This is a genomic window from Nostoc favosum CHAB5714, from assembly GCF_020829495.1.
Taxonomy (GTDB): Bacteria; Cyanobacteriota; Cyanobacteriia; order Cyanobacteriales; family Nostocaceae; genus Nostoc; species Nostoc favosum.
Genome location: NZ_JAIVFQ010000001.1, coordinates 285590 through 338144 on the forward strand (window position 1 = coordinate 285590; position 52555 = coordinate 338144).

Sequence of the window (52555 nt, forward strand, 5' to 3'; positions counted from 1 at the left end):
CCCAACTCCCAACTCCCAACTCCCAACTCCCAACTCCCAACTCCCAACTCCCAACTCCCAACTCCCAACTCCCAACTCCCAACTCCCAACTCCCAACTCCCAACTCCCAACTCCCAACTCCCAACTCCCAACTCCTAACTCCCAACTCCTAACTCCTAACTCCTAACTCCTAACTCCTAACTCAGTACTAATTATGCAAATCCGTCGCCGTTCACCTAACCCAGCTATTGATGTATCGATATTGCGTTATCAGGCTGTCGTACCTGATGCAGCACCAAACAATATTTTGGAGGAAATTGTCTGGCAGAAAGAAGTAGAATATGACCAAATGCGGGAAAAAGTTCCTTTGCAACAATTGCTGAAACAGGTACTGACTGCGCCACCAACCCGTGATTTTGTCGCCGCCTTGCGCCAAGGAAAGACAAAGCCAGCATTGATTGCCGAAGTTAAAAAAGCTTCACCAAGCAAAGGTGTTTTACGAGAAGATTTTGACCCAGTAGCGATCGCCCTGTCTTATCAGCAAGGTGGCGCTAGTTGTCTTTCGGTGCTGACGGATGTCAAGTTCTTTCAAGGTAGTTTTGAGAACTTAGCCAAGGTTCGGGCTGCCGTAGATTTGCCCTTACTGTGCAAAGAGTTTATCGTTTATGCTTACCAGATATACTTGGCGCGGGTTCAGGGTGCAGATGCTATTTTGTTGATTGCGGCTATCCTGAGCGATCAAGATTTGAAATACTTCCTTAAAATTGCTAACAACCTGAAAATGGCAACCTTGGTTGAAGTCCATAGTTTGGCAGAACTTGACCGTGTGTTAGCCTTAGATGGAGTCTCCTTAGTAGGAATCAATAATCGCAATTTGGAAGATTTTTCTGTTAACCTGCAAACTACTTGCCAACTTTTAGCTGCAAGGGGTAGCCAATTGCAGGAGAAAAACATCCTTGTTGTCAGCGAGTCAGGACTACACAACCCAGATGATCTGAGTTTGGTGCTGACAGCAGGTGCATCCGCCGTACTCATTGGAGAATCTTTGGTAAAACAACCAGATCCCGGCGCTGCGATCGCCCATATATTACCGAGGAATTTTTGAAATAAACACCTCCCCTACGCCCCTGAAGCGCAGGGCAACTAACTGCATACAATAGTTGGTAAATTGGGTATACTATGCGTGGACACGCAGCACATTGCTATCAAGTATCATATTGCCAAATCTTCATTGCTAATCAAATCAAAGCCATAAGCAACTAGTTATTTCTTATGTAACAATTCATTGACAAAAGACAAACTCTGACTAATACAAAATCTCAAATATGAAATCAAAAGTTAACTTCATGGAGCAAATTCCTTTACCTTCTCCTATTCACTACGAACTTATACTTCAACTTTTAGAAAGACAAACCATGTTAGCTGTAAATGATAATCCAGATTTACGGCATCAAGTAAATCAACTAATTATTACTCTGCGTAAAGCTGCCGTGCAGCAAAAACGCCTAGAAGAAATTTGCGAGTTTTCCTCTATGACTGTTGATCACCGTTGGTCAATCAACCATCATCAGGATAACAAAGTTGTTGCCCCCGATTGAAGCTGATAACTTAATATCTCAACCTCAGATTTGGCATCTTTGTTAAGTTAACTTACCACCATTAGAAAATGTTTCTGTGTATTGAACGAATCAGTATTCAAAACTTCCGCCGCACTTGCTTGACTAAAATGCACAGTTTGGGGTGTGATTTAAAATGATTCTGCTTACAGAATCTCTGCTTTGCAAAAGTATCTATAAATGCTAGATGAGGATTTTAAATCGGTAGTCAGTCTGAACGCTTAAATTATATTTGATAAAAATTTTACTTTATTTAGCTATTTTTCTAAAGTTATACATATAGCAGTTCTCACTTGGCTGCAATACAGTCTGAACCTCACCCCGTATTTGATGGGTGCAAACACTCCCCTCTCCAAAGCATCGGAGAGGGGTTGGGGGTGAGGTTTAAAAATGTACCTCATGCAAATGAGAACTGCTATAGTTATTTTGTCTCTAACATTTAACTCAATTGCTTACAATTTATACAATAATTTTATTAATGCCGTAGAAAAAATGTCATCTTTATAAAAATTTTAGATAGGGAAAAGTTCATATTGATTTATAGAAAACTGTAGATCAGCTAAAATATTTATGAGATTCTCTCTCGAATTTGACGAAAGATGAAATATAACAGTATTGATGAACTCTTCAGAAATAATCAGGCTTGGGTTGCCGAGAAACTAGCAATAGACCCAACTTACTTTCAAGACTTATCAAGCGGACAAACACCACCTTTTCTATACATTGGGTGTTCTGATAGTCGTCTGGCATTAACAAGCTTTACTCGTACAGAACCAGGAGAGTTATTTGTACATCGTAATATTGCTAATCAAATTTCTCTAACGGATATAAACTTTTTAGCTGTTTTAGAATACGCAGTTTTACATCTTCAAGTGGAACACATTATAGTTTGTGGTCACTACGATTGCGGAGGAATTAAAGCGGCTTTAGAGGGGAGAACTATCGGAATTCTTGATAACTGGGTAAATCCGATTCGGGAACTGTATTTACAAAAACAAGAAGAAATTGATGCTTTGCCAACAAGAGAAGAACGTTTGAATCGTTTGGCAGAAATAAACGTTGTAGCGCAAGTAAAAAATCTTTACCAAACTTCCATCATGCGTCAGGTACTCTATGAGCGAAAAGCGCCTATGGTTCATGGCTGGGTGCTAGATATAAGCACTGGGTTAATCAAAGATTTGAAGGTCTCAACTGTGGAATGGCAATTGCACATTTGCCCCTTGCTTCTAGAGTTTAGACTGTATGCTATGTTAAAAAATGAGAGCTAATCCAGTATTTCTTGACACACGAAAGCCCACATCTTTAGATTCCAGAGCTTTACCCAAGGTAGTCACCTTGCAGGTAATTTATTTTTATCGTTTTCATACTCTGCATAGAAATGTATTCATTGAGGCTCTGACTCAATTTATCACTGTATGCAGAGCCTCAAACCTACCTCTGCAAAGAATTATTTCTTAGCAATTATCCATACTGCGTGAATAATCCCAGGAATGTAACCAAAAAGTGTCAAAACTATATTAATCCAAAAGTCTATACCAAAACCTACTTGCAAAAAAACTCCCAGAGGCGGCACGAAAATGGCACACAAAATCCGAAGTAAATCCATTTAAACCTCCTATTCATCTCACAAAAAACAGCTTGTTGGCAAAGTGATTTCCCACTGCTCAAGCATATTTGTACCTTTCAAAGATAACATTCCCTCTCTTAATCTGGATCACGGTTGAGATGCGGTAAACCGCACTCAAGATTAGCCACCGCTAATTTTAGCTTTGTAACCTAGTTTGCTCAAAATCTCGACAATTTTTTGCTTGTGTTCGCCCTGAATTTCAATTTCGTTATCTTTAACTGTCCCACCTGTGCCGCACTGGGTTTTCAACTGCTTCACCAAATCAGCTAAGGTTTCTGGTTTGGCTTGAAAACCGCTAATCACTGTAACGGTTTTGCCTTTGCGTCCTTTGCGGGAAGCTTGTACTTTGAGATTTTGTTGTTGTACAGGAAGTTCTGGAATTGGCCTTTCTGTGGCGGCAAAGTTGTCGTTGCCAAATTCGCGGTAGACAAAGCTTTTGTCAGAAGATTTAGGATTTGAAGAAGACATAAAATGAATATTTAAGAAAAATTTCAAAGGCAGTGGAAACTTCTACGCAACCATTCTGCTGGGATATCAATTTCTAGGCTAACATCACAAATCCATTGCGAGGGATTCAAACTAGTTGGGCATGGGGGATTGGGCATTGGGCATTGGGTATCGAGGAAGAATTTAACTTCCAGTCTCCAGATATAACCTAGAGATGCCCCAGATTTTCTATAATAATTAAGTCATTCCCGTCATTTGAAACAGCCCGTGACTACCACTCCCTTATCTCCAAATTCAACTGCTCAGGTTCCAGATACGCTAGGTCGCTTTGGACGCTTCGGCGGTAAGTATGTACCTGAAACGCTGATGCCTGCTCTTACTGAACTAGAAACAGCTTACCAGCAATACCGCAATGACCCTGGTTTTCAAGCAGAACTACAGCAGTTGTTACGGGACTATGTAGGACGTGCCACACCATTATATTTCGCTGAACGCCTGACTGCTCATTATGCCCGACCCGATCGCACGGGGCCACAAATTTACTTAAAACGCGAGGATTTAAATCATACTGGCGCTCATAAAATTAACAATGCCCTTGGTCAGGTATTACTGGCGAAACGCATGGGTAAACAGCGAATTATTGCCGAAACGGGTGCTGGACAACACGGAGTTGCCACAGCCACAGTTTGCGCTCGTTTTGGGCTGGAATGCGTAATTTACATGGGCGTTCATGACATGGAACGCCAAGCTTTGAATGTGTTCAGAATGCGGTTGATGGGGGCAGAAGTGCGTCCGGTGGAAGCGGGAACTGGAACCCTGAAGGATGCCACTTCTGAAGCAATCCGCGATTGGGTGACAAATGTGGAAACAACTCACTACATCCTCGGTTCGGTAGCAGGGCCCCATCCTTACCCGATGATGGTACGTGATTTCCATGCAGTAATCGGCCAAGAAACTCGCGCCCAAGCAATCCAAAAGTGGGGTGTATTGCCTGATATTCTTTTGGCTTGCGTGGGTGGTGGTTCCAATGCGATGGGACTATTCTATGAGTTTATGAATGAGCCTTCTATACGCTTTATTGGGATTGAGGCAGCAGGAGAAGGTGTAAATACTGAAAAACATGCAGCAACCTTGACAAAAGGACGAGTTGGTGTATTGCACGGAGCAATGAGCTATCTTCTGCAAGATGAGGATGGGCAAATCATTGAGGCACACTCAATTAGTGCAGGTTTAGATTATCCCGGTGTGGGGCCAGAACATAGCTATTTGAAAGATACTGGTCGCGCTGAATACTATAGTGTGACAGATGCAGAAGCTTTAGCGGCATTTCAGCGATTGTCGAAATTGGAGGGGATTATTCCGGCATTGGAAACAGCCCATGCGATCGCCTACCTCGAAACCCTGTGTCCCCAACTAACCGACAGTCCCCGGATTGTAATTAACTGCTCTGGACGTGGTGATAAGGATGTACAAACAGTAGCCAAGTTCTTAAATGATGCGTAAATATACTTAAAATTTTGAGATAAAAGCAAGCAATAGCAATAATGGATCAATAATTCCAACACTCTATGCTACCGCAACCCACTCACAACGAGTTGGCACGCCAAAATTTTGTGAAAAGTTTGAGAATGCACATTTTCCGGACTATCTCTCCTGGTAATAAAGTACTTTATCAAAAACTAGCCAAGCCGAAGTTTGAACAAGAACATCAGCGTCCTCCCCAGAATCGTTATGAAATTCGGCTGGTGCAACTTACGATCGCGGCGCTTACGTTTATGGTCTGGGTTGGTTGGGGCCGCTTAACGATGATATGGGGCTATCTATAGTTCAAAACTATCTTCTACCAGAGTTTCCCGGTTGCTGCAACTAAGTAAGCATTCGTAATTCGTAATACTCGCCTCTGGCGAGAAGCAAGCTACGTAATTGGGGAAGTCAGATTTTCTCTGGGTCTCCTTTTTTTGTATACGTATAGGACTTACGCACAGGTAACGGAAAATCGTAGACGCAAAGCGGCTTGCCGCAGGCTACCACAGAGAACGCAGAGGGCACGGAGAAATAAGAGTTTGAGAAGTTTCTTGCGTAAGTCCTTCTTTTGTGTGTGTAGTCTTATTTGGGGAGAATTGGTATTAGGATGGCAAAAATCGCTAAGGGTAAACGACCTGTTTACTTAGATAATCCGCAAATTGATAAATTGTTAGCGATCGTTATGGCTTTGACTGGTGAGGTGTCCGTGCTGCATGAGCGGCTAGACACCATTGAACGGTTGCTAGAGGTTAAAAGTATTTTATCAGCTACAGAGATTGAAGCTTACGAGCCGCATGGCAAGGTAATTAACGAGCGGGAACAGTGGCGTGCGGAATATATTGCACGGGTGTTGCGCGTGGTGCAGGAAGAGTTAGAAACCCTCAAGAAAAGCTAGTACAGCACGGCGGAAGTAAACTACCCATCCCAAATCAATGAAACCCTTGCGGTATAGTAATTACGGATTAGGTAGCTTTCTTCTGGCCGAGGTGAGTATTACGAATTCCACGCAAGAGGTTTTAGTAGATGAATTTATGACACTTGTATCCCATATTACTTATACAATACATGATTAATACTGAGTTATGTAATATGTTGACATTCAATAATAATTCATAAAATTATTGTACTTAAATATTAATACGTAGAGCTAGTATAAATTTGTGATTGTTTTCTAACCACTATCAGCCAGATAATGGAAATCTTCGTGTATTACAAAATGAAGTTTGGAAAGTGGTTTAGATAGAAATAATCATACTAATGGTAGAGGAAAATTTTTTATAAACAGCAATATTTTTCGTAATCTTATGCATTTTAAAGTTTACTGGTAGTTTTTGAACAAAAAACGCCATAAACAGAGGTATATAGACCTATAATCAAGTTGTCAGATTGATACTAGCTTGGTTAAGCTTTCTGGAGCTAGAGTTTCAGTTAGTTTCGGCAAATGATTAAAACAACAATCTACAGCGTTGCTTTGGGCACTATTATTCTCAGTAGTGGAGCGATCGCTACTCCTGTAACAAATTCAACTTTTACGCCAACATCTTCAAATGTATCAAATAGTACTGTTAAACTTGCAGCATCTAGCGTTGATACTGCTGCTTTAGAAGAGGCGGTTTTCAAACAAATTAATGACTACAGAGTTTCCCAAGGATTAAAAAAGCTGACTCGTAATTCTGCCATTGATAATCAAGCCAGGATTCACAGTCAGGATATGGCTAAAGGTAAAGTTCCCTTTGGACATACGGGATTTTCAGAACGTGTTAAAGCAGTCGGTATTCCTTACAGTTCAGCTAGTGAAAATGTCGCTTCCAACTATGGATATAGTGACCCTGTGACGACAGCTGTTCAAGGCTGGCTCAAAAGTCCAGGGCATCTTGCTAATATCAAAGGTAATTTTGAAAAGACTGGGATTGGTGTCGTTAGCAACAACAGTAGAGGCGAAATCTACTTCACACAACTTTTCTTTACTCCTGTAACAACTCCTGTAACAACTCCTCTAACAACTCCTGTAACAAATTCAACTTTTACACCGACATCTTCAAATGTATCAAATAGTACTGTTAAACTTGCAGCATCTAGCGTTGACACTGCTGCTTTAGAAAAGGCGGTTTTCAAACAAATTAATGACTACAGAGTTTCCCAAGGATTAAAAAAGCTGACTCGTAATTCTGCCATTGATAATCAAGCCAGGATTCACAGTCAGGATATGGCTAAAGGTAAAGTTCCCTTTGGACATACGGGATTTTCACAACGTGTTAAAGCAGTCGGTATTCCTTACAGTTCGGCTGGTGAAAATGTCGCTTACAACTATGGATATAGCGATCCTGTGACGACAGCTGTTCAAGGCTGGCTCAAAAGTCCAGGGCATCTTGCTAATATCAAAGGTAATTATGATAAGACGGGGATTGGTGTCGTTAGCAACAGTAGAGGCGAAATCTACTTCACACAACTTTTCTTTCGCTGATAGATTTGGTAAAATTTAGGTTTTTTCTGAAATTCCCCAGCCTTCAGCCTGCTAGCAAAGCTTTTGCTACATATTGAATAATGTAGTTTCAATGACATTTGTCTATTGAATACTACATTATTTTTTTAGTAATTCATGAAAATTCTAAATTATCAGCAAAAATAACCGTGATTTTACGAAGCTGACCTATTGAAGTATTGAAAATTGCAAATGATTTTTTGTACTTCCTATACAAGGATGTAGCCAGATTGCCAAAATTCATCAATCCTTAATAGTATCGTCGTATATATCGTCGGAACAATAGGGTAGAGTATAAGTCTTATATCTCTACATAATTACGCAATTCTCCATGTTCCGACAAACTGCTTTTGGCATCGCTTTAAGTGCGCTTGTCCTTGCTAGTGGGTTAACGACTGTTCCGATACCAAATAATCCTTCTACGAATACATCCACCCGTAATAAGCTGTTGTCGCTTTTTTCTAGTCAGGTTGCAATCTCGACTCCTACTTTTAAAACTACGGAGCTAGAAAAATCCGTTTTTGAGGAAATTAATCGGTATCGGGCTTCTAAGGGACTGCCAAAATTGGCCCTAAATGCAAATATTACTCGACAGGCAAGAATTCATAGTCAAAATATGGCTAAAGGTAAAACCCCATTTAGCCATCAGGGATTTGAACGGCGAGTCAATGCTATCCCTATTCGCTACAGCAGTGCGGCGGAAAATGTTGCTTTCAATCGGGGATATAGTAACCCTGTGGACGAAGCTGTTACTGGTTGGATCAAGAGTCCCGGACATCTAAAGAACCTTAAAGGTAATTACAACCTCACTGGAATTGGCGTTGCTACTAATAATCAAGGCGAAGTCTACCTTACACAGCTTTTCTTTCGCACTAGGTAGATTTAATTTATGATTGTTTTGCACAATAATAATGTAGTGTCTGACAAGACTTTTATCTGCTGGACACTACTATTATTTTTGAACAATTCATGACATTACAAGATTTTCAGGTGAGCGATCGCGATCTTAGCGACGCAGCCCTAGTAGAGTATTTAGAATCTACAGCGATCGCAGTTGATACAGAAACGATGGGATTATTGCCACAGCGCGATAGGTTGTGTCTTGTCCAGTTGTGCAACGAATTCGGGAAAGTGACTGCAATCCGCATAGCCAAAGGACAAGCTGATGCGCCAAACTTAAAAAAACTCTTGGAAACGGCGAATGTCGTAAAAGTGTTTCACTTTGCTCGTTTTGACCTTGCCACTTTGCGAGCTAATCTGGGGATTCAGGTTAGACCTGTTTTTTGTACCAAAATTGCTAGTAAATTAGCTCGTACTTACACAAATCGCCACGGACTTAAAGATGTAGTGCAAGAGTTAGAACAAGTAGAACTGGATAAAAGCTCTCAAAGTTCTGATTGGGGTAACGCCGCTAGTTTGTCTGAAGCTCAACTGAGTTATGCTGCCAATGATGTGCGCTATTTACTTAGTGTGCAGCACAAGCTAACAGAAATGCTCAAACGAGAAGAACGTTGGGAAATTGCTCAAGAATGTTTTGAATTTCTGCCAACAATAGTTTCCTTGGATTTGTTGCAGTTTAAAGATTTGTTTGAACATTGAGCCAACAATAAACCTCTTGCAAAAGTTTTTGCTCTGGAGACAAGCATTACAAGATGAAATATTCTATCTTTTGACTTCTCTGCTCATAAGAAATCAAGATTAGACCTCTTGAAAAATTCCCTAACACCCCTAACCTGTCCCCGCAAGCAAAGAGATGAGACTTTAATGTAAGCCAAAGGTAGAGTGGGGTTCTTATGATTAATTTATGCAAGAGGTCTATTGCTAATTTTCTAAGTTATTTTTCGCTTACGATCCAACATTGGAATCATCAGTGCCTTTAGATTCACTAATGCCTTCCTTGACATTACTGGCTCCCTCTTGAATGCCTTCCTTGAGATTACTAGCTCCCTCTTGAATGCCTTCCTTAAGGTTACTGGCTCCCTCTTGAATACCTTCTTTGAGCTTACTGGCTCCCTTTTTAATGGTTTCCGTCGCGCTAGGGCCTCCCTTTGGCTGATTTTCTTGATGAGCTTTTAGCCGATCTACAACATTGTACTCATCTGCACCTGGGGGAGTTGTTGATTCAACAATGCCTTCTGTTGGGCCACCGATAGCCTTCCATGCAGCAAGACCACCTTTAAGTTGGGAGACATGCTCAAATCCATTAGAACGCAGTTGTTGCGCGGCTTGGGCAGATTCTTCTTCATTAGCACCGTAAACGTAAATATCACGGCTTTTATTTAAAGAAGCTACTGCACGCTGTACCAATTCATCTATTGGCATTGGCATTGCTCCCATAATGTGACCTTCGTTGTAGGTGTTGCGATCGCGCACATCCAGTATTGTAAAAGCTGGTTCGCCCCATTCTAGGCGAGATTTCAATGTATGAACATCAGATTGTGCTTCTACTGGTGGCTGTGGGGGAATTATGCCGCCGACTAAATTGTTAACCATAAGTATCCCTGAGTTGACGATATTGATAGCAATTTAACGGACTAAATATATTGAATTACTCTTTCTATGGGCTGAATTTACTTAAAATCTCTCCTGAGATAGAGTACCTAATTAAAATATTTTCTACCATTTAATGCATTGCAAATTCAGTCACATTATACTATTAAAAGTTGTTTTTATATTAATTGTATTAAATATATTTTAAGTTCTGTTTGTGATATTTAATTATTAAAACAGATTGTGAATAAGATTAAAATATTCAGCTATTAATACAGGAATTACGTATATTTTCAATATCTGCGATCGCTAACAAAAACGCCTTATTTAATCCAATTTTGGTATTTTGCCTCAGGCAATGTCTCAGGGTGAAACTTGTAATATAGTATATGCTTAAGAGTATAGCTACATGTAAATGCGCCCCAGGGAAATTTTCATAGACCTTTTTCAGGAGCAGATACCTGTTAGTTAAAATACACTTGGGTAAGTAGAGTTTAGAATATAGATTAACTTATGGCTTGGTTTGTGATTGTGGATACCAAGTAGCGCAAGGCGGAAGTCACGCATTCACGCATAATTGTATTCCGAGCTTCTTGCGCCATTTGAAATGGTATGTTTATTTCCGTGCCCACTGTACTAGTTAATTAGAAAGTGCGTTGCTTTTGCAAAGTTGTAGCAAATGCGGTGGCGTCTGATGTCTCTCTAGACTATTTGTGGTTATAGAAATGGTCTTCAATTATACTAACTTTAAGTATTAATTAAAATTATACAACAGAAATGCAAAATTATACAAACTTCATACAATACTTATACAATTTATTAGCATTACAATGGCTAAAGTTTTGATAAACTTCATGGAAGATTAATTGTAAACAAGTACTACAGTAGCGATCGTACTCAGCAGAGACGCATGTGAATACACTATTAACAGAAACACGTAAAGCAAAACTGGCGCAAGAGCAAATCGCCCAATCTACAATAGGCAGCATTATGGTTATGGTTCCCGCTACTACTCCCAAAATACTGATCGTCGATGACGACTTCGGCGTCCGAAATCTCGTCTATCGTTTTTTAAGTCGGAAATATCAAATAGAGTCCGCAGCAGATGGTAAGACTGCCTTATCATTGTTTGAGCAATTCAACCCAGCTTTAGTGATTCTAGATTGGAATTTGCCGGATCTGAATGGTTATAGCCTCTGCCAAGAAATGCAGAGCCGTACTAATGTTTTAGTGCTGATACTGACTAGTAGGACTGACGAGGCTGATAAAATTAAAATCTTAAGCGCAGGTGCTGATGATTTCATGACCAAACCGTTTAGTCTTGCAGAAGTTGAAGTTAGAGTCGAAGCTCTTTTGAGACGGATACGCTACATCAATCCCTCCCCAACACAACGGATCATTTTTAAGCAGTTAGCAATTAACCCAGAGGGCCGGGAGGTAACACTTAACGATAAACCTCTTGCTTTAACAGCACTGGAATTTAATATCTTACATTTTTTGGCAAGTCATCCTAATCAGGCTTGGAGTCGCCCACAGCTAATCCAAAAAATTTGGGGTTGCGACTACGTTGGAGATGGGCGAGTGGTTGATGTGCATATTGGTCAGCTTCGCAAGAAGATGGAAGTCGATGCCAGCGTACCAGAGTTTATTAAAACTGTGCGAGGCTATGGTTACAAATTTGAAGCGCCCGACGAAAATACTAATTCCTGAGCTTTCTGATTTCAGGAGTACTTCATAAAAAGAATGACTCAGATGAGTCAGCATTAGTATTATTGCTGATTCAAGTAGTTTTACTGAGGATTAACCGTATAACTTGCGCTAATTTGGGAAGTTGATCCAAACTGATTTGGAGAAAAGCTTTATCTAGTGCCAAAACCAAAAGTGCAAATACCGATTCAAAATAGGTGATTTTGCCTTGCCACTTGAGTACGTGCAAAGATTTTCCCTTACCCTGAAATTTATGAATCCACCAAAAATCACTAGAGTGAATCTAGCGGATTTAACCGATGGCTCACCCAATGTAAGGTAAACCATTGCGCCGTTTCTCCCTTGGCGATGGGTGTGTAGATAGTATTCGATCTCGCCAAATAGGCGCTTTTGGACTTGGACTTGCGTAGGCTAGCAAAAACCGCAGGTATCGCTTTGCAAATTGTACAAGGTTACGGGGGGGCAAATCACCGTAAAAAGTATACTTGGGTCTTGGCTTAACCTTTCAAATTAACCTTCCCCTCAAGCTTTGACCCATCTTGATGAGATAAAAATTTTTCACTACTATGATAGCTTCTTCGCCATTTTTCCAGATGCTCTATAGATATTGATTTAGATACGACGTTCACACCATTTCCTCGCCAAGCAACTTCTGCATCTGTTGTGAAAACCCCACATTCTAATTGATCTAGCCTCATATTCCAATATTCACTAAACCGACCTTTCAAAGTAATAACTTGCTCAAATACCTTGTTTCTGTGTTTATTTCTTCTTTTCCTTTCTGTAGCTCCTGTTGCTTCTGTATCAATAAACTTAGTTTCAATTAAAAACAGGCTCCCCTTAAAGGTCTGGTAGACAAAATCACACTTTCCTAAATCTGTATAATCTGAAATTGGAGATTTTTCAAATAACAGTAATTCAGCGCACGAGGGAAACAAGTCTTTAATATTCAGAAATAAATAAGCTTGCAATAGAAGTTCCTTATCATAAGGAAACAAGATAACTCCTTCAAAAAATTTTTTAATGTCCTCCTGAGTTTGGGGTTGAATAATTTTACAGTATGAAACAAATTTATGTAGCTCGTTCACGATCATCAAGTTCTAACTCCTTCCCCGGTCGCTGCCTTCAGGGTCTTAGCATAAAAATATACCATTCCCTCAATGAAATCCTCATCCGCATAAGTCACGAAAAAAACGATTATAATCCTGGATATTTAAGCTAATTTACTGTTGACAGTTCAGTAAAACTAATTTTTAAGCTAATTTTCAGTGTTGGTGGACTTTTCACTTCTGGCTTAAACTACCAGTCAGCGATTTGATATGAGCAGTAAAACTGGCATTTTGTAAAGCTTGAACGGTTATTCTAGAATCTTGTACGCAAAATTGCCAACCTAAGCGAACAAGTTTCCGAGAATTTTCAGTTTGTATAATTCCGATCACTGGCATTTTTGCCTTTTCTTTGTCTCCTGACTGTTCTTGCAAAATTATTTTCAAGCGATGTAGTTCATCGATATTACCTGCTTGCTGGGGATTTAACTCCACCATTACCATTTGTACTGTTTCCACTGGTTCTGCATCTTCAAGAATAAATTGAGTTTGCTCGTCACGTCGATCTACTTTTCCCCAAATAATCAATCTAGTATCAACTTGGAGTAGGGAACTAATGCGTTCATAGGTTTTGGGAAAGACTACAGCTTCTGATTGTGTAGTAAGGTCTTCTATTTGCAAAATTGCCATTTGTTCGCCTTTTTTAGTAACCACTTTTTTGACGTTATTTAACATGACAACTGCACAAAGCCTTATTTCTTCCCTTTGCTCTCCCAGCTGCGAAAGGTTAATTGGAGTCAAAAGTGGTGCTATTTGCCGTAAGGATTTCAGGGGATGATCTGATACATAAAAGCCTAATAATTCTTTCTCCATCTGCAACTTTTTCTGCGGGGGTAAATCCATCACAGGTTTAGATTTGGGAGCAGTTTCAAAGGCATTATTTGCTCTTTTATTGGGAGTAGAAGAAAATCCGTCGCCCAATAAATCTAAAAGATTTCCTTGACCACTAGCTCTGTCTTTAGCGCGAGATTGTGCCCAATCATACACTAATTCTAAGTCGTTAATTAACTGTTGACGATTGGGTTCAATTTTGTCAAAGGCTCCACAGTAAATCAGCGATTCTAGAGTCCGGCGGTTAACAGCACGTAAATCCACGCGATCGCAAAAATCAGCGAGGGATTTAAATCCTGTCTCATTTCTCGCCTCCAAAATACAAGCGATCGCATTTTGTCCCACGTTACGCACCGCCGAAAATCCAAACAAAATCTTTCCCAATGTCGGCGTAAAATCAACACCAGAGCGATTAATATCCGGCGGATCTATGGAAATACCCATGTTTGTACAGTTAGTAATATATCTCTGTACCTTATCGGTATCGCCACTGTTAGCCGTTAACAGCGCCGCCATATATTCTAATGGATAATTAGCTTTTAAATATGCTGTTTGATAAGTTACATAACCATAGGCAGTCGAATGGGATTTATTGAAACAATTAGAAGCTATTAACCCATTTTTGATTGCAAAATTATGGTCATACTCAACCCCTATGTCATACACATTTTGTTTGCCTAAATATTTGCGTGTGACTATTTTAATCATCCTACCCTACCCCCGAAAAAATTGTTGCCAAATTTATAAAATGATGACAATTGTAATTGTTGTAATACTATAACAAAAAATTATATCATTATAAAACACTGCTATACTCTTACACAAAAATAGCCAAAATATATCAAACTTTTGGTAAACCATTAGATAGACAGTTAACAGCTATACAATTGCTGTTTTAAAGCTTATTAAACCGTTCCAATACATATTAATCCGCTTAGTCAGATGCCTGGTGAGCGGGGAAAAAGCAGGGGATCTCTTAGCTGGGGAGAAAAGAATTACTGAACAATAACCCTCTTTCCTCAAGAGCTTCCCCTGCTTTCCCGGCTGATCGGAACCGTATTGCCTTGTATATCCCGCCTCTGTGCCTCTATCCAATGCCCAATGCGTCAGTTACTATCGTTGAAAAGCAACTCAGTATAAGAGGGTGTAGGTAGGTGAAAGTCGCGTTGATCTTATTTTTGGTAGTGGTTGTGGGATTGTTTGTGGTAGTCGAGATCGGACTGCGATCGCTTTTTGGCTTTGGTAATCCCCTGATTTACATTGGCGATGAGCAGATTGGTTATTTATTGGCTCCTAACCAGCATACCCGTCGTTTTGGTAATCGCATTGAAATTAATGAGTATTCTATGCGAGGTAATCCGCTCAAAAAGACACCTGCACCTTCTGGGCTGCGAGTTTTACTGTTAGGCGATTCTATTGCTAATGGTGGCTGGTGGACAGATCAGACTAATACAATATCCGCGATGATGATGCGTTATCTGGCATCATCTACTAATAGTAATTATCAGGAAGTAGAAGTGCTAAATGCTTCAGCTAACTCTTGGGGGCCAAGGAACGAGTTAGCTTATTTACAGAAGTTTAGCAATTTCAACGCGCAAGCAGTAGTGTTATTAATTAATACCGATGATTTGTTTGCTACTGCTCCCACTTCTTTATCGGTAGGACGCGATCGCAACTATCCCGATAGTAAACCTCCCTTAGCATTGGTGGAAGTGTGGCAACGTTATATCGTCAAGCAACAGCCAATTCCCGAAATGAGAGCAGTGCAAAATGAACCAGGCGATCGCGTGGGGATTAATTTGGAGGCGATCGGCAAAATTCAAGCCCTGACTCGCCAAAGCAACAGCCAATTTTTACTAGTCATGACTCCCTTACTGCGAGAAATTGGTGAACCAGGCCCCCGCGATTATGAAATTAAAGCACGCCAGCGCTTGAACGATTTTACTAAAGCACAACAAATTAACTATATAGACTTTTTACCGATATTCAATTCAACTGCCAACCCGCAAGCTTTGTATCACGACCACATTCACCTCAACTTACAAGGTAATAAATTTGTCAGTGAAGTTATGGAGCGATCGCTTTTGGAAATACTGAAGGATGTACCACTTCCTCAGAGCTAGTCGTCAATTCTATCCCAAAAAAGGTTTGTAGTGAGCGATTTATCGCTCAATTTCAAGGACTAGAACCATAGGCATCAGCACCTTGCTTTTTTGCCCATAAGCGGTGAATCGGATTTTTTTTGATGAGGCGACACAATTAAATCCACTTATCCCCGGCATTACTACATTAGTAACAATCGCATTTGCTTTTTATTATAAGATTATTTTTAGAGCTTCTTTCGCATTGGTCGTCTTAATAAGATTGTAATCCCTATCTGTGAGAGAAAAACCAACTAATTTCAATTTGCTCAGACAATATTTTCTAGCTAAAATAGTAGCCATTCAGGTAATACTCAACCTTAAATATCCAAAAAATATTTTAGCTTTTGTGGAGTTATTTTTTTCATTAGGAAATTAAACAATATGTTGAAATATTACTTTTAGTAAATCCCCTTGTGTAAAAGGCTTAGTTAAATAACCTGATGCTCTTACTATCTTAGCTTTAGCTCTATCTAGAAATCCTAATTTTTCTGACACCATAATCACAGGTGTATTTTTAAAATTTGAGTGTTTACGCAGTAAAGAGCAGAGTTCATATCCATCCAAATTAGGCATTGAAATATCTAACAAAATAATGTCGGGTTTGGTATGAACAATCTGCATTAAAGCCTTTAAAGAATCGGTGACTCCCACCACAGAAAATATTTGCTCATCTAAATAACTTTTAATAGTATTCAATACCGTAGGACTGTCATCAATACAAAAGATTGTGTAGATTTTTTTGTCAGCAGGTGGTTTGGTGATTCGCTGACCCCTATGTTCATTGGTATTAATAAAGTAGGTTGGTGGCTTATAGCCGTTTGTTGTAGACGAGTTTGGTGTACTTTTGCTTTTAGGTTTTAACTCATTTATTTTGAACAATTCTGAAGGGTTTGATTGAGAAGTTGGCGATGTCTGACGATAAGCCGCTTCCCTTCGGGGTGTTTGACATCGTTCAACTAGTAAGCGGAGATTCAGATGACAAAACTTTGGCATGTCATCCAGAAAGCTTTCAGGAATAAATTCATAACTCCCTTCGTCTAAATTCAGAAATGACTCCAGAACTTCTAGCGCCAATTGCTCTATCAGTATCGCTGCTTGAGAGGGACTGATATATTTCTGATTGACTAACCAGCAAATAGCAAGATAATCTGGGTTCGGTATTGCCTGATTTTCAATACAAGTTTCAAATATCGCCCGTAACTGTTCGTGAATTTCGCTAGGGAGAGTAGAAATTTGCTGACTCAAGCGTTGCAAATTTCTGTAAAGCGGCTCAAACATTTTCTCCGAGTAGCAGGCATAAATTAATTTACCCTCATCCACATATATTGACCAAGAGCCTGATGTGCTAAATACCTGCAAACAACCAGTAACCGACTTACCAGTGATTTTTTTCAACAAAGATAAAGGCTGGAGCTTTTGGAAAAATCTGTATCTACTAATCGGAAGTGTCTTCATTGGGATGGCTCTGAAATCAAATTAACATTTGCAGGTAAAATTAGTGAATTACCTTTTCGGAATTCACTGCGACTTTGTTGGAAGCACTATCAGATAAATATAGCGGTCACATTTGAGTTAGTACAGAGATTCCACACCCCCCAACTCTTAATTCACCAATCTCTGTTAAGCTATAAAGCACGAATAACAACTAAACCAATCCATATTATTGCCCAATGGCAAAATGGCCCGACTGGTTGCCAGGATATAGTATTTCAAAAATTAGATTGGTTTTCTGTATCTTTCGCTAATCTAGCCAATCTAACAGTAACTCAAGTGCAACGCACAGACCATTGGCTCTCGCCCATCAGTCACAAAAGCATCATTGTTATCCGTATTTAGCACCCTAAAATTGTAGATAATTTAGTTCTTGTGCCAAATGTTGTTTTGCCCCTGATGCTAAAGTCGAAAGCGACCAAAATCTACTGTAATGTAGAGGAAAATGGTTCTCTCTCAAGGCTTTTGAGCATTAAATCCGCCCTGACGAACTATGTTTTTGCAGTCGTGACGAAAGTCGTCGGGCACTTTTGCTAGAAGTTTATTCTTGAGGGTAACTTCTTCAATAGAAAAAGTATTATTAGAAACTAAGCATTAAAAAAGTTTAATGGCTTACTTAGGTTTGTGATTGTAGAGCAACTCTTAGTGTTAGGATTGGGTAAAATTATCACTTGCACAACAAGAATGGTAAACCTCCGACCAAGGATGAGTTAGCTGGTAATTGCCGCCATGATGGTGTGTGGTGAGATGCAACAGGCAACCAAATCAGCAGAGGGGAATCTCTTCATAATTACTGGAAACGGTTTCTAATGTTGTGTGGGGCTAAATAGTCACCCGGCACAATTTGAAGTGACAAATTCAAGAACTTGCAACGAAATTCTTGATTGATAGTACATACCTGCAAAATAGCTCTTTTCAGCTAGATGGTAGATAACAAGTAAGTAACCACTAAAATTCAGATTACTATAATTTTCAAAAAAAGTTAGCAGAAATATACAAACTTCATGATAAATCGGTAAAGTAAACATGAAAACTAATTAATATTATTTTTCAGTATTTATTTGATCGGATGTCCGGGAAGGCTGAGAATGTACAGTTGAAGATAATTTTGTATGTTTTTAGCGGTTCTCGGTTGAGTGGGTACTGAACCCCACCCCCAACCCCCTCCCCGCTCTTCGAGAGGGGGCTAAGATATATCTTATGTGATTAAGAAAAGCTATATAAGGGACTTCCAAATAAAAAAATATCCCAAAACTGACGCAAAAATTCTCTCTATTTCTTCTCTTTTTGTGTTCTCTGCATCTGGAGTGGTAGCCTGCGGCAAGCCCTCCGGCTTGGTGCAGTCGCTCATGGGGGAAACCCCCATGCGCTAAAGCGTCTCCCCTTGGGAGAAGACCGCGCTGCTTCACCGCTTTGCGTCTACGTTTATTTGGATAATTTATTTCTTGGAAATCCCTAAATGAGTGAATTATTTTATGGTAGCAATTTACCTGAAAATCTCAAGTTTTAAAAGTCCCAAATATAAATAGAAAATTGTCCGCAATCACATTCATCCATAAGTTATATTTAGCAAAAAGACGCAAAGAATTGCTTTGCGTCTGTGGCGTGAGATTTAGAAGTCGATATTCTCACTGTTAGAATTCTCCATCTACTTAAAATTGCTCCCGCCAGCACCAGCTTAAAAGTGTGCCACCTGCCACCAGCTTAACTATTTCCAGTACCCAATAACTGCCATGCAGTATATTCATTGTCGATGGAATAGCAGCAGCAGCTTCAAATAGGTTGAGTTGAACTCCTATGGCGCACATCTGTGGAGTTAAGAAATAGGTGTCAAGCACAGCTATAGTTAGCAGCAGCACAGATAAAACAATACTGCCAATACTCCAGTGATATCGGGTTTTGCTCAAAGCTAGTGCCCCAGTCAGAACTACAGCAGCAGATAATAATTCCATCCGATTGAAGTTCCAAAAAATCGTATAGCCTGCTGTCGTAAAACCAGCTTGGCTCATCATGCCAGAAAGATAAAGGCTAGGCATAATTACCCAGTCTAAAACTAGACTAGCACTGAGCCAAAAGCCCAAAGTCAATATGATGCCGGTTTGCCAAATTGGTCGCTTGAATTCAAAGTTAGAAATAGCAGTCATAAAATAATTGCGTGTGTTGTATTTCTTAGTTTGTAACTTCCCCAGCAGTTTGACAAGAAATATCAACTAACCTTTACAAAGCGATCGCTCTTATATTCTGAACTCAATCGCAAGATTTTTTAAACTTAGTTGAGAAATATTAAGATATTTAAAAAAATAATTTAAATAGATTTTGCCTGTTGCAAATAGTCAATTTTTTATATCGAAAGTAACTAAGCGATCGCGGGATAGCGGCAACTGGAATGATGAATCATAGGTTGAAGTTTAAATTGATACAGAGACAGATTGCCAAAATCCTTTATTTGTTACAGCCTTCTGCCTTCTGAAGCATCCACTGTGGCTTCAGTAAGCCGATGAGAAAATTTCAATATATGTAAACTGAATTGTTTGAAACCCCTAAATTTATTTATGGGGTTTACCAACTGAGCCTCCAGCATAGCTGCCTCCTGCCTTCTCATGCTGGTTTTCAAAAGTTTGTGGTTTACTGAACATTGTCTGTTTTATACGCAGACATGAGTAATACCAAGTTGTCTTTGATCGTATTATTTGCTCAAGAGCCAGTCTAGTAGAGATTTTGATTTTAAACAAGATTAATTTTGGCAATTTTGTATAATATCACGTTCAAATAAGTTAATTCCATCTTCTGTATAAAATATCTATCTTTAGACATACTTTTTTAAAAATGTATTGTTATCCAGTACACTTCGCATGGTGGATTGACTTAAATCCATTTACATATGTTATGATTTCTATTATTCTAATGTTATGATTTGTGTTTTAATTTTAATTTATCATCTGGTAAATTATTTGCTAAATTAAGCTAAAATAGCTTAATTGAGAACTTTAAAGGCAATTCAAGCAAACTTAGAAGTTTTTAACACACAACCGTTCCTTAAATAAAGTTAAAGTTTTGTTACTAGTAACTCAGATATTTTTAAATTCTGAATTTTTAGGAGTTACCGAGGTAGGTATGTTGAATACTGAGCAGTAACTTGATTGAATGAAAAAAGAATTTTACTGCCATTCTGAATAGAGTGTAGTGAGTCATATTCGTTTTTAACCATTTTATGGTTTGAGACTAATGCTAAAAAACAGCTAGCTGAGGATTAATCATGCCTGTAATCTCAAATGTCAGCCTGGAGATAGACAATATGAATAGTTTACTAGGATAGTAATTTTGCAAAGTCTAATGATTGGAAAGTTGCTAGAGACAAACATAGTGGAGTTAATAAAAATTCAAATAAACTTCCTAAAAGTCCACTGTTATTCTGAAGCAAATAGAATATAGCGAGTTTAGCGATATAAGGTTTGATACTAATGCTAAAAAACAGCGAACTAACGATTAATCAGGGTTCTAATCTCAAATTTAAGCTTGGGGATCAACGATACGATAAGTTTCCTAGGCTAGAATTGTTGCGGAATCGTACAGTTGGAAAGCCACTAAAAATTAAACAAACATAGTGGAATAAATGTCAATTAAGATAAATTTCCCTCTCAGTAAAGTCAATAATCCCGAAAGAAAGAATGCAAGTATTATGGCGAAATCTTGCTAGTGGGACTAGTTGACTACTTTAGAGGCTATCTTAAATTAGAGACTAGCCTACCTACAGAATTTACTCCAAATGAATGGTGTTGTTTAATAACATTGCCAGTCAGAAATATAAGTAAGCTTTTTTCTTAAAAGCTCATTTAATGATCTCTTTAATCTAAAACGATAAAGAGCATTATTTACTGCTGGCATACATTAGGGTAAATCGGAATTATTACCGAAATCTCACAATTTTTTAATTGGAATAAGGTCAACACACATGAATAAAGTTCAAGCATCCTTTGAAGCTACAGAAGCTGCGTTTCACGTGCAAGGTTACGAAAAAATCGATTTTAGTCTTGTCTATGTGAACGGTGCATTTGATATTGAAAACAGAGAAATAGCAGATAGCTATGCGAAATTTGGTCGCTGTCTGACTGTAATTGATGCCAATGTTCATGAACTTTATGGCGATCAGATCAGGTCATATTTTAGACACTATGACATTGAACTGACGGTATTTCCGATCATCATTACAGAGCCAGCTAAAACCCTGGCAACGTTTGAAAAAATTGTTGACGCTTTTTCGGATTTTGGCTTAGTTCGTAAAGAACCAGTCTTAGTTGTCGGTGGTGGTCTAGTTACTGATGTGGCTGGGTTTGCTTGCGCTTCTTACCGTCGCAAGAGCAACTATATCCGCATTCCTACCACGTTGATTGGTTTGATTGATGCAGGTGTAGCGATTAAGGTAGCAGTTAATCATCGCAAGTTAAAAAATCGCTTGGGAGCATATCATGCACCTTTGAAAGTGATCCTGGATTTCTCATTTTTGAAAACCTTGCCAACGGCTCAAGTTCGTAATGGGATGGCAGAGTTGGTGAAAATTGCTGTAGTTTCTAACTCTGAAGTCTTTGAACTGCTATACGAATATGGCGAAGAACTGCTTTCCACTCACTTTGGCCATGTGAATGCTACACCGGAAATTAAAGAGATTGCCCATAAAGTCAACTACGAGGCAATCAAAACCATGTTGGAGTTAGAGACTCCTAACTTGCATGAAATAGACCTCGATCGCGTCATTGCCTACGGTCATACTTGGAGTCCTACCCTAGAATTAGCACCTCAGATACCCCTATATCATGGTCATGCGGTCAATATAGATATGGCTTTGTCTGCAACCATTGCAGCACAACGGGGCTATATTCCAACTCAAGAGCGCGATCGCATCCTAGACTTGATGAGTCGTATAGGTTTATCACTCGATCATCCTCTACTAGATGGAGATTTGCTCTGGGATGCTACCCAGTCTATAAGCTTGACACGAGATGGCAAACAACGCGCAGCCATGCCTTGTCCGATTGGTGAGTGCTTCTTTGCCAACGATCTGACTCGTGAAGAACTTGATGCTGCTCTAGCTGAACACAAACGTCTTTGTGCTCAATACCCTCGTGGCGGAAAAGGTGTTGACGCATACATTGAAACTCAAGAAGCCAAGCTAGTGGGGGTGTGAAAATATGACGAGTGTTGTAGGACGAGAAATAGCCAGACCGATAACGCCACACAGTATCTTAGTAGCCCAGCTACAGCAAACCCTCAAATTAGCACAAGAGAACAACATTCCCGTAGAGATATTGGATTCTTTGCGGCAGGGAGTTCAATTAGCGGCAGGTTTAGATCCCTACTTGGATGATTACACCACCCCCGAATCGAGCGCATTGACAGCATTGGCGCAAAAAACAAGCATTGAAGACTGGAGCAAACGCTTCAGTGATGGTGAAACAGTGCGTCAACTAGAGCAGGAGATGCTCTCAGGACATCTTGAAGGACAGACATTGAAAATGTTTGTTCATATCACCAAGGCAAAGCGCATTCTAGAAGTAGGAATGTTCACAGGGTATTCAGCTTTAGCGATGGCAGAAGCATTACCAAGTGATGGGCAACTCATAGGTTGTGAAGTAGATCCCTATGTAGCTCAATTTGCTCAAGCTTGTTTTCAAGAGTCTCCCCACGGCAGTAAAATCGTTGTAGAAGTAGCACCTGCTCTTGAGACACTCCACAAGCTCGCAGCAAGAAAAGAATCATTTGATTTAATCTTCATTGATGCGGATAAAAAAGAGTATGTAAAGTACTTCCAGACTATTTTGGATAGTAACTTACTAACTCCCGACGGGTTAATCTGTGTGGATAACACTTTGTTGCAGGGACAAGTTTACCTGCCACCTGAACAACGTACCGCCAACGGTGAAGCGATCGCTCAGTTCAACCGTATTGTCGCCGCCGATCCTCGTGTAGAGCAAGTTCTCTTACCCATCCGAGATGGTATAACCCTGATTAGACGCGTTGTGTAATCGAGAGATCAGGGAGATGAGCAGAGAAGTCTATAGCCTTGGCTGTAGACTTCAAAAGGATGAAGAAGATAAGAAGGAATAATTTTTCGCTTGCTTCCTCATCTCCCCTCAAGCTATTTTTTTGCGATCGCAGTTGTTATATAAAATACAACAGTATTTAAGAAGATGAATCATGCCAGTACTTCGTATTCTTCATTTAGTTGGGTCTGCATACAATGATTTTTACTGTCAGTTGTCACGTAATTACGCCCAAAGCTGTCTGGTAGCTACGGCAAATCCATCGCTGTATGACTTTCTGATTGCATACATCACACAAGATGGCCAGTGGCGATTTCCTTCCTCTCTCAGTCCAGAAGATATTGCTGTCGCTAAACCGATGTCTCTATCAGATGCCATACAGTTTATAACAGCGCAAAACATTGACCTTATGTTGCCACAAATGTTTTGTCTCCCTGGAATGACTGACTACCGGGCACTATTCGACTTGCTTAAGATCCCTTATATAGGCAATACTCCGGATGTCATGGCAATCACAGCCCACAAAGCCAGAACCAAAGCAATTGTCGCAGCAGCAGGGGTCAAAGTGCCGAATGGAGAACTGCTCCGCCAAGGAGACGTTCCGACAATTACACCTCCAGCAGTCATTAAACCCGCAAATGCCGACAACTCTTTAGGAGTGTCCTTAGTCAAAGAGGCTAGTGAGTATGACGCTGCCTTGAAGAAAGCATTTGAATTTGCTTCGGAGGTGATCGTAGAAACATTCATTGAAGCCGGTCGAGAAGTCAGATGCGGCGCTATTGTCAAAGATGGGAAGCTAATCGGTTTACCCCTTGAAGAGTATCAGATAGACCCCCAAATCAGACCCATCCGCAGTTATACTGACAAATTCAAAATACCAATCGAGGGCGACTTGGCTTCAACTGCTAAAAATTATGTCCCAGGTTGGATTGTAGATATTAATGACCCGATCACCCAAAAGGTTCAGCAAGAAGTTAAGAAGTGTCATTTGGCTTTGGGCTGTCGCCATTATAGTTTATTTGACTTCCGGATCGACCCACAGGGACAACCTTGGTTCTTAGAAGCCGGGTTGTTTTGTATTTTTGACCATAACGCGGTGATTGCCTGTACGGCGAACGCAGCGGGAATTCCTTTAAATGAGTTATTTATGACGGCAATCAATGAAGCATTGGGCACGATCTGATGTCCGGCAAATCACCTTTTTAGCTTTCTTCTGACTTGGAATAGCACAAGGTATTCGCTAGCGACAAGTAATAGAACTCTAATGTACACGCTTGCTCAAAATAGAGCGATTGCCTGAAAATCTAATGACTTCAAGTGCGTATGCAACACCTATTTGTACTCCAGGGAATCCCCATCTAAAAAATAAAGAATAAATAAGTAGGTCGGCGTAAATAATTATGGTTGGGATAAGGCAGTTCTTGCTGGGGGCTCTTAGCTGGGGGAAAGAAAGTTTGAGCCTTGTTTACTTTTCTTTACACAGTTTGGTTTTATTGTGCCGACTTACTTATAGCAGTCCTAAATCATTTGTGAAAATTATATATCCCTTTTTTCTTTCTTACCTTTGCGCCCTTAGCGTACTTTGCGGTTCGTTTTCAAATTTTATATTTTTCACGAATCAAATAGGACTGCTATATTCGACATTTACCTTTAAAAAGAGAGAGGATGCGGAAAGAAGCCACTAGTACCGCAAAGCAGAATTCAAAATTTAAATTAAAATTCAAAATAAATACAGAGTCTAGGAAAGCAGAGGAGCGCATCTCCTTGTCCCCTTAACTTCTAACTCGCCACCAGTCAAAGGTTCCACTATCATGTCACAATTACAACTATGAGGGAGCAGATTTTTGCCATATTCCAAAACTTGGGTACTCTTGCATTACTGGCGATCGCATTTCCCTTTAACTGTACCGTCGTACTTGCATCGCTGCTGTGGAATTTTTTCAGCCGATCGGATGCCAACCAAGTGGTTTTGAACGAAAATCCTAAAAATATCTTGATCGGTGGTGGTAGAATGACCAAAACCCTTCAGCTGGCGCGATCATTTCACGCTGCTGGGCATCGAGTCATTTTATTTGATCTCGATAAATACTGGTTCAGTGGTTATCGATTTTCTAACTCTGTGGCTGGCTTTTACACAGTTCCTGACTCGCAAGAAGACTTAGAAAGCTATACTCAAGCCGTGCGAGCGATCGCCAAAAAAGAAAACATAGATTTTTTTGTACCGGTAGGTATTTTTGCTGCCAGCTACTTTGATTCCGAGCGCAAACCAGTGTTATCAGGCTGTTGCGAGAATTTTCACTTCGATGCTGATACAATGAAGATGCTGGATAACAAGTTTACCTTTGCTGAAAAAGCACGCTCACTCTCGCTATCTGTCCCGAAAACCTTCCTAATTACAGATTCCGAACAAGTTCTTAAATTCGACTTTGCCAACGAAAAGCGCAAGTACATTCTCAAAAGTATTGTCTATGACTCTGTTTTACGCTTGGATCTGACCAAGCTACCAATGGATTCTCCTGAAAAAATGGCGTTTCATGTTAAAAGTAAGCCAATTAGTAAAGATAACCCTTGGATATTGCAAGAGTTTATTCCCGGGACAGAATACTGTACTCACGATACAGTGAGAAATGGTACATTAACGGTACATTGCTGCTGTGAATCATCTGCTTTTCAAGTCAATTACGAAAACTTTGAACACCCAGAAATTAAAAAGTGGGTGAGTCATTTTGTCAAAGAACTACAACTGACTGGACAACTTTGTTTTGACTTCATTCAGGCGGAAGATGGGACGATTTATGCGATCGAGTGCAACGCTCGCGCTCACTCTGCAATTACAATGTATTACAACCATCCTGGTTTAGCAGATGCCTATCTTAGTAAAGAGCCTCCGGCTGAACCTCTGCAACCCCTGAGTGATAGTAAGCCTACTTATTGGCTTTATCACGAACTTTGGAGACTTAATGAAATTAGATCGTTAAAGCACTTACAAAAGTGGTTTAAAAATATTTGGCGAGGAAAGGATGCAATCTTTGAAGTTAACGACCCACTACCGTTCTTAATGGTACATCATTGGCACATTCCTTTGCTATTACTCGATAGTTTGCGCTCCTTACGAACTTGGGTGAGGATTGATTTCAACATCGGCAAACTCATCCAGTTTGGAGAAGACATAAAATATGGCAATACCTCTGCAACCCCTAAGTGATAGTAAGCCTAGTTATTGGCTTGAACACGAATAGAGACTTATTAGCTCGTTAAAGCAGTTGCAATTGTTTAAAAATATTTGACGAGGAAAGAATGCAATCTTTGATGTCACAATTATAACTATGAGAAAGCAGATTTTTGTAGTGTTCCAAAACTTGGGCACTCTTGTATTACTAGCGATCGCATTTCCCTTAAACTGCATCGTCGTCTTAACATCGCTACTGTGGAGCTTTATTAAGCAACCATTCAGTAAGTCAATTGTTGTCAACCCCAATTCTAAAAATATCTTGATTGCTGGCGCTAGAATGACTAAAACCCTTCAGCTAGCGCGTTCATTTCATGCTGCTGGGCATCGGGTTATTATAATTGATATTGACAAATACTGGTTAAGTGGTAATAAATATTCCAACTCTGTTGCAGGCTTTTATACTGTTCCCGATCCCAGCAAAGACTTAGAAGGCTACATTGAAACCCTACACGCGATCGCTAAAACAGAAAAGATCGACTTTTTTATCCCGGTAGCCATTTTTTCCGTCATCCACTTTGATCAAGGCAAGTCACCCTTACCAGACTGTGTAGAGTTTTTCCACTTCGATGGTGATGTCACAAAAATCCTGGATGACAAGTTTGCCTTTTCCGAAACAGCGCGATCGTTCGGTTTATCTGTCCCCAAATCTTTCAAAATTACCGATCCCGAACAAGTCCTCAACTTCGACTTTTCTCAGGAGAAGCGCAAATACATTCTTAAAAGCATCCCCTACGATCAAGTGCGTCGCTTGAATCTCACCAAGCTACCTTGCGATACAAAATCAGAAACAGCAGCATTTGTCAATAGTCTGCCCATCAGTGAGGAGAACCCCTGGATTATGCAGGAATTCATCCTTGGAAAGGAATACTGCACTCACACTACCGCGCGAGATGGAGAGTCAAGAATGTACTGCTGCTGTGAGTCATCCGCCTTTCAAGTCAACTACGAAAACGTTGATCGGCAAGAAATTATGCAATGGGCGAGTCATTTTACCAAAGAACTGGGAAAAACTGGACAACTTTCCTTTGACTTCATCCAAGCAGAAGACGGAACTGTTTACGCGATTGAGTGTAACCCCCGTACTCACTCCGCCATTACTATGTTTTACAATCATCCAGGAGTAGCGGATGCCTATCTTGGTAAAGAGCCTCTGGCTGAATCTTTGCAGCCTCTTGGTGATAGTAAGCCAACCTATTGGCTCTACCACGAAGTTTGGCGGCTAAATGAGATTAGATCGTTCAAGCAACTGCAAACCTGGGTAAGAAACATCAGGCGGGGGAAAGAAGCAATTTTTGAGGTGAGCGATCCCTTACCCTTCCTGATGGTACATCACTGGCAGATTCCCTTACTCATTCTCGACAACTTACGAAGACTCAAAGGTTGGATAAGAATAGATTTCAATATGGGCGAGCTTATAGAATGATACCAATCCGCATTTTAAAGCGTAAGGGACTTCCAAGAAATAAATTACTCAAATAAACGTAGACGCAGAGCGGCTTGCCGCAGGCTACCTTATTAGGCACGGAGAACACAGAGGAATGAGGAGGAGAGAGTTTTTTCGCCAGTTTTTTGGGTATTTTTTTATTTGGAAGTCCCTAATCTAGTATGCTCCAGATGAGCCTCTGGTTTACAAGCCCCAAGCGAAAAGTAGGTGGGGTAGTTGACCGATTATTTTTCCTGAAACGTCCAAACTCCTTCATCCCAATCTGATTCTGTTGGGGGTGACTGTAACCAATGCTGACAACGCAACAGATGTAACATAGCAGCTTTATCATGGTTATCTGCTGCCAAAACTTTGGCAAACTCGGCTCTTGCAAAGGAAAACTGCCGCTTGAGGTAATACTCGCGCCCTTTATGATAATGCTCAATCACTTGCAATTTTTCGCTTTCAATAGGATTGGAACGCAAACCCAGCAATTCGTATATGGCTACTGGCTCATTTCTACCCTTGACACGAATGTAATCTAGTTCTCTAGCCCAAATATGATCTTGGCATGGTTTAAAAGTGTTATGGCTAATAATAATGTCGCAGCCATATTGTTTACTGACACTTTCTAATCGAGAGCCAAGATTAACGCCATCGCCAATGGCGGTAAATTCCATCCGCTTACTAGAGCCAATATTCCCACTAATCACGGTATCTGAGTTGATACCAATGCCGATTTTAATTTTGGGCTTATCATCTGCATAGCGACGTTGATTAAATTCGTGCAGACGATCGCGCATTTCTAAGGATGTTTGCACTGCCATCCAAGCGTGTTCTTCCAATGGTAGGGGAGAACCAAACACAGCCATGATGGCATCACCGATGTATTTGTCAAGAGTGCCTTTATGTTTAAAGACTGCCTCCACCATTGATTCAAAATATTCATTGAGCATACTCACCACTTCTTCTGCTTCTAAGTTTTCCGTTAAAGTGGTGTAGCCGCGAATATCGGAAAATAAAATCGAAACTTCTTTGCGATCGCCTCCTAGTTTAGCGTCATCTAATTTCAGCAATTCTTCAGCTAATTCCTGGGTCATGTAGCGGTACATCGTACTCTTGAGCCGCTTTTCATCACTGATATCTTCCATTACTACCAGCGCCCCCCGGACTTGCTCTTGGTCGCTAGCATCAGCTATTGTGTTAATCGATAAATTAATACTGTGCTGTTCTGTACCAGTAGTTAGGAGTGTGCGATCGGGGTAATATTGCTGGCGGCCTTTTAAGTCGGCTGCATGTAAAGCATCGTGATACCACTTGCTAAAGTCACCTTCTTTGATGCCGATCGCGTCAGTAACTAATTTACCTTCTAAACGGTCTTCTGGCTCCAGTCCTAGCAAACGCTTGGCACTTTCATTAGCGGCGATAATTAACCCGGCTTTATCAGTGGAAACTACTCCATTGGAAAGACTACGCAAAATATCCCGTTGCATTTGTTCTTGTTGCTTAACTGTGGCAAACAACTGAGCATTTTGCAGCGCTACTCCCGCTTGAATATTAAAAGCTTCCATAAATTCTTCATCGTTGCGATCAAAGCTAGCTTGGAAGCAGTCGGGAGCTTTAGGCCAATCACCTGGATTATAAGGTGGAAAATCACCAGATTTCTTTTTATTTACGAGTTGGGTAACGCCAATCAGTTGTTGATCAGCGTTAAATACTGGCATACAAAGCAAGCTACAGGTGCGATAGCCATTTTGCTGGTCGAGTTGTTTGGCAGTATCAGAATCAGGATGGTAGTACAAATCAAAGGCAATATTCAATTTCTTGCCAGAAGCCGCTACTATACCAGCAAAGCCTTTACCTACGGGGACTCGCAACTCCTTAGTTGAACCATCATCCTGGGTAATTTTCGTCCACAATTCATGGCGATCGCGGTCTATTAACCATAGTGTACTGCGATCGGCATTCATCAGTTCCTTGGCTTCATCCATCACCCGCTTCAGGGTATCTTCTAAGTCGAGACTGCTTTGAGAGAGGGACTTGATCGCCTTCATCAGCGCCGCCACTGCTCTTTGTTTTTGAGTGGCTACATAAAAAGAGCGCGAGGATTCTAAAATCAGGCGAATCGAAGGGGCAAATTCTTGAAATAATTGTTCGTCAGCACGGATAAAACCTTTGGTATCAATGCGCTCTGCAAGTGGAGCATCGGGATTATTCCCAGATTTTAATTTATTCAGTAATTGCACTACCGCAACTAACTGTCCATGTTCATTCAATAATGGCAAAGCCAGCATGGTGTAGGTGCGGTAGCCAGTTCTTTTTTCTTGTTCTTGGGCAAAATGCGATCGCGGATCGTTATAAAAATCAAAGGGAATATTAATAACTTGCTTGAAGGTGGCGACTTCCCCAGCAATGCCTTTATTGGCGGGGATGCGAATTTCTAAAGAGCGATCGCCCTCCCCCTCAGCCAGAATCGACCAGAGTTCTTGTTTTTCTTCATCCAATAAAAATATCGTCGTCCGGTCTGCCCCCAGTAATTCCCCGGTTTTCAAGGTAATCGAATGCAACATTTCTTGCAGAAGAGTTTCAAATCCCTGAGAATCCAGCATTGACAGGGTTTGATGGACAATCTGTAATTTTTGCTCGACATCCTGAACGACCTGTTTAAAAGTATCCTGAGTCAAAGGAGCAAGAAACGAAGAAAAAGTTCCTTGTCTTGTGGCAAGAGCACCCACAGGAGCAGAATTTGCTTGTAATTCGAGGTTTTCTTGGTTGTGAACACCAATAATCAAATCGGTGGTCTCCCCACAATCTTGATACACTGACATAATAGGTTTTTTATATAGCAGGATGAGATTTTAGATGTAACAATGCAATTAAATTTATGTAAGTGGTGCTAAAAGCAACAATTGCTTAATGTTATCCATAGTTTAATCGCTTGTTTGGCTAGCGTCATCCTGAGAACCAAGGTGGAAGTCAATTACTTATGACTACAGTACAGATGCAGTAATACTCCGAACCCCTGCTACCGTTTACAAAGTCTTCTGGGGATCGTCAATTTTGTATTGAAGAAGAAGTCAGAATCAAGCAGGGCTATTTCATTCTCATCTAGTCCGCCTCAGAATGAATTCTGAGTCTAATAGCGAAAGTCGTCTAAAGACGACTAATAAAAGGTTATAGTCACGTTTTAACGGACTTTAAGCTATGAGCCGCAGAACTTCAGTTCTGGGCGGTTTCTGTTTAGAACGAAATAGCACTGATAATCACTAGACCTCTTGCATAAATCAAAAATAAAGAACCCCACCCCGCATTTGAGTAAAGCAAACGCTCCCCTCCCCGCTTGCGGGGAGGGGTTGGGGGTGGGGTGTTAGGGACTTTTGCAAGAGGTCTACTCTTCGTGAGGGATTCAGATCCGCGACTCGTACAGAATTCATGCTGAATTCTGACGACTGACTCCTGAATTCTGTTTCAATAAGTCTAATAAGACGATCGCCTTCACCAATTCCTCTGGATCTACAGGCTTGGAAATATGCTGTTGAAATCCGGCAGCGATCGCTTGCTGATAATCCACCTCTCCAGCATAAGCAGTTAAGGCGATCGCTGGAATTGTCCCGCCTTGCTCTGGTTGCAAACTCCTCACCTGTCGCATCAGCATGTAACCATCCATTTCTGGCATCCCGATATCGCTAATGAGCAAATTTGGCTGGGATTGACTCAGCGCAGTTAAAGCTTCAATGGCTGAGGCGACAGCAGTCACAGTTGCACCATATTGCTCCAGCATGAAAGGCAAAAACTCTCGCATATCTGCGTCATCATCCACCACGAGAATCTCTAAGCCAGACAAGGGTAAGGACTGATCTTCTACAAGTGAGAAGTTATCTTTTGCATCCTTGATTTTTTTGCTTTCATCCTGTAAGCATGGAATTTTGACGGTGAAAGTTGCTCCTTGTTCTTCGCCCAGGCTTTGGGCTTGAACAGTTCCCCCGTGAAGTTCTACAAGATGCCGGACGATCGCTAATCCTAAACCTAAACCGCCAAATTTTCGAGTTGTGGCACTATCTGCTTGACGGAAATAATCAAAGACATAGGGTAAGAACTCAGGCGCAATTCCCTTCCCTGTGTCAGTGACGCAGATTTGTACCTGTGAGTCAATTTGCTCTAATTTAATTTTTACCTCTCCCCCAGTGGGAGTAAACTTAATGGCATTGGAAAGGATATTCCAAAAAACTTGTTGCAATCGATTGGCATCGCCTAAAACTGGCCCGACACTAGATTCAATAATTGTCTGAATCTCGATGGACTTAGCCTGTGCTGATAAACGCACTGTCTCGATCGCAGCTTCAATGACTGATATCAAATTAATGGGGCTGAAGTTGAGGTTAAGTTTACCCTGAAGGATGCGGGAGACATCAAGCAAATCTTCAATCAATTGGGTTTGTAACTTGGCGTTGCGCTCAATGGTTTCGAGGGCGCGATCGCTTGTTACTTGATCAAGCTTGCGGGTTCGCATCAGTTTTGTCCAACCCAGAATTGGGTTAAGCGGTGTTCTCAATTCATGGGAGAGAACAGCGAGAAATTCATCTTTGATGCGGTTTGCTGATTCAGCAGCGTTTCGCGCCGTTAGTTCGGCTTCGTAAAGATGGGCGCGAGCGATCGCTTGGGCGCATTGTTGAGCAATGGCCAAGATAAACGCTTGATCTTCTCCATTAAGTTGTTGAGGCTGGGCAAATCCCAAAGTTATACCGCCAACGGCCCAACCTTCTACCATCAATGGAATAGAAATCCAGGCTTCAAAGTCATATTGGGCGTAAATTTCTGCCAAATGCGGGTAACGAGCCACCCGATTTTCTGTTGCTTGTGCCCAAATAGGTTTCCCAGTCCGCACAGCTTCTGCTAGGGGAGAGGGTGAATCGATGGCAAAATTACGCCAAGTATTTACCAAATCCTGCTTATAGCCAACTGCACGCACAATTTCCAGTTCAGTTTTACTTTCATTCACCAAGGCGACGAGGGCAGAACTGGCTCCCAAGGCAGCCATGCTCTGCTCTACAATGACTTCAGATACTTGGGCTGGTGTCAGCGATTCTGAAAGAGCAGCCGTGATGGATTGAAGACGGGCAATGCGCTCTAAGGCCTGCTCTGCTCTTGTTTGTGCTTGCTGCGCTTCTTGGTAAAGGCGGGCATTATCGATGGCGATCGCAGCTCGATGGGCAACATCTTCAGCTAGTGACAAGTCAGCCGTGCTGTAACGCCGTTCGGATTCAGCAGTCACAAAGGAAATTGCACCAAAAATCCGTTCGCGTGCCATCAATGGCAAGATAATACATGACTTTAAACCAAGTTCACGTACAATACTCAGATGTTCTGCATCCGGGATAGCTGCTGCTAGGGCTGCATCTGAAATTTCAGCTACCATTTCTGCTAGTCCAGTACGCAGCACCTTAGACACACCTTCATCTGCATCCAACTTTCTGGGATAACGCTGATAGAGTTCCCAAGCGAGTTTCACTTTCTCTGGATCTCGGTGAGCAACTGCTACCCGATTAATTGATTGGTTATCTTGCAACAGATCAACGGCGCACCAGTCGGCGAAGTAAGGCACAACCAGATTGGCCACACTTGCTAACGTGCTTTCGTAATTGAGGGAAGAGGCGAGTGTTGCACTGACTTGAGCCAAAAATGTTGCTCGTTGCTGATCGGCTTCTGCTTCCAGACGGGCGGTTTGCTCTTGAATCAGTTGGATACGTTTGGCTTCAGATTGTTTGCGATCTGTAATATCAAGCACAACACCGCTCATGTGTGTTGCTTTACCTGCTTCATTGAAAAAGGCTTTTCCTCGGCAGGCTAGGTAGCGAATACTGCTGTCATCTCGAATAATTCGATATTCTAAATCATGCTCTACACCTTCGTTAATCGCTCGGCTCAACGATTGAGCCAGCAATCCCCGATCATCTGGATGCAGACGAGCTAAAATTGCTTCAGAAGTGCCAACAAAGGTTTCAGGTGTTAACCCAAATAATTGATAAATCTGCTCATCCCAGGCAAAGCGATCGTTGGCAATATCCCAACTCCAAACACCGATTTGGGCAGATTTCAACGCCAGATTGAGTTTTGCTTGGCTATTTTCTAGACCTTGATAAAGACGAGCATTTTCTAGAGAAATTGCAATTTGAACTGTCAAAATCTCCAGTACGGAAAGTTTTTCCTGTGTAAAGGCGCTGGAAAGAAGATTGTTTTCTAAATATAAGATACCAAGTAATTTCGACTGAAGCGCGATCGGTAAACAAAGTACAGATTTAGGTTGTTTTTGGATTACATACTCGTCTTGAGAAAACAGATTTTGCTCAGTGGCATTCTGCAAAATTACTGTTTCTTGAGTTCGCTGAACATAATTCAGCATTGATTGCGGAATAACCTGTGAAATTTCACCCTCTAATACAGGTCGGTAAACATTGAGCTTTTCTGCTTGGTGATTAAATTTAGCTTCTACTTCGATCACCAAATTTTGCTCGTATTCAAGCAACAAATAACCGATTTCTGCTCCTGCTTGCTCGATGACAATCTGCATTAATGTTTTCAACAACCGCGAAAGCACAATTTCACGAGATATGGTTTGAGACGCTTTAACTACCGATAAAAAGTCTAGCTGTTCACCTGTGCTGAAAAACGTTCCGTTAGAGACAAGCTGTTGTTGCGGTAATAGCTGAGGATAGGATTCTTCGAGGTGCTTAACTTTAGCAGATGCCTCCCAGCGTACATAAGCATTTTTAGCTTCTTGCAAGTAGGTTTTGGCAATTAATTCAAACTTCCGTTCTAGATAAAATTTAGCGCATAGCTCATTAGCCAAAGCTTCATATTGCACAAATCCCTGCTCACGGGCTGAAGCAATTGATTGCTCATACAAGCGCATTGCTTCCAAGTCTCGATTTTCAATTCGAGCTATTTCAGCAGCTACTAATTGAGACTTGTGTAAGAAGTTGGCAGGGCAGTGATTAGCCCAGTATTGCAATTGCCGCTGATGGGATTTTAGGGTTTGTAAAAACTGTTCTTGCTCTTGATCAGATACTGTTGGATAAAGAGCCGTGAGAGTCACTGAGTAATATAAAATGTAATCTGCTTCAATTGGTAATGCCAGTGTCGTAACTGGAAAATTAGACAATTTCAAGGCAGAATTAAATGCTTCTGGATATTTCCCATAATTAAAAAATATAATTAATTTAATAATATGATAAAAAATCATTCCACTGACAAAGCCTGCATCTGTAATGATAGATAAAGCGGATGATTCATCAAATTCATCATTACTTAGAGTCAGATTGTGGTGAGTCAGTCCGCGCAGATTCATCAGTAGCATCTGCTGTAGTTTGATTGTCTGATAGACAGTCTCATGTTTAGACTGGCGGGCGAATGCAGTATATTTTTCTAGAGATTTGTATGTTTCTGCAAGTGGAAAACCTAACTGGATAATTTGCCACGAGCCTTGATAACCATTGTAGTTCGCCATCGTCACATCACCCGCTTCCACACAGCCGATAAATCCCCGCTCTAAAAATGGAATATCGGTAGCAATATGGTTACGCCAAACGTTAATATGACTTCCATGAATGTGCAGCACAACTCCTCTAAGTTTCAAGTCATGCAACTTTTCATTTAATTGAATTGTCATCTCAGAAAATGCGTACCCTGTAGGAATATCATGGAAGATGGAAACCAACAACATGGCATACATGCTGTAGGCAAAACAGGAATCTTCTGTATTACCAAACTTGAGTGAGTAGTTAACTGCTTTAAGTACGACTAAGGGAAAGAGATCAGGTCTACCAAGATAAGTAGGTGGCCCCAAAGTCGTCAACAGACTAATCACTGTTTTAATATTTTGATCTTGGATTAATATAGCATTAATTAAATCAGAGACTTGTCTATTACCTAGATTGGTTAATACTTGGTTTTTTTCAATTGCGATCGCAGCTTGTACTTCCTCATTTGTATCAGGGAATGTCACCCCAAAAAGTTTTAAAGCTTCTAATCCCAATGTCAGCGCCTCTTCATACCTACCTGCAACTTGGTAAAGTCTGATTTGCAGCATATAAATATTAGATTTATCCACATCGGATGCTGCTTTCATGAATAGTATTTCAAATAATTCTTCCGCTTGTCCTAAATTCCCTATTAAGAATTCACACTCAGCTAGTTCTCTGAATAGAGTGAATGTTTGTTCATATTGTTCAATCCAGGCATTTTCAGCTAAAAGATTCATGGCAACGCTAAAAAAGTTTTTAGCAGGAGTGTAGGCTGTGGAGGCTTTTGCCTTATTAGCAGCGATTAAATTCAACCGTAGCAATTCATCTTTTTCTGTCTGTTCAATAATTAGATCCACAGCGAAATTGAGTTGATTGACTAAATCAAATATTTGTTCGTTCACTTGTTCATGACTAGCATTTTTCAGCAAAAGCCGTCCAATTGTCAGGTGAACTGCCGACTTTGATTCATCAGCAATTAAGGAGTATGCAGCTTGTTGAACTCGATCATGATAGAAACGATAGTTTTTCTGGCCAGTTTCATCTGACTCTATGGGGATAATTAATCCTCTTAAAATTGCATCAACAAGTGCATTCGCTGTTTCTTCAATAGATTGTTCACCAACGATCGCTAAAACTTCTAAATCAAAACGATTACCAATACAGGAGGCTAACTTAAGCACCTTTTGAGTTGCGGCTGGCAGTTTTTGCATCCGCCCAATCATCAAACTGACAATATTATCTGTCATACCTTGGGCTTCAATCTGAGCTAAATTCCATTGCCACCCCCCTTTTACCCCCCTCTGTCCCCCCTTACCAAGGGGGGTGGGGGATTGAGGGGGGTCAAAATTCAGCAGATTTTCTTGATGCAGTGTTTTCAGAAACTCATTGACAAAAAAGGGATTGCCGTCAGTTTTTTGGATAATCAATTGAGCAAGAGGTTCTACTCGTTCTATTGAACTATGCAAGGTATCAGCAATCAACTGATTGACATAAACAAGATTCAAGGGCGTAAGGGTAATTTCAGTTATTCTTGCTCCATGCTGGCAAATCTTCTCCATCATCAAACTAAAGGGATGCACAACATCTACTTCGTTATCTCGAAAAGCCAAAATGAAGCAGAGATATTGGATACTAGACCCAGTAATGACGGTTTGAATTAAATTTAAAGTAGCGCTGTCTGCCCACTGCATATCATCTAAAAAAACAGTGAGCGGATGCTCTTTTTGAGCAAAGACGCTGATAAAATTCTGAAACACTAAATTGAACCGATTTTGAGATTCGGCAGGCCCCAACTCTGGTATAGGAGGCTGTTCTCCAACGATTAATTCAACTTCTGGAATTACATCTGCGATTAATCTACCATTGTTCCCTAATGCTGCTTGTATTCGCTTTTTCCAGGTAGCAAGTTGAGCTTCGGGCTGCGTTAAAATTTGTCTAACAAGTGTTTGAAAAGCTTGAACAATAGTGGAATAAGGAATATCTCGTTTGTACTGATCAAACTTACCAGAGATAAAAACTCCGCGTTCTCGCACAATAGGCTTGTGAATCTCTTTTACTAAAGAAGATTTACCAACCCCAGCATAGCCAGAAACTAAAACGAGTTCTGGTTTACCTTGACTAACAACTCGTTCAAATGCTTGTAAAAGCTTGGCAATCTCTGGTTCTCGCCCATACAATTTTTGAGGAATTTGAAAGCGCTCTGAGATATCTTGCTCACCCAAAACAAAGGATTGGATTTGTCCGGTTGTCTCCAATTGGTTTAAGCACCGTTCCAGATCAAATTGCAAACCTAAAGCGCTCTGATACCTTTGTTCTCCAACCTTCGACAGCAATTTGATGATGATATCACAGAGCATTTGGGGAATATCAGAGTTTAACTTTTTCGGGGATGGCGGAGATTTGGCAATATGACAATGCACCCACTCTAAGGGGTCTTTGCCTTGAAATGGTAGCTGACCTGTCAGCATCTCATAAAAGGTGATTCCTAGAGAATACAAATCGCTGCGATGGTCAATTCCTCGATTCATCCGCCCGGTTTGCTCAGGTGAAAGATATGGTAAACTGCCTTCAATGCGACTGGAACTGCTAACTATTTGCTGCTGGTATGGAATGAAGGTAGCAATTCCAAAATCAGCAATTTTGACCTGATTAGTTTCAAGGTTAATTAAGATATTTTGCGGCTTAATATCCTTGTGGACAATGTGATGAGTGTGAATTTGTGCAAGTTTGCTAGTGATTTCAATAGCAATCTTCAGAAACGGAACAGGCTGTTGAAATTGGTCTAGCAACTGGTCAAGCGATCGCGCCTCAAAATCCTCCATAATTAAATAAGGGATTCCCTGATGCATCTCTAAAGCGTAAGCTTTAACTACGGCTGCGGTATTTAACCTGCGAGCGATCGCATACTCATGTTTGATCTGTTCAATATTATTGGGTGTACACTGTTCTGGACGTAGCCCTTTGATAATTACCGGACAATGATCTTGAACCCTAATTCCACGGTATATGACTGCTTTTACCCCTGCTTTTAACAAAGTGAGAATTTGAAATCCGGGTAATGCAATCATCATGCCAAATACTCCAGGCGTACTTTTTCAGGGATAATTCGAGCTTAATTGTATTTTAAATACATTTCCTTGGACAGATGAAATTTAGATGATATTAAGTTCAAATAATTACGTTCTGCTAACTCACAAACAAAAAATAAGCTAAAATTCAAGCAGAGTAAGCATTTCCCGCTCATAAACTCCCCATGCTTGATAACCTGCAAACCCAAGTTTACCAACTAGAACAATTTGCCAACAGCCTCGTTTCTAACCAATTGACACACCTTAGCGTGGTGAGTGTTGGTATCATCTTTACTGCTGGCTTGCTTACCAGTCTTACACCCTGTATGCTTTCTATGCTGCCAATTACCATTGGTTACATCGGCGGTTATGAAGCTAAAAGCCGCCTCCAAGCAGCTGCCCAATCAACTTGGTTTGCTTTAGGATTAGCAACTACCTTGGCAGGGCTAGGTATTATAGCAGGTTTAGTAGGAAAAGTCTACGGTCAAGTGGGAATTGGTTTGCCGATTATCGTCAGCATTATCGCCATTCTCATGGGGCTGAACTTATTAGAAGCACTACCTCTGCAATTTCCATCCTTGGGCGAAACGAATTGGATTTCGCCAGATTTACCAGCCGGATTGCGTTCCTATTTGCTGGGGCTGACTTTCGGCTTAGTGGCATCCCCTTGTAGCACACCTGTTTTAGCTAGTTTGTTGAGTTGGATTGCCAATACACAAGACTTAATTTTAGGGGCTGTTTTGCTACTTTCTTACACAGCCGGTTATGTAGCGCCATTGATTTTGGCAGGTACTTTTACAGCTTCAATTAAAAAGTTACTAGAATTGCGTCGCTGGTCTGGTTGGATTAACCCAGTTAGTGGGGCGCTGTTGGTAGGATTCGGTGTATTTTCCTTAATTTCTCGAATTCCCCTTGGCAGTTTTTAATATCAATACCTTTGTTATATTTTACACATAATGACTTTAGAAGATTCGGCGTCCAAAGAATTAAAATGGTGGGCAGTACCTGGGCAGTTCTTACGGCAAGAGCTTTTGCCCGTACTGACTAATTTACGATTAGCGATCGCACTACTGCTATTGATTGCAATCTTTAGCTCTACCGGTACTGTAATTGAGCAAGGTCAATCACCCGCATTTTACCAAGCCAACTATCCAGAACATCCAGCTTTATTTGGTTTCTTAACTTGGAAGGTAATTCAGGTAGTTGGGTTAGACCATGTATATCGTACTTGGTGGTTTTTAGCATTACTCATTTTATTTGGCACTAGCTTAACTGCTTGTTCATTTACCCGACAGTTACCAGCCTTAAAAGCTGCCCAACGCTGGAAATATTACGACGAACCACGGCAATTTCAAAAGTTAGCTTTAAGTGCAGAACTAGATACTGGTTCCCTAGATTCCTTGAACCAGATATTACAAAAACACCGCTATAAAATTTATCAAGATCCAGAAAAAGAAAATCTCCTCTACGCCCGCAAAGGAATAGTCGGACGCATCGGCCCAATTATCGTTCATATTGGCATCGTCGCTATTCTGATAGGGGGAATTTGGGGGGCGATGACTGGTTTTTTGGCTCAGGAAATGGTTGCCAGTGGCGATACATTTCAAGTGACAAATATTGTCGATGCTGGCCCAATAGCCGCCCAAATCCCGAAAGATTGGTCTGTGCGAGTTAATCGTTTTTGGATTGACTACACACCATCTGGTGGCATTGATCAATTTTATTCGGATATGTCTGTCTTAAATAAGCAGGGAGAGGAAGTTGACCATAAGAAGATTTTTGTCAATGAGCCTCTGCGCTATCATGGCATCACTTTCTATCAAACTGATTGGGGAATTGCGGGTGTTCGCGTCCAATTTAACAACAGCCCGATTTTTCAGCTACCAATGGCGCAATTGAACACCAATGGACAAGGGCGCATTTGGGGAACATGGGTTCCTACGAAACCTGATTTGAGTGAGGGTGTCTCTTTGCTAGCCAAAGACTTGCAAGGGATGGTATTAATTTATGATGCTACTGGCAAACTCGTTGATACTGTCCGCGCTGGGATGTTCACCGAAATTAATGGCGTGAAGCTGAAAATTCTGGATGTCATTGGTAGCACTGGCTTACAAATTAAAGCCGATCCAGGTATACCAATTGTTTACTCAGGGTTTGGTTTACTAATGCTGGGTGTGGTGATGAGTTACTTTTCTCATTCACAAATATGGGCATTGCAAAAAGGCGATCGCTTGTATGTTGGTGGCAAAACTAATCGCGCCCAAGTTGCTTTTGAACAAGAGGTTTTGGAGATTTTAGATCGGCTGAGTTCACAGCCAAAAGGTGAGGAGAAAGAGGCGGCGATTGAAGTTTAAACGCAGAGGGGCGCAAAGGAAATCGCAGAGGAACGCAGAGGATTACTTTGCGTTCACCTCTGCGTATCTATGTGTTTCAAATTAATTACGCCCACACGGGTACAAATTGGGAAATTACTAGAGGTATTTATTAAACATTGGAACAAAAGATTTCTATGTCTGCTCAACTTCAATCCAAGGGACACATTTACCTTCTACCGTTAATCGCTATCTTGTTGAATATTGCTTCTTGCACTGCCAATAATCGAAACATCAACCGTGTTTCTCTTGTAGGTGCTGGGGCAAGTTTTCCTGCGCCTTTATACGAACGCTGGCTTTTAGATTACAACCAGCAAAATCCCAATGTGGAAATTAATTATCAAGCGATAGGAAGCAGTGCTGGAGTGCAACAACTCATCGAAGGTACTGTGGATTTTGCAGCTAGTGATGTAGGAATTACAAATGAACAAGCAGCTAAGATAAAACGGGGAGCGATCGCTTTACCCATAACTGCTGGTTCTATTGTGCTGGCTTACAACCTCGCGCCAGTCGCCCGCCAGTCATCTCAAGTCAATGTGCCAACTGGTTTAAACCTATCACGCCAAGTCTACGTAGATATCTTCCTCGGAAAAATTACAAATTGGAATCATCCCAGAATAGCCGCAGCTAATCCAGGGGTAAATTTGCCCGATTTACCGATTCAGGTAGTACACCGAACTGATGGTAGTGGGACTACAAGTGTATTGACACAACATCTAAGTGCGATAAGTCCAGAATGGAAAAGCAAAGTTGCAGCCGGTAAATCTGTAGCATGGCCAGTGGGAATTGGTGGAAAGGGTAACGAAGGTGTTACCGCCTTAATTCAACAGATTCCAGGAGCTATTGGCTATGTAGAATACGTCTACGCCAAACAAAATAAACTCCCTATGGCTGCTTTGGAAAATAAATTTGGTAATTATATTACACCGACACCAGAATCTGTAGCTCAAACCCTAGAGGCAGTGAAATTACCCGCCGATAACTTGATTGCTTTTATCACCGATCCTATAGGTGCCCAGTCTTATCCCATCGTTACTTACACCTGGCTTTTAACTTATCAGCAATATCCAAACCGAGTCAAAGCTCAAGCGCTGAAAAACTTTATTGATTGGGCTGTGATTGACGGGCAAAAATCCAGTTTGGAACTCGGATATATTCCTTTGTCTCAAAAAGTTGTGCTTCAAGTGCAATCTGCTGCAAAGAAGATTGGAGAATAACTACTTTTTAGTTTAGTGTAGGCTGACGGTGTTATTTGATAATAAATTATATCGTTTTTGCTTAATCAACCTGAGTAAAAAGTCCTGATTTTATGAAAAAAGCTTCATGTTCAAAACCTCGTCCGCAAGTGGCGCGAAAAAGTCTTTATATCTCAAGGTAGCTAAAAATCCCAACCCGCAAGTGGCGTGGCTTAATTAAATTACAAATTACGAATTACGAATTATTTTTATTCGCCTAGTGTCTCGTAGAGAGGACTAAAGTCCTCACTACAAGCCAAAATTTCCATTATGGGTGCTTATGATGACGCACTTCAACCACGGTATGTACATTACCGCGAGGCGTGAAATCTGCTTTCACAGTGGCTTCCAACGGATCGCAAGCAGCTACAAAATCATCCAAAATTTGATTGGCAGATTCTTCATGAGAAATGTAGCGATCGCGGTAACTGTTAATGTAAAGCTTAAGCGCCTTCAATTCCACTACCCGTTCATCAGGTATATATGTAACGTAAATTGTTGCAAAGTCAGGATAACCAGAAAACGGACATTTACAAGTAAATTCCGGCAAAGTAATGTTAATGTCATATCGCCTCCCCACACGTGGATTCGGAAAGGTAATTAGTTTACCTTCCGCAATGTCGCGTTCGCCATACTTCATTTCTTGGCTTGCTTGGGTTACACTTTCGGGTAATTTCTCAGTTGTCATTTGTTATTTGTCATTTGTCATTTGTCATTTGTCATTTGTCATTTGTCATTTGTCATTAGTTATTTTACTTATCTTTACGTCCTTTTAGTAATTTTATTCCTAACTCCTAACTCCTAACTCCTAACTCCCCACTCCTAACTCCCCATTCCCCACTCCCCCCTCCTAACTCAATACTCTTCCTTCTCCCAGTCTGGACAATTCTCATCTTCACAACCGTGGGGATGCATGGCACAAACTAACAAATTACCACTATAAACTTGACCGTGGTAGTGAGTACAACCTATACAGGCAGGATTTTTTTCGGCTGTGGGTTCAACTGAATAAGGAAAACCTGGATCTATATCTGTTACAATGTCTTCCAGCTCCCAGTAAGCTTCAAACATTGGTTCAGTCAAATCCTGTAAATACTGATCGACTTCAATGGCAATATTAGGGACTTGCTCGGTGAATTCTTCCGTTAGCTCAAAAAAAGCGTCTACCATTTCACTCATTCCCAGGAAGAAACGCTCTACTTCATCAGCCACTGTTTCGACGATCTCTACTAAATCTTTTTGCCACTGTTCCATAAACTTGACACCTTTGCAGGCTATAAACAGGACGCTTTGTGTTATCTGGCTTGCAGGACTAGAGTACACACTAAGCAATGTATCTTATCAAGTTTCTATCTGAAGTGCTATGTCAAACTGCCACTTCTTACTGATATTTCGATCAAACAATGCTTTTTATTGATCGCGTTGCAATCGTTTTAACTCGTTTTGCAGGTCTAGCACTTCCTGGCGTAATTTTTCCGTGTTCTCATCAGTTGATCCCTCTTTCACCGTTGGTTCTTCATCTTCCTCTAAAATTTCAATGCGCCGAGGTTCAGAAGGAGGTGTTTTTTCAGAGGTTTCACCAGATGCTTGGGGCTGTTGGGCTTGCTTCATCATCTCTTCAACGAAGCGGCGGGCTTCTTCTGTGTTCATTTCGCCCTTTGCCACCATTTCATCTGCCAGTTTTTGGACTTGCGATCGCACTTCGGCTAATTTTCCCCCTGCTTTCTCACCCGCGTAAGAAGCTAATCCAACACCGAGGTAAAAAGCTTTTTGAACAATATCTCCAAAACCAGCCATTGTCCCTGATCGCTCCTACAAATAGGGCGACCCGGAGACTACGCCTACCACAAGCCTCCCGTGTTGCTGCTACCTTCCGGTTCTGACAAGATTTGGGTGTTGCGATCGCATAGATCCAGGTCTTTTAAAAGCATAACATTAAAAGTCAGTAATGTGTGTGTTATTCCATAACAATCCGCCATTCATAAAGCTGATAGTTGACGCAGCCGTGTTTCACCAATGGGTCATCAGCTACAATCGCTTCTGCTTCCTCCTTTGAGGCTGCCTCAAACAGCAACATCCCGCCTCTTTGCTCTGCCCAATAGCCTGTTCGCGCTTTGTGTCCTTTAGCAATCAAGTCTTGAATGTAGGCTTTGTGGGCAGGTACATATTGGTCAAAGGTAGGTTTATCGACCTTGCCTTCTTCAATCTTTACAAACCACGGCATTTGCTTCTTAACTCCAGTTGCAACAGACATCCTGATTTATCTAGTCGGCATAGTGATTTCCCAAATTCCTTGATTTCCACCATATTCGATAACATAAATTTTATTGCCGATAATCGCAGCGTCAATGGGATTACTAAAACCTTCAACAATGCGGGTAGCGTTAAATTTATAGTTGGTATTTCCTACTTTAGTTAAGTTTAAATGCAGTAGGTCTTGGCCAGAATCTTTAAAAGGGCCTGCTAGTGTTTCGCCAGTGGGGTCGCCTGTTGTAAAACTCAGCATGAATCCATCTCTATTGAATTCTGGACTCAGTACTCCTTGTGTATCAAAAACTAAGCCCAAAGGAGAACGGTGTGATGTAAAACTGCTAAAAGGTTGCCCAAGAACACTGGCGTCTTTAACTTGCCCATCTACAGGATCACGGAAATTATCTGCGTCCGGCCCCAAATTAGGAATTGGTTCAATCAAGTTTTCAGTAGGTCGAGCAGGAAAGGTTGGATCGTTACGAAAGTAGCCCCTTTGGACGGCGTTAAATTTGGGGCTTAACAAAAGGTCTTTGGCAGGATCATAATTGGGAAATTGTTGTGGGTTGTCTGTCCCGCCAATCCGCCAGGGAAAGCCGTAATTACCACCTCGACGGAGCCAATTTAATTCTTCTGACATGTCGCGATCGGGGCCATTTTCTGTGCCAAATAAATCCCCATTGGGCGCAAAAGCCATATCGAAAGTATTACGTATTCCTTCTGCAAAAATATAGCCAGCTGCCTTTAAAGTTGCTCGATCGTTTGCAAGAAAAAGATTTTTGCCATTAGTAGGAAGACGGAGTATACAGGCGGTTAATCCTACTTCGCGAGTATCAGGATATAGCCCATTAACAGACTGAACCTCACCGTGATCGGTACGAGAACCGCTATTCACATAGATAAAGTTACCATCCGGGCTAACAACCACGCCGTTGAAGCGATGGTCATAGGCTGTTCTGCTTTTGGGATAGCCTGCACTCTTAGCTAAGATAGACCAGACGCGCTCTTCTGTACCCGACTTAATTTCACCTTTAACAATAATTCCTTTGGTCTGGTTATTCACAAGGTCTGCATTGCCAACCAAATAAATTGTGCCGTTAGGGCCAATGGCCATACCTTGAGTCTCACCTAGATTATGATTACTAGAGTCGTACACAGGTCTACTATTAGACAAGCCTAAATTAACTTGATAAATATCACCATTTTGTTTGAGGTAATAGAGGGTATTGTTTCGTGGATCTTTTACAATCCGAACAGAAGGAGAGACCGATATGGTATTCGTAATATTACGAATCTGAATATCAGGACGCAGGGCTTTAGGTTCAGCATTTACTCCAGTAGTGCCATAATTTAATAGAACTATTGTAAATAACAGCGTTTTAGCGGCAACAAAGTAGCTTTTGAGAGCGAACTTACCGATAAATCTGCGTTGCTTTTGGTTGGGTGATTTAATGCTATTCATTATTGTGTTCATAAAAGAGTCAGATGATTTTGTTGCTAAATCTTTTTGAGAAAGGAAACAATTTTAGAGATTCTGGGATGAAATGAGTAATGGGTACTAGTACCGCAAGGCGGAAGTCAAAAGTCACGCATAATTGTATTCCGAGCTTCTTGCACCATTTTAAATGGCATGTTTATTTCCGCGCCCGCTGTACTAGCTTATAAATCAATACAGTTCAGTTAAGCATTTTTTTCTTCTCTCTGTGTCGCGCCAGTTGCTTCTCCCAAGGGGAGACGCTGCGCGAACAAGTCGGGGAACCGCAAGGGCGCACTGGCTTCTCTGCGCCTCTGTGGTTCGTCGTTAAAAAAAATGACTTAGATAAATAATTTTAGCCTTAACCCAAGCGTATTGGCTTATAAATAGTCTTTTGTTAGGGAAGGGGGACACATAGCCGCGTCCCTTTAACTAACAGTAAAAGTATCCCTCAATCAGCCTTATAATGCAGTACTTCTTTAAGTTGACAACGTTCTTATGCCAAACTAACTTCTACCGTATAAGGAGCAGGGTTACTATCACTAGAGCCAGAGAAAGTTCCGCCATCTTGGGGGAAGAAAGCATATTTACTCACTGAAATTGAGTAGGTTCCAGCACCCAATGAAGCGGTGATTAATGACCCAAACTCAGGGCCACTATCGTCGTCACTTTGCAATAAAGTCCCAGCATTGTTAAACAGTCCGATAACTGTATCATCAGTTGTCGCCGTATTGATAGTGACAGTGCCTGGATTTGCTAGAGAAAATTTAAAAAAGTCGAAATCGGGATTGTCCCCCGGTTGAACTGTTACTAACTCACCTGAGTGATTAACGTCTGAGCCTGATGATAAAGAACCCAATACTTCAGCGCTGGCTAGTGTATTGTTTGTAGCTTGTCCAGCATTTTCCTGCTCAAAGAAAAGGAAATCGTCACTATCAAGTTTGAGGTTTACTACCCCCTGCACAATACCAATAATCTCATCTGGCTCTGCTCCAGGTTTGTCTAAAAATATTTGTGTATTTGCTCCAACAGATTGCAAGCGGTAGTTTAGTTGAGAGCCTTGGAGTTGTATTCGATCTTCACTAGGGTTGAAGTCAGTAATAGTAGCCAAGTCCCCAAAACCAGCATTCGTAGTGTTTTGATCGTCGTAGTAGACATTTATCGCGTCCCCAAGGACAAATCTATCTACCCCAACGCCCCCAGTTAAGGTATCAGTCTCCCCTAATCCAGGTGTAAGGGGACTGCCAGGGAAAACACCGATGAGGATGTCGTTTCCAGACCCCCCATTGAGTACGTCATTGCCGGGCCCGCCCTGTAGACTATCATTGCCTTCGTCACCATTGAGGGTATCATTGCCCAAATTACCATCTAGCGTGTCATCGCCTGCTCTCCCATTCAGAGTGTTGTTAGCAGTATTACCAAATACTATGTTATTAAGACTGTTACCTGTCCCATTGATGGCGCTACCTTCTCTGAGCCTTAGGTTCTCCAGATTGGCACCCAGTCGGTAGGGAACAGCAGACCGGACGGTATCTATGCCTGAATTTCTAGCCTCGGTAATTGTGTCGGTAGCGCTGTCAATGACGTAAGTATCGTCGCCTCCTCCCCCATCTAAAGTGTCAGTACCCAAGCCACCATCAAGTGTGTCATTGCCAAGTCCACCGATTAAACTGTCGTTTCCCGTCCCGCCAAATAGATTATCATTACCATCTACACCATTGAGGGTATCGTTCCCAGACAAACTATTGGCATTACCACCATTAGCCCAACCATATATCGTATCATCTCCCAAAGTCCCATTTCTGGTGTCAGGATCTGTAGTGCCGAAAATAACTGCCATATTATTTTTCCTGAATTTCTAACTAATGCCTAACTTCGGCCTCAGTCACAGAACTTTTTATAAGCTCAATGTAGATTACTTAAAACTGTAAGCTTAAATACCGATGCTTTTTTAACCTAATTAATACAAATATTACTTAGATAATATCAATTATTGATTTGGTTAGTTGATTACGCAAATGGTAAGTAATTGGGTCAAAATTTATTTTGATTGATTATTTTTCACTTAGCTGTAATTACTTAATTAACATTAAACAAAAGTTACGTCAACTTCTTTACCAAATCTTAAAAATGTAATCTTTTGGATTTCTAATACTGTTAAAAATGTTTATAAATTTTAATTAAGTCTTTTTTGAAACATACTGTTTTTTTAGAAAAAGTTGCGAGATTATTCAGATACATTCAATATTATTGTTAAGTTAGGTTTCAATATCGTTTTTATTTTGTAAAATCAATATTTTTCTATTAAAGAAATACATTCTAAGATACATAAGTTAAATTGATATATTATCAATAACGTTTTTGAGCTTAATAACACTTAAGCTTTACATAAATTTTATATGCTTCCTTTAAGTATTAAAGCTTATTCTGACAAGGAATGCCCCAAAACCCATCGTGCTAAATTCAAGCTTAATGAACCTAATTAACTCAGCAGTGCCGGATGTACACTGCGAACTAGTTTAAGCTCCAAAAAATGAATCTAAAGGTCAAAATTACTTTTTTTGTGAATTAATTAATGGTGTCTTGAAGCGTCAGGCATAATTGCCTCCTGAAGATTTACGCCGATGAGGTTAGCTCCTCTAATGTCGGCTCCTCTAAGGTTAGCTTCTCTGAGATTCGCGCCTGCTAAATTCGCGCCTCTGAGGTTAGTCCAACTCAAGTCAGCTTGACTCAAATCAGCTTCACTTAAGTTAGCCTGCAATAGGTAAGCACCACTGAGGTGAGCCTTGTTTAGATTAGCTTTGTACAGCTCAGTTTTGTAAAGATAAGCCCCCAATACTTCTGCCTCGTACAAACTTGCCTCGCTGAGGTCAGCTGCAATCAAGTTAGCTTCAATTAGGTTGGCAAAAGAGAGATTAGTCCGCATTAGCTTCGTTGCACCTAAATCGGCATCTCTCAAGTTAGCACCTCTTAAGTCGGTTCCAATTAGATTAGCATGAGCGATCGCAGCGCCTCTAAGATTCGTCTCACTCAAGTCTGCTCCAATTAAATTAGCATGACTCAAATCTGCCTGCGTAAGTATAGCACCACTCAAGTTAGCAACACTCAAGTTAGCATCACTCAAGTTAGCTTCAATGAGGAAGGCTTTGTAGAGGTTGGCACTACTCAGGTCAGCACCACTGAGGTTTGCTCGCACGAGTAAAGCATTACCCAAATCCACCTTACTCAAGTTTACCCCCTGGAGGTTTGCGCCCCTGAGATTATCTCCTTGCAGGTTTGCGGCGCTGAGGTCTGGTTCAATCTGAGGATTTTTCTTTCTCCACTCAATCCATGTAACTGCACCTGCTTTGAGTAAAGCTAGATGCTCTCGATTTGCCATTTTCTCTCCTTTACTCCTGACGCATACCCAGAGGATTTGCCCGACCTGCTACACTTTCAATTGCCGTTAATGCTCCTGCTGCACCTGCTAGAATATCTCTTTCATGTCCACCTAAGTAAAGCCGTCCAAAACTACCAACAGCTTGAACCTCAAGGATGTTAATCGATGCCGCTTTCTCAGCTTCATTCGCAGCTAGTGCAGCGTAAGCAGCAGGTTCCACTTCTAATACATACAGCGTTTGTCCTGCTAGTAATAGCTGTCCGCGTCGCGTGCGATTAATAAGTTGTGTTTGGTAAGCATCGATGTTGCGGATAATTTGGCTAGAAACAACACGCGGTTTGAGACATTCGTCTTTTCGGACTCCCAATGCAGCCAAAATCGCTTGACCAGCAGCTCGCGTTTCACCTTGGGAGCTAGAATGAACTTCTAATAGTCCGTACAGTCGTTCAACTACCTGTACTCCCGGACGGACAGAGGCAGCTTTGAGGGCTACATCCGTAATTTTATTAATTTCGATACCAGGAGAGATTTCAATCCACAGTGATGTATCCCCTGGTAATGGTAAGAAGCCTTGAGCTACTGTTCCCATATATGCTGCATGTTGAGGTTGCAGGCTGTCGAGAAATACGAAACTGCGTAATTCTATTCCCAAGATTTTGCTCTCCAGTCATAAGGGTAAAAATTATCTATTGCAAGATATGAACGCCTAACTTGGGGCATTTTTGCCACAAGTGAAGGATGGAAAAACACAAAGTAGATAAATTTTGCTGTCGATAAATCTTACGCCTCAGAAGTATTCTGGCAGTTAAAACCGCCTTGATAATTGTACAAGCTTTACTACACTCCCTCTCCTTAGTAAGGAGAGGGGCAGGCTTTACGTAGTAAAACCAGGGTGAGGTATCTCAAAAGCTGCGCGATAAATCTTAAATGGCCTCACTAAAGACTTGTATGTACACCGTAGCCTTTTAGGAGAGAGGCTTTGAGGCTTACTCCCCAACGCTACAAGGCTTGGGGCTGTTCTTGTTAGGTCTGTATTCCATGCAATTGAGAACGGCTATATGTTATACCAATTTGAAAAAAGAATGCGACAGATGGGTAGGGGCACAACAATGTTGTGCCCTTACAAATAATTGATGTGTCGCAAACATTATTTGAATTGGTATTATACCAATTCACAAAAATCCTGATACATATAGATTTCTCGTAGGGGCAAGGCGCAATGCCCATAGGTGTCAACTTAACGTGAAACCCAAGCATATTGCGTTATACCAAGTCCACTCAATTACTAATTATGCCCTCGCAACCCCACCCCGCTTTTGTCTAGTGACAAAATCTCCCCTCCCCGTTCACGGGGAGGGGATTAAGGGGAGCCAGTGCTGTCTTGGGGTTCACCTGCGTGGAGCCGGATAGCGTGTGGGGTAAAACGCCTGTGGGATAAGCGTTTGAGCTTAATTTTACACATATGGGCATTGCGCCTTGCCCCAAAAGAGCGTATTTGTATCATTATTAAAGTGAAATGGTATTACTAAGGCAAGCATCTCAGTTTGGCAAAAAAATCTTTTCAAGAATCCGAAAAGCAGCAACTTCGGTTTGGAGATGTCTAGTATACACCTACCACAATGAGATGCACTCATTACTAAGTTATGGTAAATGCAAATTTAAAACTGAAATTTAAACCCGTTTCTCACAGTTGGGTTGCTCTGCATCCACAGCCTAAAGGAGTAATTCAATTTATTGCCGGGGCTTTCTTTGGTACATTTGGCCCCATGATTTTTTATCGCTATCTGCTTCAATGCCTATATGAGCAAGGATATACGATTATTCTTCTGCCCTTTAATTTCACTTTTAATCATTATGTAGAAGCTGGTTTTCTGATGAGAGAGCAGTATGAAATTCTGCCAGAGCTTGTGAGGATGGCAAGTGTTGCAGGATATGCTTATGAAGCCTATCTAGATGATAAAAACTTTTCTTGGATTGGACATAGCCTTGGCTGTAAATATATCTCCTTGTTAGAAGGATTTACTGCTTTGCCTCCAGAGCCTCAAGATAGGGAAAAGTTTATTCGTAATCTGCTATCTTATACTTCGGATGAGTCACAGATAAAAAGTGTTATTGCAGACATTAATATTCTTTTTGAAGAACTTAAACGAAAAATTGTAGAAGATCGAAAACTAATTTACAGTTACGTCGGTCGGGAAATCAAAATTAACAGTCTTTTCATTAAAGGGCAGGTTTCTGTGCTATTAGCACCTGCTATTGCTGAGACAGGGAGCGCAATTCGTCCTCAATTTTTAGCAGATATCATTGATAATCTTGGTTGGGGTGTGAAACCAACCGTTGAAGAAACCCGTAACTTAATCAAGGATAGTGGGCTATTTAATATCATGGGTTTAGTTTGTTTTCAGTCTGATAATATTGCTAAATTAACCTGTGAGTGGTTTACTAATGTTCTGAAAAAACCGCCTCAAGAATTTATGAAATCTTTAGAGGGCGGACATTTAAAACCTTTAGGTATTCAACTAGGTAAGTATGTGATTAATCTTTTTAATCAACCTTTTCTTGAATCAGTTAAAGAGCGAAATAAAGGTTTTGAACATCATGTAATTCAATTACTTGAGGAACTGAAAGAGGAATAAATATAAAAGTTACTGAAAGTTTCAAAATCATTAAGTTAATAATATAGCAGTTCTTAGTTTATTGGGGTAGAAGAACCCCACCCCCAACCCCCTCCCCGCTCTTCGAGAGGGGGCTATGATGTACTTTGATTATAAAAAATTATATCAGGTTTGCATAAGTAGTTATGCTAACTATAGCTAATAAACCCACCCTGCCCTTGCAGTTTTCCAAGCTGAATTCTTAACGGCAGTTTCCCCTGATGCTTTTATTCTATTTTGCTCAAGTCGATTTCAATAAGCAAAAAGGCATATTGCTTTCTCAAAATGCTTGATTGCTTTCTCATTTCGGTATATCGCGCATTCATTTCGGTAGATTCAGCAAGCAAAAAGGCATATTGCTTTCTCAAAATGCTTGATTGCTTTCTCATTTCGGTATATCGCGCATTCATTTCGGTAGATTCAGCAAGCAAAAAGGCATATTGCTTTCTCAAAATGCTTGATTGCTTTT

General features: G+C 40.9%; 38 protein-coding genes, 1 other RNA gene and 2 pseudogenes. 21 read left to right on the forward strand and 20 right to left on the reverse strand.

Annotated features, from left to right (window positions below; all coding sequences use genetic code 11):
* Positions 1-193 precede the first annotated feature (193 nt).
* The 3 genes from trpC (at position 194) to LC586_RS01325 (ending at position 2863) form a co-directional block, all read left to right on the forward strand.
* Complete coding sequence (gene trpC, locus LC586_RS01315; RefSeq protein WP_229482590.1) at positions 194-1084, forward strand: indole-3-glycerol phosphate synthase TrpC; 891 nt, start codon at positions 194-196, stop codon at positions 1082-1084.
* A 241-nt stretch (positions 1085-1325) separates the two neighbouring features.
* The gene (locus LC586_RS01320; RefSeq protein ID WP_190914598.1) at positions 1326-1577 is read left to right on the forward strand and encodes a DUF5340 domain-containing protein; all 252 of its coding nucleotides are present in this window, start codon (positions 1326-1328) and stop codon (positions 1575-1577) included.
* A gap of 617 nt (positions 1578-2194) precedes the next feature.
* On the forward strand, positions 2195-2863 hold the full coding sequence (locus LC586_RS01325) for a carbonic anhydrase (protein WP_229482591.1): 669 nt from the start codon (positions 2195-2197) through the stop codon (positions 2861-2863).
* Between the two features lie 179 nt (positions 2864-3042).
* On the opposite strand, the gene LC586_RS01330 is transcribed toward LC586_RS01325, so the two are convergent.
* Positions 3043-3201, reverse strand: a complete 159-nt coding sequence (locus LC586_RS01330) for a YqaE/Pmp3 family membrane protein (protein ID WP_229482592.1) — start codon at positions 3199-3201, stop codon at positions 3043-3045.
* 141 nt (positions 3202-3342) lie between these two features.
* Positions 3343-3690, reverse strand: a complete 348-nt coding sequence (locus LC586_RS01335) for a translation initiation factor (protein ID WP_229482593.1) — start codon at positions 3688-3690, stop codon at positions 3343-3345.
* A 246-nt stretch (positions 3691-3936) separates the two neighbouring features.
* On the opposite strand from LC586_RS01335, the gene trpB reads away from it, so the two are divergent.
* The 7 genes and pseudogenes from trpB to LC586_RS01370 all read left to right on the forward strand — a co-directional run bounded on the left by trpB (position 3937) and on the right by LC586_RS01370 (position 9274).
* A complete protein-coding gene (gene trpB / locus LC586_RS01340) occupies positions 3937-5172 on the forward strand; it encodes a tryptophan synthase subunit beta (RefSeq protein WP_229482594.1) in 1236 nt (411 codons plus the stop codon).
* A 65-nt stretch (positions 5173-5237) separates the two neighbouring features.
* Entirely contained in the window at positions 5238-5495 is a 258-nt protein-coding gene (locus tag LC586_RS01345) for a hypothetical protein (protein ID WP_229482595.1), read from the forward strand.
* A 305-nt stretch (positions 5496-5800) separates the two neighbouring features.
* Complete coding sequence (locus tag LC586_RS01350; RefSeq protein WP_229482596.1) at positions 5801-6088, forward strand: hypothetical protein; 288 nt, start codon at positions 5801-5803, stop codon at positions 6086-6088.
* Positions 6089-6634: 546 nt separating this feature from the next.
* A pseudogene (locus LC586_RS42495) lies at positions 6635-7144 on the forward strand (CAP domain-containing protein); the annotation flags it as partial.
* The gene (locus tag LC586_RS42500) at positions 7136-7657 is read left to right on the forward strand and encodes a CAP domain-containing protein (protein WP_229482630.1); all 522 of its coding nucleotides are present in this window, start codon (positions 7136-7138) and stop codon (positions 7655-7657) included. The pseudogene LC586_RS42495 and the gene LC586_RS42500, both read left to right, overlap by 9 nt.
* Before the next feature lie 349 nt (positions 7658-8006).
* Entirely contained in the window at positions 8007-8555 is a 549-nt protein-coding gene (locus tag LC586_RS01365; protein ID WP_229482597.1) for a CAP domain-containing protein, read from the forward strand.
* 89 nt (positions 8556-8644) lie between these two features.
* Positions 8645-9274 carry a ribonuclease H-like domain-containing protein gene (locus LC586_RS01370; protein WP_229482598.1) on the forward strand — a complete coding sequence of 210 codons (630 nt, stop codon included), beginning with the start codon at positions 8645-8647 and terminating at the stop codon, positions 9272-9274.
* Positions 9275-9721: 447 nt separating this feature from the next.
* Here the strand turns inward: LC586_RS01370 and LC586_RS01375 are convergent.
* A pseudogene (locus tag LC586_RS01375) lies at positions 9722-10168 on the reverse strand (rhodanese-like domain-containing protein); the annotation flags it as partial.
* A gap of 987 nt (positions 10169-11155) precedes the next feature.
* Between LC586_RS01375 and LC586_RS01380 the strand changes: the two are divergent.
* Positions 11156-11875: a response regulator transcription factor gene (locus tag LC586_RS01380; protein WP_100903115.1), complete on the forward strand. Its 720-nt coding sequence runs from the start codon at positions 11156-11158 to the stop codon at positions 11873-11875.
* Positions 11876-11945: 70 nt separating this feature from the next.
* Here the strand turns inward: LC586_RS01380 and LC586_RS01385 are convergent, their stop codons facing one another.
* The 3 genes from LC586_RS01385 to LC586_RS01395 all read right to left on the reverse strand — a co-directional run bounded on the left by LC586_RS01385 (position 11946) and on the right by LC586_RS01395 (position 14517).
* Positions 11946-12101, reverse strand: a complete 156-nt coding sequence (locus LC586_RS01385; RefSeq protein WP_229482599.1) for a hypothetical protein — start codon at positions 12099-12101, stop codon at positions 11946-11948.
* Between the two features lie 268 nt (positions 12102-12369).
* The gene (locus tag LC586_RS01390; protein WP_100903116.1) at positions 12370-12966 is read right to left on the reverse strand and encodes a hypothetical protein; all 597 of its coding nucleotides are present in this window, start codon (positions 12964-12966) and stop codon (positions 12370-12372) included.
* Between the two features lie 189 nt (positions 12967-13155).
* Entirely contained in the window at positions 13156-14517 is a 1362-nt protein-coding gene (locus LC586_RS01395; protein WP_229482600.1) for a helix-hairpin-helix domain-containing protein, read from the reverse strand.
* A 446-nt stretch (positions 14518-14963) separates the two neighbouring features.
* Here LC586_RS01395 and LC586_RS01400 point away from each other — a divergent pair, with 446 nt between their 5' ends.
* Positions 14964-15932, forward strand: a complete 969-nt coding sequence (locus LC586_RS01400) for an SGNH/GDSL hydrolase family protein (protein ID WP_229482601.1) — start codon at positions 14964-14966, stop codon at positions 15930-15932.
* A 393-nt stretch (positions 15933-16325) separates the two neighbouring features.
* On the opposite strand, the gene LC586_RS01405 is transcribed toward LC586_RS01400, so the two are convergent.
* Positions 16326-17408, reverse strand: coding sequence for a response regulator (locus tag LC586_RS01405; RefSeq protein ID WP_229482602.1), 1083 nt, complete (start codon positions 17406-17408; stop codon positions 16326-16328).
* Positions 17409-19096: 1688 nt separating this feature from the next.
* Positions 19097-19588: a hypothetical protein gene (locus LC586_RS01410; protein ID WP_229457364.1), complete on the reverse strand. Its 492-nt coding sequence runs from the start codon at positions 19586-19588 to the stop codon at positions 19097-19099.
* 1808 nt (positions 19589-21396) lie between these two features.
* On the opposite strand from LC586_RS01410, the gene LC586_RS01415 reads away from it, so the two are divergent.
* The 5 genes from LC586_RS01415 to LC586_RS01435 all read left to right on the forward strand — a co-directional run bounded on the left by LC586_RS01415 (position 21397) and on the right by LC586_RS01435 (position 28137).
* Entirely contained in the window at positions 21397-22626 is a 1230-nt protein-coding gene (locus LC586_RS01415) for a sedoheptulose 7-phosphate cyclase (RefSeq protein ID WP_229482603.1), read from the forward strand.
* A gap of 4 nt (positions 22627-22630) precedes the next feature.
* Complete coding sequence (locus LC586_RS01420; protein ID WP_229482604.1) at positions 22631-23464, forward strand: O-methyltransferase; 834 nt, start codon at positions 22631-22633, stop codon at positions 23462-23464.
* Between the two features lie 172 nt (positions 23465-23636).
* On the forward strand, positions 23637-24665 hold the full coding sequence (locus LC586_RS01425) for a D-alanine--D-alanine ligase family protein (protein ID WP_229482605.1): 1029 nt from the start codon (positions 23637-23639) through the stop codon (positions 24663-24665).
* Positions 24666-25310: 645 nt separating this feature from the next.
* On the forward strand, positions 25311-26687 hold the full coding sequence (locus LC586_RS01430) for an ATP-grasp domain-containing protein (protein WP_229482606.1): 1377 nt from the start codon (positions 25311-25313) through the stop codon (positions 26685-26687).
* 121 nt (positions 26688-26808) lie between these two features.
* Positions 26809-28137: an ATP-grasp domain-containing protein gene (locus LC586_RS01435; protein ID WP_229482607.1), complete on the forward strand. Its 1329-nt coding sequence runs from the start codon at positions 26809-26811 to the stop codon at positions 28135-28137.
* A 245-nt stretch (positions 28138-28382) separates the two neighbouring features.
* Here the strand turns inward: LC586_RS01435 and LC586_RS01440 are convergent, their stop codons facing one another.
* Together LC586_RS01440 and LC586_RS01445 are read right to left on the reverse strand one after the other, a co-directional pair.
* Positions 28383-30965 carry a GAF domain-containing protein gene (locus LC586_RS01440; RefSeq protein WP_229482608.1) on the reverse strand — a complete coding sequence of 861 codons (2583 nt, stop codon included), beginning with the start codon at positions 30963-30965 and terminating at the stop codon, positions 28383-28385.
* A gap of 602 nt (positions 30966-31567) precedes the next feature.
* The gene (locus LC586_RS01445) at positions 31568-38728 is read right to left on the reverse strand and encodes an AAA family ATPase (RefSeq protein ID WP_229482609.1); all 7161 of its coding nucleotides are present in this window, start codon (positions 38726-38728) and stop codon (positions 31568-31570) included.
* A 182-nt stretch (positions 38729-38910) separates the two neighbouring features.
* Here LC586_RS01445 and LC586_RS01450 point away from each other — a divergent pair, with 182 nt between their 5' ends.
* The 3 genes from LC586_RS01450 to pstS all read left to right on the forward strand — a co-directional run bounded on the left by LC586_RS01450 (position 38911) and on the right by pstS (position 42314).
* Complete coding sequence (locus LC586_RS01450; protein ID WP_229482610.1) at positions 38911-39651, forward strand: cytochrome c biogenesis protein CcdA; 741 nt, start codon at positions 38911-38913, stop codon at positions 39649-39651.
* A 30-nt stretch (positions 39652-39681) separates the two neighbouring features.
* On the forward strand, positions 39682-41079 hold the full coding sequence (locus LC586_RS01455) for a cytochrome c biogenesis protein (protein WP_229482611.1): 1398 nt from the start codon (positions 39682-39684) through the stop codon (positions 41077-41079).
* Between the two features lie 155 nt (positions 41080-41234).
* The gene (pstS, locus tag LC586_RS01460; RefSeq protein WP_229482612.1) at positions 41235-42314 is read left to right on the forward strand and encodes a phosphate ABC transporter substrate-binding protein PstS; all 1080 of its coding nucleotides are present in this window, start codon (positions 41235-41237) and stop codon (positions 42312-42314) included.
* A gap of 286 nt (positions 42315-42600) precedes the next feature.
* Here pstS and queF read toward each other — a convergent pair whose 3' ends face one another.
* From queF to ccmP, 9 genes are all read right to left on the reverse strand, one after another.
* Positions 42601-43020, reverse strand: a complete 420-nt coding sequence (gene queF / locus LC586_RS01465; RefSeq protein WP_229482613.1) for a preQ(1) synthase — start codon at positions 43018-43020, stop codon at positions 42601-42603.
* A gap of 167 nt (positions 43021-43187) precedes the next feature.
* On the reverse strand, positions 43188-43586 hold the full coding sequence (locus LC586_RS01470) for a hypothetical protein (RefSeq protein ID WP_229482614.1): 399 nt from the start codon (positions 43584-43586) through the stop codon (positions 43188-43190).
* Between the two features lie 156 nt (positions 43587-43742).
* Complete coding sequence (locus LC586_RS01475; protein ID WP_229482615.1) at positions 43743-44129, reverse strand: phasin family protein; 387 nt, start codon at positions 44127-44129, stop codon at positions 43743-43745.
* 25 nt (positions 44130-44154) lie between these two features.
* An RNA gene (ffs, locus tag LC586_RS01480) (signal recognition particle sRNA small type) lies at positions 44155-44251 on the reverse strand.
* Between the two features lie 38 nt (positions 44252-44289).
* Positions 44290-44556, reverse strand: coding sequence for a YciI family protein (locus LC586_RS01485; RefSeq protein WP_012412163.1), 267 nt, complete (start codon positions 44554-44556; stop codon positions 44290-44292).
* Between the two features lie 36 nt (positions 44557-44592).
* Entirely contained in the window at positions 44593-46041 is a 1449-nt protein-coding gene (locus LC586_RS01490) for a PQQ-dependent sugar dehydrogenase (RefSeq protein ID WP_229482616.1), read from the reverse strand.
* 508 nt (positions 46042-46549) lie between these two features.
* Positions 46550-47893 (reverse strand): DVUA0089 family protein, encoded by a 1344-nt coding sequence (locus LC586_RS01495; protein WP_267921636.1) that lies wholly within the window; start codon positions 47891-47893, stop codon positions 46550-46552.
* 732 nt (positions 47894-48625) lie between these two features.
* Positions 48626-49432, reverse strand: coding sequence for a pentapeptide repeat-containing protein (locus LC586_RS01500; protein ID WP_229482617.1), 807 nt, complete (start codon positions 49430-49432; stop codon positions 48626-48628).
* Positions 49433-49442: 10 nt separating this feature from the next.
* Positions 49443-50084: a beta-carboxysome protein CcmP gene (ccmP, locus tag LC586_RS01505; protein WP_100900887.1), complete on the reverse strand. Its 642-nt coding sequence runs from the start codon at positions 50082-50084 to the stop codon at positions 49443-49445.
* 991 nt (positions 50085-51075) lie between these two features.
* Here ccmP and LC586_RS01510 point away from each other — a divergent pair.
* The gene (locus LC586_RS01510) at positions 51076-52068 is read left to right on the forward strand and encodes a DUF1350 family protein (RefSeq protein ID WP_229482618.1); all 993 of its coding nucleotides are present in this window, start codon (positions 51076-51078) and stop codon (positions 52066-52068) included.
* Positions 52069-52313: 245 nt separating this feature from the next.
* Here the strand turns inward: LC586_RS01510 and LC586_RS01515 are convergent.
* The coding region (locus tag LC586_RS01515) for a hypothetical protein (protein WP_306423220.1) at positions 52314-52555 on the reverse strand (242 nt) is incomplete at its 5' end.

What these genes read in the sequence shown, in the direction of transcription:
- trpC (WP_229482590.1), top strand. Translation starts at nt 194, where the DNA reads ATGCAAATCCGTCGCCGTTCACCTAACCCAGCTATTGATGTATCGATA.
- LC586_RS01320 (WP_190914598.1), top strand. Translation starts at nt 1,326, where the DNA reads ATGGAGCAAATTCCTTTACCTTCTCCTATTCACTACGAACTTATACTT.
- LC586_RS01325 (WP_229482591.1), top strand. Translation starts at nt 2,195, where the DNA reads ATGAAATATAACAGTATTGATGAACTCTTCAGAAATAATCAGGCTTGG.
- LC586_RS01330 (WP_229482592.1), bottom strand. Translation starts at nt 3,201, where the DNA reads ATGGATTTACTTCGGATTTTGTGTGCCATTTTCGTGCCGCCTCTGGGA.
- LC586_RS01335 (WP_229482593.1), bottom strand. Translation starts at nt 3,690, where the DNA reads ATGTCTTCTTCAAATCCTAAATCTTCTGACAAAAGCTTTGTCTACCGC.
- LC586_RS01345 (WP_229482595.1), top strand. Translation starts at nt 5,238, where the DNA reads ATGCTACCGCAACCCACTCACAACGAGTTGGCACGCCAAAATTTTGTG.
- LC586_RS01350 (WP_229482596.1), top strand. Translation starts at nt 5,801, where the DNA reads ATGGCAAAAATCGCTAAGGGTAAACGACCTGTTTACTTAGATAATCCG.
- LC586_RS01365 (WP_229482597.1), top strand. Translation starts at nt 8,007, where the DNA reads ATGTTCCGACAAACTGCTTTTGGCATCGCTTTAAGTGCGCTTGTCCTT.
- LC586_RS01370 (WP_229482598.1), top strand. Translation starts at nt 8,645, where the DNA reads ATGACATTACAAGATTTTCAGGTGAGCGATCGCGATCTTAGCGACGCA.
- LC586_RS01380 (WP_100903115.1), top strand. Translation starts at nt 11,156, where the DNA reads ATGGTTATGGTTCCCGCTACTACTCCCAAAATACTGATCGTCGATGAC.
- LC586_RS01390 (WP_100903116.1), bottom strand. Translation starts at nt 12,966, where the DNA reads ATGATCGTGAACGAGCTACATAAATTTGTTTCATACTGTAAAATTATT.
- LC586_RS01395 (WP_229482600.1), bottom strand. Translation starts at nt 14,517, where the DNA reads ATGATTAAAATAGTCACACGCAAATATTTAGGCAAACAAAATGTGTAT.
- LC586_RS01405 (WP_229482602.1), bottom strand. Translation starts at nt 17,408, where the DNA reads ATGAAGACACTTCCGATTAGTAGATACAGATTTTTCCAAAAGCTCCAG.
- LC586_RS01410 (WP_229457364.1), bottom strand. Translation starts at nt 19,588, where the DNA reads ATGACTGCTATTTCTAACTTTGAATTCAAGCGACCAATTTGGCAAACC.
- LC586_RS01415 (WP_229482603.1), top strand. Translation starts at nt 21,397, where the DNA reads ATGAATAAAGTTCAAGCATCCTTTGAAGCTACAGAAGCTGCGTTTCAC.
- LC586_RS01420 (WP_229482604.1), top strand. Translation starts at nt 22,631, where the DNA reads ATGACGAGTGTTGTAGGACGAGAAATAGCCAGACCGATAACGCCACAC.
- LC586_RS01425 (WP_229482605.1), top strand. Translation starts at nt 23,637, where the DNA reads ATGCCAGTACTTCGTATTCTTCATTTAGTTGGGTCTGCATACAATGAT.
- LC586_RS01430 (WP_229482606.1), top strand. Translation starts at nt 25,311, where the DNA reads ATGAGGGAGCAGATTTTTGCCATATTCCAAAACTTGGGTACTCTTGCA.
- LC586_RS01435 (WP_229482607.1), top strand. Translation starts at nt 26,809, where the DNA reads ATGAGAAAGCAGATTTTTGTAGTGTTCCAAAACTTGGGCACTCTTGTA.
- LC586_RS01440 (WP_229482608.1), bottom strand. Translation starts at nt 30,965, where the DNA reads ATGTCAGTGTATCAAGATTGTGGGGAGACCACCGATTTGATTATTGGT.
- LC586_RS01445 (WP_229482609.1), bottom strand. Translation starts at nt 38,728, where the DNA reads ATGATGATTGCATTACCCGGATTTCAAATTCTCACTTTGTTAAAAGCA.
- LC586_RS01450 (WP_229482610.1), top strand. Translation starts at nt 38,911, where the DNA reads ATGCTTGATAACCTGCAAACCCAAGTTTACCAACTAGAACAATTTGCC.
- LC586_RS01455 (WP_229482611.1), top strand. Translation starts at nt 39,682, where the DNA reads ATGACTTTAGAAGATTCGGCGTCCAAAGAATTAAAATGGTGGGCAGTA.
- pstS (WP_229482612.1), top strand. Translation starts at nt 41,235, where the DNA reads ATGTCTGCTCAACTTCAATCCAAGGGACACATTTACCTTCTACCGTTA.
- queF (WP_229482613.1), bottom strand. Translation starts at nt 43,020, where the DNA reads ATGACAACTGAGAAATTACCCGAAAGTGTAACCCAAGCAAGCCAAGAA.
- LC586_RS01470 (WP_229482614.1), bottom strand. Translation starts at nt 43,586, where the DNA reads ATGGAACAGTGGCAAAAAGATTTAGTAGAGATCGTCGAAACAGTGGCT.
- LC586_RS01475 (WP_229482615.1), bottom strand. Translation starts at nt 44,129, where the DNA reads ATGGCTGGTTTTGGAGATATTGTTCAAAAAGCTTTTTACCTCGGTGTT.
- LC586_RS01485 (WP_012412163.1), bottom strand. Translation starts at nt 44,556, where the DNA reads ATGCCGTGGTTTGTAAAGATTGAAGAAGGCAAGGTCGATAAACCTACC.
- LC586_RS01490 (WP_229482616.1), bottom strand. Translation starts at nt 46,041, where the DNA reads ATGAATAGCATTAAATCACCCAACCAAAAGCAACGCAGATTTATCGGT.
- LC586_RS01495 (WP_267921636.1), bottom strand. Translation starts at nt 47,893, where the DNA reads ATGGCAGTTATTTTCGGCACTACAGATCCTGACACCAGAAATGGGACT.
- LC586_RS01500 (WP_229482617.1), bottom strand. Translation starts at nt 49,432, where the DNA reads ATGGCAAATCGAGAGCATCTAGCTTTACTCAAAGCAGGTGCAGTTACA.
- LC586_RS01510 (WP_229482618.1), top strand. Translation starts at nt 51,076, where the DNA reads ATGGTAAATGCAAATTTAAAACTGAAATTTAAACCCGTTTCTCACAGT.